Annotated in this window: 47 protein-coding genes (2 of these 47 running past the window's edge); 28 read left to right on the forward strand and 19 right to left on the reverse strand. The window is 57.4% G+C overall.

All coding sequences use genetic code 11. The annotated features are described in order from the left end of the window. Positions 1 to 868, forward strand: partial view of a pyruvate:ferredoxin (flavodoxin) oxidoreductase gene (gene nifJ, locus HY010_02110; protein MBI3474499.1) — the 3' end only. 2,765 nt of this gene lie to the left of the window's left edge; only the last 868 of its 3,633 coding nucleotides appear in the window; its start codon lies beyond the left edge, outside the window; its stop codon occupies positions 866 to 868. 9 nt (positions 869 to 877) lie between these two features. Continuing rightward, the gene (locus tag HY010_02115) at positions 878 to 1,891 is read left to right on the forward strand and encodes a dihydroorotate dehydrogenase-like protein (GenBank protein ID MBI3474500.1); all 1,014 of its coding nucleotides are present in this window, start codon (positions 878 to 880) and stop codon (positions 1,889 to 1,891) included. Positions 1,892 to 1,954: 63 nt separating this feature from the next. On the opposite strand, the gene HY010_02120 is transcribed toward HY010_02115, so the two are convergent. Further along, positions 1,955 to 2,827, reverse strand: coding sequence for a hypothetical protein (locus HY010_02120; protein MBI3474501.1), 873 nt, complete (start codon positions 2,825 to 2,827; stop codon positions 1,955 to 1,957). Further along, positions 2,824 to 3,726: a MurR/RpiR family transcriptional regulator gene (locus HY010_02125; protein ID MBI3474502.1), complete on the reverse strand. Its 903-nt coding sequence runs from the start codon at positions 3,724 to 3,726 to the stop codon at positions 2,824 to 2,826. Before HY010_02125 ends, HY010_02120 begins: the two co-directional genes overlap by 4 nt. Before the next feature lie 201 nt (positions 3,727 to 3,927). On the opposite strand from HY010_02125, the gene bamD reads away from it, so the two are divergent. Continuing rightward, positions 3,928 to 4,908 carry an outer membrane protein assembly factor BamD gene (gene bamD, locus HY010_02130; protein ID MBI3474503.1) on the forward strand — a complete coding sequence of 327 codons (981 nt, stop codon included), beginning with the start codon at positions 3,928 to 3,930 and terminating at the stop codon, positions 4,906 to 4,908. 21 nt (positions 4,909 to 4,929) lie between these two features. Here the strand turns inward: bamD and HY010_02135 are convergent, their stop codons facing one another. Beyond that, positions 4,930 to 6,798 (reverse strand): winged helix-turn-helix domain-containing protein, encoded by a 1,869-nt coding sequence (locus tag HY010_02135; protein ID MBI3474504.1) that lies wholly within the window; start codon positions 6,796 to 6,798, stop codon positions 4,930 to 4,932. A gap of 241 nt (positions 6,799 to 7,039) precedes the next feature. Between HY010_02135 and HY010_02140 the strand changes: the two genes are divergently transcribed. After that, complete coding sequence (locus HY010_02140; GenBank protein MBI3474505.1) at positions 7,040 to 7,705, forward strand: sigma-70 family RNA polymerase sigma factor; 666 nt, start codon at positions 7,040 to 7,042, stop codon at positions 7,703 to 7,705. Here HY010_02140 and HY010_02145 read toward each other — a convergent pair. Next, positions 7,672 to 9,357: an FAD-dependent oxidoreductase gene (locus HY010_02145; GenBank protein MBI3474506.1), complete on the reverse strand. Its 1,686-nt coding sequence runs from the start codon at positions 9,355 to 9,357 to the stop codon at positions 7,672 to 7,674. The two genes, HY010_02140 and HY010_02145, sit on opposite strands and share 34 nt — an antisense overlap. A 189-nt stretch (positions 9,358 to 9,546) precedes the next feature. Here HY010_02145 and HY010_02150 point away from each other — a divergent pair, with 189 nt between their 5' ends. Then, positions 9,547 to 11,136 carry a M28 family peptidase gene (locus HY010_02150; GenBank protein MBI3474507.1) on the forward strand — a complete coding sequence of 530 codons (1,590 nt, stop codon included), beginning with the start codon at positions 9,547 to 9,549 and terminating at the stop codon, positions 11,134 to 11,136. A gap of 8 nt (positions 11,137 to 11,144) precedes the next feature. Here the strand turns inward: HY010_02150 and HY010_02155 are convergent, their stop codons facing one another. Further along, positions 11,145 to 12,344 (reverse strand): hypothetical protein, encoded by a 1,200-nt coding sequence (locus HY010_02155; protein ID MBI3474508.1) that lies wholly within the window; start codon positions 12,342 to 12,344, stop codon positions 11,145 to 11,147. Positions 12,345 to 12,517: 173 nt separating this feature from the next. On the opposite strand from HY010_02155, the gene HY010_02160 reads away from it, so the two are divergent. Beyond that, the gene (locus tag HY010_02160; GenBank protein ID MBI3474509.1) at positions 12,518 to 13,414 is read left to right on the forward strand and encodes an undecaprenyl-diphosphate phosphatase; all 897 of its coding nucleotides are present in this window, start codon (positions 12,518 to 12,520) and stop codon (positions 13,412 to 13,414) included. Between the two features lie 161 nt (positions 13,415 to 13,575). Then, positions 13,576 to 15,972, forward strand: coding sequence for a DNA translocase FtsK (locus tag HY010_02165; GenBank protein ID MBI3474510.1), 2,397 nt, complete (start codon positions 13,576 to 13,578; stop codon positions 15,970 to 15,972). Positions 15,973 to 16,023: 51 nt separating this feature from the next. On the opposite strand, the gene HY010_02170 is transcribed toward HY010_02165, so the two are convergent. From HY010_02170 to HY010_02180, 3 genes are all read right to left on the reverse strand, one after another. After that, positions 16,024 to 16,425, reverse strand: a complete 402-nt coding sequence (locus HY010_02170; protein ID MBI3474511.1) for a hypothetical protein — start codon at positions 16,423 to 16,425, stop codon at positions 16,024 to 16,026. A gap of 268 nt (positions 16,426 to 16,693) precedes the next feature. After that, entirely contained in the window at positions 16,694 to 17,290 is a 597-nt protein-coding gene (locus tag HY010_02175; protein MBI3474512.1) for a CPBP family intramembrane metalloprotease, read from the reverse strand. Positions 17,291 to 17,746: 456 nt separating this feature from the next. Then, positions 17,747 to 18,148 carry a hypothetical protein gene (locus HY010_02180; protein ID MBI3474513.1) on the reverse strand — a complete coding sequence of 134 codons (402 nt, stop codon included), beginning with the start codon at positions 18,146 to 18,148 and terminating at the stop codon, positions 17,747 to 17,749. Positions 18,149 to 18,613: 465 nt separating this feature from the next. On the opposite strand from HY010_02180, the gene HY010_02185 reads away from it, so the two are divergent. The 10 genes from HY010_02185 (at position 18,614) to HY010_02230 (ending at position 30,966) form a co-directional block, all read left to right on the forward strand. Next, complete coding sequence (locus tag HY010_02185) at positions 18,614 to 22,174, forward strand: choice-of-anchor D domain-containing protein (GenBank protein ID MBI3474514.1); 3,561 nt, start codon at positions 18,614 to 18,616, stop codon at positions 22,172 to 22,174. Positions 22,175 to 22,295: 121 nt separating this feature from the next. After that, on the forward strand, positions 22,296 to 22,709 hold the full coding sequence (locus HY010_02190) for a YjbQ family protein (GenBank protein MBI3474515.1): 414 nt from the start codon (positions 22,296 to 22,298) through the stop codon (positions 22,707 to 22,709). Positions 22,710 to 22,782: 73 nt separating this feature from the next. After that, on the forward strand, positions 22,783 to 23,325 hold the full coding sequence (locus HY010_02195) for a DUF4337 domain-containing protein (protein MBI3474516.1): 543 nt from the start codon (positions 22,783 to 22,785) through the stop codon (positions 23,323 to 23,325). Positions 23,326 to 23,667: 342 nt separating this feature from the next. After that, positions 23,668 to 23,985, forward strand: a complete 318-nt coding sequence (locus HY010_02200; protein ID MBI3474517.1) for a cytochrome c — start codon at positions 23,668 to 23,670, stop codon at positions 23,983 to 23,985. 339 nt (positions 23,986 to 24,324) lie between these two features. After that, positions 24,325 to 25,113 (forward strand): 4Fe-4S dicluster domain-containing protein, encoded by a 789-nt coding sequence (locus HY010_02205; protein ID MBI3474518.1) that lies wholly within the window; start codon positions 24,325 to 24,327, stop codon positions 25,111 to 25,113. After that, positions 25,110 to 26,285 (forward strand): Ni/Fe-hydrogenase cytochrome b subunit, encoded by a 1,176-nt coding sequence (gene hybB, locus HY010_02210; GenBank protein MBI3474519.1) that lies wholly within the window; start codon positions 25,110 to 25,112, stop codon positions 26,283 to 26,285. The genes HY010_02205 and hybB overlap by 4 nt, the downstream gene beginning before the upstream one ends. Then, positions 26,272 to 27,951, forward strand: a complete 1,680-nt coding sequence (locus HY010_02215) for a HAMP domain-containing protein (GenBank protein ID MBI3474520.1) — start codon at positions 26,272 to 26,274, stop codon at positions 27,949 to 27,951. The genes hybB and HY010_02215 overlap by 14 nt, the downstream gene beginning before the upstream one ends. Beyond that, a complete protein-coding gene (locus HY010_02220; protein MBI3474521.1) occupies positions 27,948 to 29,315 on the forward strand; it encodes a sigma-54-dependent Fis family transcriptional regulator in 1,368 nt (455 codons plus the stop codon). Before HY010_02215 ends, HY010_02220 begins: the two co-directional genes overlap by 4 nt. Beyond that, positions 29,312 to 29,860 carry an archaemetzincin family Zn-dependent metalloprotease gene (locus tag HY010_02225; protein ID MBI3474522.1) on the forward strand — a complete coding sequence of 183 codons (549 nt, stop codon included), beginning with the start codon at positions 29,312 to 29,314 and terminating at the stop codon, positions 29,858 to 29,860. Before HY010_02220 ends, HY010_02225 begins: the two co-directional genes overlap by 4 nt. A gap of 623 nt (positions 29,861 to 30,483) precedes the next feature. Then, positions 30,484 to 30,966: a hypothetical protein gene (locus HY010_02230; protein ID MBI3474523.1), complete on the forward strand. Its 483-nt coding sequence runs from the start codon at positions 30,484 to 30,486 to the stop codon at positions 30,964 to 30,966. Here the strand turns inward: HY010_02230 and HY010_02235 are convergent. After that, the gene (locus tag HY010_02235) at positions 30,951 to 31,154 is read right to left on the reverse strand and encodes a hypothetical protein (protein ID MBI3474524.1); all 204 of its coding nucleotides are present in this window, start codon (positions 31,152 to 31,154) and stop codon (positions 30,951 to 30,953) included. The two genes, HY010_02230 and HY010_02235, sit on opposite strands and share 16 nt — an antisense overlap. Before the next feature lie 67 nt (positions 31,155 to 31,221). Here HY010_02235 and HY010_02240 point away from each other — a divergent pair, with 67 nt between their 5' ends. Further along, the gene (locus HY010_02240) at positions 31,222 to 32,487 is read left to right on the forward strand and encodes a hypothetical protein (GenBank protein MBI3474525.1); all 1,266 of its coding nucleotides are present in this window, start codon (positions 31,222 to 31,224) and stop codon (positions 32,485 to 32,487) included. Positions 32,488 to 32,495: 8 nt separating this feature from the next. Continuing rightward, the gene (locus HY010_02245) at positions 32,496 to 32,972 is read left to right on the forward strand and encodes a hypothetical protein (protein ID MBI3474526.1); all 477 of its coding nucleotides are present in this window, start codon (positions 32,496 to 32,498) and stop codon (positions 32,970 to 32,972) included. 69 nt (positions 32,973 to 33,041) lie between these two features. Here HY010_02245 and HY010_02250 read toward each other — a convergent pair whose 3' ends face one another. Further along, a complete protein-coding gene (locus HY010_02250) occupies positions 33,042 to 33,296 on the reverse strand; it encodes a ferredoxin family protein (protein ID MBI3474527.1) in 255 nt (84 codons plus the stop codon). Positions 33,297 to 33,603: 307 nt separating this feature from the next. Here HY010_02250 and HY010_02255 point away from each other — a divergent pair, with 307 nt between their 5' ends. Continuing rightward, entirely contained in the window at positions 33,604 to 35,661 is a 2,058-nt protein-coding gene (locus tag HY010_02255; protein ID MBI3474528.1) for a CocE/NonD family hydrolase, read from the forward strand. A gap of 183 nt (positions 35,662 to 35,844) precedes the next feature. On the opposite strand, the gene tnpA is transcribed toward HY010_02255, so the two are convergent. The 5 genes from tnpA to HY010_02280 all read right to left on the reverse strand — a co-directional run bounded on the left by tnpA (position 35,845) and on the right by HY010_02280 (position 40,405). Continuing rightward, positions 35,845 to 36,291: an IS200/IS605 family transposase gene (gene tnpA, locus HY010_02260; GenBank protein ID MBI3474529.1), complete on the reverse strand. Its 447-nt coding sequence runs from the start codon at positions 36,289 to 36,291 to the stop codon at positions 35,845 to 35,847. Positions 36,292 to 36,695: 404 nt separating this feature from the next. Continuing rightward, entirely contained in the window at positions 36,696 to 37,097 is a 402-nt protein-coding gene (locus tag HY010_02265; protein MBI3474530.1) for a nuclear transport factor 2 family protein, read from the reverse strand. Between the two features lie 35 nt (positions 37,098 to 37,132). Beyond that, positions 37,133 to 38,452 (reverse strand): amidohydrolase family protein, encoded by a 1,320-nt coding sequence (locus HY010_02270; GenBank protein MBI3474531.1) that lies wholly within the window; start codon positions 38,450 to 38,452, stop codon positions 37,133 to 37,135. 109 nt (positions 38,453 to 38,561) lie between these two features. After that, the gene (locus HY010_02275; GenBank protein ID MBI3474532.1) at positions 38,562 to 39,698 is read right to left on the reverse strand and encodes an aromatic ring-hydroxylating dioxygenase subunit alpha; all 1,137 of its coding nucleotides are present in this window, start codon (positions 39,696 to 39,698) and stop codon (positions 38,562 to 38,564) included. Then, positions 39,695 to 40,405: a TetR/AcrR family transcriptional regulator gene (locus HY010_02280; GenBank protein MBI3474533.1), complete on the reverse strand. Its 711-nt coding sequence runs from the start codon at positions 40,403 to 40,405 to the stop codon at positions 39,695 to 39,697. The genes HY010_02275 and HY010_02280 overlap by 4 nt, the downstream gene beginning before the upstream one ends. Positions 40,406 to 40,527: 122 nt before the next feature. Between HY010_02280 and HY010_02285 the strand changes: the two genes are divergently transcribed. The 4 genes from HY010_02285 to HY010_02300 all read left to right on the forward strand — a co-directional run bounded on the left by HY010_02285 (position 40,528) and on the right by HY010_02300 (position 45,495). Further along, a complete protein-coding gene (locus tag HY010_02285; GenBank protein ID MBI3474534.1) occupies positions 40,528 to 42,159 on the forward strand; it encodes an NAD(P)/FAD-dependent oxidoreductase in 1,632 nt (543 codons plus the stop codon). Continuing rightward, positions 42,156 to 43,334: an FAD-binding oxidoreductase gene (locus HY010_02290; protein ID MBI3474535.1), complete on the forward strand. Its 1,179-nt coding sequence runs from the start codon at positions 42,156 to 42,158 to the stop codon at positions 43,332 to 43,334. Before HY010_02285 ends, HY010_02290 begins: the two co-directional genes overlap by 4 nt. 64 nt (positions 43,335 to 43,398) lie before the next feature. Continuing rightward, the gene (locus HY010_02295) at positions 43,399 to 44,391 is read left to right on the forward strand and encodes a homocysteine S-methyltransferase family protein (GenBank protein ID MBI3474536.1); all 993 of its coding nucleotides are present in this window, start codon (positions 43,399 to 43,401) and stop codon (positions 44,389 to 44,391) included. 132 nt (positions 44,392 to 44,523) lie between these two features. Then, the gene (locus HY010_02300; protein MBI3474537.1) at positions 44,524 to 45,495 is read left to right on the forward strand and encodes a polysaccharide deacetylase family protein; all 972 of its coding nucleotides are present in this window, start codon (positions 44,524 to 44,526) and stop codon (positions 45,493 to 45,495) included. Positions 45,496 to 45,713: 218 nt separating this feature from the next. Here HY010_02300 and HY010_02305 read toward each other — a convergent pair whose 3' ends face one another. Beyond that, positions 45,714 to 46,670: a rubrerythrin gene (locus tag HY010_02305; GenBank protein ID MBI3474538.1), complete on the reverse strand. Its 957-nt coding sequence runs from the start codon at positions 46,668 to 46,670 to the stop codon at positions 45,714 to 45,716. A gap of 339 nt (positions 46,671 to 47,009) precedes the next feature. On the opposite strand from HY010_02305, the gene cysK reads away from it, so the two are divergent. Next, positions 47,010 to 47,975, forward strand: coding sequence for a cysteine synthase A (cysK, locus tag HY010_02310; GenBank protein ID MBI3474539.1), 966 nt, complete (start codon positions 47,010 to 47,012; stop codon positions 47,973 to 47,975). 6 nt (positions 47,976 to 47,981) lie between these two features. Then, entirely contained in the window at positions 47,982 to 48,608 is a 627-nt protein-coding gene (gene cysE / locus HY010_02315) for a serine O-acetyltransferase (protein ID MBI3474540.1), read from the forward strand. 25 nt (positions 48,609 to 48,633) lie between these two features. On the opposite strand, the gene HY010_02320 is transcribed toward cysE, so the two are convergent. Further along, positions 48,634 to 49,434: a dioxygenase gene (locus HY010_02320; protein ID MBI3474541.1), complete on the reverse strand. Its 801-nt coding sequence runs from the start codon at positions 49,432 to 49,434 to the stop codon at positions 48,634 to 48,636. Between the two features lie 159 nt (positions 49,435 to 49,593). Between HY010_02320 and HY010_02325 the strand changes: the two genes are divergently transcribed. Next, a complete protein-coding gene (locus tag HY010_02325) occupies positions 49,594 to 50,496 on the forward strand; it encodes a formamidopyrimidine-DNA glycosylase (GenBank protein MBI3474542.1) in 903 nt (300 codons plus the stop codon). Positions 50,497 to 50,648: 152 nt separating this feature from the next. Here the strand turns inward: HY010_02325 and metH are convergent, their stop codons facing one another. Both metH and nuoI read right to left on the reverse strand, forming a co-directional pair. Further along, positions 50,649 to 54,158 (reverse strand): methionine synthase, encoded by a 3,510-nt coding sequence (gene metH, locus HY010_02330; protein MBI3474543.1) that lies wholly within the window; start codon positions 54,156 to 54,158, stop codon positions 50,649 to 50,651. Positions 54,159 to 54,332: 174 nt separating this feature from the next. Then, entirely contained in the window at positions 54,333 to 54,863 is a 531-nt protein-coding gene (gene nuoI / locus HY010_02335) for an NADH-quinone oxidoreductase subunit NuoI (GenBank protein MBI3474544.1), read from the reverse strand. Between the two features lie 139 nt (positions 54,864 to 55,002). Between nuoI and HY010_02340 the strand changes: the two genes are divergently transcribed. After that, on the forward strand, positions 55,003 to 57,671 hold the 5' portion of the coding sequence (locus HY010_02340) for a hypothetical protein (protein ID MBI3474545.1). 1,735 nt of this gene lie beyond the right edge of the window; the window shows 2,669 of its 4,404 coding nt (coding positions 1-2,669); the start codon lies at positions 55,003 to 55,005; its stop codon lies off the right edge, out of view.

Here is a 57,671-nt window from a genome sequence, read left to right on the forward strand (position 1 = left end):
GGATGAATCCGACATCTACGAACAGCGGCAGCGGGTTTCGTTGCTGCGGGAGAAGCTGGCGGGTTCCTCCACCCCGGATGCAAAGCAACTCAACGTCCTCGCCGATATGCTGGTAAAGAAGAGTGTGTGGATCGTGGGCGGCGACGGCTGGGCCTATGACATCGGCTACGGCGGCCTCGACCACGTGATCGCGAGCGGCAAGAACGTCAACCTGCTCGTGCTCGACACCGAGGTCTATTCCAATACCGGCGGGCAGCAATCCAAGGCCACTCCTCGAGGAGCAGTTGCCAAGTTTGCAGCCGGCGGCAAGCCTGGGGGCAAGAAAGATCTCGGCCTGATTGCGATGACCTACGGCAATGTTTACGTCGCCAGCGTCGCGATGGGCGCGAAGGACGAGCATACGCTGAAAGCTTTCCTGGAAGCCGAAGCCTATGACGGTCCCAGCATCATCATCGCGTACTCGCACTGCATCGCGCACGGCATCGATATGACGACGGCCATGCAGAATCAGAAAGCGATTGTCGATTCCGGACAGTGGTTGCTCTATCGCTATCATCCAGAGCGGACCGCAACGGGCGAGAACCCCCTGCAACTCGATTCGCGCACACCCACTCGCAAAGTGCAGGACTTCATGCAAATGGAAACGCGTTTCAAGATGCTGACCAAGAGTAATCCGGAAGCCGCCAAGCGGCTGTGGGCCGAGGCGCAACACGACGTCGATGTCCGCTACCGTTTCTATGAGTACATGGCATCGCGGAAATCAGACGTGGCAAAAACAGAAACACGGCCCGCGGGCCCTGCAAAGACCGAGCCAACCACCGAAACCGCGAAGGCGCCAGCGGCCAACGAGACAGCGCTGCAGAAGTAAGGAGGACTTATGTTTGACCTGACGACCACTTATCTAGGCATGCCGCTGCGAACTCCGCTGGTGGCGTCCGCATCGCCGATCTCACAGGAGATTGCCGGCATCCGGCACCTCGAAGATGCGGGAGCCTCCGCCGTCGTCCTCTATTCGCTGTTTGAGGAACAACTCCGCCGCGAAAGCGTTGAACTCGACTTCTATCTCTCCGAAGGCACGGAGAGTTTTCCCGAGAGCCTGAGTTATTTCCCGCAGCCGAAGGAATTCTTCCTCGGCCCGGATGGGTATCTGGAACACATCCGCAAAGCGAAGGAAGCGGTGGATATCCCGATCATCGCCAGTCTGAACGGCAGTTCGGTCGGCGCGTGGATCCAATACGCCACGCAGATTGAGCAGGCCGGCGCGGATGCGCTGGAGTGCAACATTTATTGGATCGTGACCGATCCTGATGCGACGCCCGATGCGGTGGAGCGGCACTACATTGATATCCTTCAGGCAGTGAAGCAGGCCGTCAGAATTCCAGTCGCCATCAAGTTAAGCCCGTTTTTCACCAGCCTGTCGAATATGGCGAAGCACCTCGACGACGTCGGAGCGGACGGACTGGTGCTCTTCAACCGCTTCTACCAGCCCGACATCGATCTCGAAGCATTGGAAATGAAGCCACACGTACTTCTGAGCACGCCGCAAGCGATGCGACTGCCGTTGACATGGATTGGAATCCTGTATGGCCGGCTAAAGGCCAGTCTTGCAGCAACGAGTGGGGTGCACAGCGCGGAAGATGTGATCAAGTTGCTGATGGTGGGCGCGGACGTGACAATGCTCTGCTCGAGCCTGTTGCGCAATGGTATCGACTACCTGGGCGAAATCGAACGCGGAGTCGTGCAGTGGATGGAGTCGCACGAGTATGAGTCCGTCGTGCAGATGCAGGGCAGCATGAGCCAGCTCCATTGTCCGGATCCGGCGGCGTTTGAGCGCGCCCAATATGCGCGTGCAGTGAAGGGTATCCAGCACGTGAAGGTGACGACGCCGTAAGGTTTAAGTAGTCGGACTAGCGTCGCCAAGCGTTCGAGGCGTGGGGCTTCACCACACGGCATCTCACGTGGAAGATATCGCCTCGGCCACAGTTCCCTTCTCGAGCAGATAGGCGCCGGGACCCTGTTGTCCGCGAATCGATCTGCAAAACTCCACTACATAAAAACCGGCAGCGAGCGCTTCGGTGAAGGCCCAACGCGTTGCTTCGCGCCATTCACGAGCCAATCCCATGTCCGTGCGTTCCACGTCCAGAATCTCTCCTGGAATTTCGATGCTCACGCGTTGCCGGGATAGGGATTCCTTCAGATCAGCGCGGGCCGGGTGGCCGTCGGGATTGAAGCTCACCAGCGGAACCAAAAGTCGCATCGCATCGAGAGTCTCAGCACGTGTGTCCTTGCCTGCCGCGCGATCCTTGACGCGGCGCGAGTCCAGCAACCAGCGCACCCATAGGCGGTCTGTGCCGTTGCGGTGCAGCATGCTGGAAGTTTCCGGCCCGTAGAAATCAATTTTGTAAGTGTCGGAGACAATTCCTAATTTCGCGAAATTAAAGTGGGCATTGCGGCTTTGCAGCGGATCGTAAGTCCACGTCATTTCCCGGATCCCCGTTGCGAGTGCGCGTTCCCGCTGGGCGTGCTTCAGCTTTAGCCCGAGATCGTGCTGCCGGTAGGCATCGAGCACCGCCAGCATGTGGGAGTGCACCGTAATCTGCCCGTGTTCGCGTCCGCAAAATCCGAAGGCGAAGCCCAGCAATTTCTCGCCTTCGAACGCGCCGACAAAGATGCTGCCTGCAGCCTGCAGAGCAATCGCCAGCGTCATCGGAAAACTATCGTCCTCCGCCATGCCCCAGACTTCCTTCTCCACTACGCGCATTTGGAGAAGGTCGTCATAGTTCTTAAGGTCACGGATCACGATGTTTTGCGGACTGCGGGCGCTCAATTGCCATCCTCCTTTGCAGACGGTGCGTACCAGCGCCCGGCTGCCGCCTCTTGCTGGTCAATTTCACGCAGACGGTTGAGCGACCGCTTGGATCGCACGTGCGCGAATGCTACCAGCAGCGCGTCCAGAGCCGCCAGGGGCGCGACATACGAGCCGTTAAAACTGGGATTGGTTACCGACACGATCCAGTGATCGCTGCAGACACGAGCGATGGGAGAATCGCTCGCATCGGTGAAGCCGAAAGTCCAGGCACCGCGTTCTTTCGCGGTGCGCGCAGCTTCCACGGAATCGCGAAGGCACCGGCCAAAACTGATGGCAATCAGGACATCGTGCGAACCAAGTGCACGGATACGATGATGGAGGTTGCCCGTGCTTCCGACGGGAGCGTCGGCTCTGGCCCCGAGCCAGGCCAGGCCGTACGCGAGAAACCATGCCAGCGAATAGGCCAGGTCGACGCCGACCACAACGATCTGCTGTGCCTTGTCGAGGCGGCGTGCCAGTTCAACAGCGCGTTGCGGAGGCACGGCGGCGCGCAGCGCGTCAAGATTCTCCCTCTCCATGTCCAGACTCTGCTGCACGTGCCCCTCGATGGTGCGGCGCTCGCGGGTCGCCGACTTCATCTGGCGATAAGGAGTGATTCGCGTGACAAAGTACGACCTAAGATCGGAAGTGAATTCCGCATACTGCTGGTACCCCAGCACCTGGATGGTGCGAACGATCGTGGCGGCATCGACTCCGTAGCGGCGCGCCATCTTGCGTGAGGAGAGGTAATAGGTGTCTTCGGCATTCTCCAGAATGGAAAGCAGTAACCGCTTGCGCCGTGCACTCAGTTTGTCGTCGGCTCGCTGTAGGCGCTGCTCCAAAGGCGTCGCCCACTTTTGCACTCCGTTCACGGCCATGCTCGCCTCCAGGGGCCCATGCAACAGCGACACCGGGTTTACAACATTCGTTGCATCCATGTCAACAAGAAGATTGAGATGTTGCATCTAACAATCAGCACGTGGCAACTGGCTAGCCCCTGGGTCCGTGGCCCTGAGGACCTCGGCCTGAGGACTGAATGCTTCCTGCCTTCCGTGCTACCCTGAATTTTGGAGATAAAAATGGTTGCGAAGACCTTGGTTCCCGTGCTTTTCGCATTTTCTGTGCTGACCCTGGCGACGCCGAACGCGCGCTCTGCCGAGCGCGGCGTGCTGGTGCGTGAAGCGGTGATCTATCTTTCTCCTGACGTCACGTCCAGCAAACTCGGCGAAGCAGGCCGCGGACGCGAGATGATTCTCCTCGATCGCAGCAAGAACTGGTTGCATGTCGAGGCCTTGCTCGGATTTTCCAAGACGCCCGATCCCGCCTTCGTGGAAGATGAGGATATGGAAGGCAAGACTATTTCAGGATGGATCCTCGATACCGGACTGGTGTGGGAATCCACCGCAAACGGTGATCGGATTCTGTTTGGCGCAGCGGTCGATTCCGAAGATGAAGCAAGCCGCCGCCATGGCCGCCGCGGCGCCGATCAGGACGCCTTGCGCCTCTATCGCCGCGTCTATGATCTGTTCCCGGCCTCTCCGCTGGCGGGAGAAGGACTCTACCGCGCCGCCGACGTCAAATGGCAGATCGAAAAGTCAGATGTGATGACTCGCCCCTCCGCCCGCGAAAAAGATGCATCGATGCGCGAGGGCATGGACGAACAGCCCATGAAGCAAGTCATCAAGAAGTTTCCCGGGACGAAGTGGGCTGACCTCGCCGCCTTCCATCTGCTCGACAACAAAGTCTGCGGAGACTGGCAAGGGACATCGAAATGCCCAGACAAAGAAGCGGAGATGTTTGAAAAATACGTAAAGGAGCATCCGCAGTCGCCGTCCGCTCCTGAGGCGCTCTACCGTGCGACTTTCCGCCGGGCAGCTCTGGTCGAAATTTACAAGACAGAAGAGCAAGCGAAGAAATCAGAAGAATCGAAAAGTCGGGCGATTGCCCTGGCGCAACAGTTGGTGTCGCAGTATCCGCAGAGCGACTGGTCCGCCCGCGGACAGATGCTGCTCTATCTCTTGCAGCAGGGAGTTCCGGCCTACGGCAACGTGGTCCAGTAGAGACCCATCCTGCCAACGCCGTTACTGCGGCAGTCCCACGCGCCGCAACAACTCCGCGAACCGGGGATCGGCCCGCAACCGGTCGTAGCGCGGGTCCACTTTCAAATACACCACCTGCGGACTGCGTTCCTCCACGGCTCGCCCCAGCCAAGTCAAGGCCTGATCCTTGTCGCCAAGAAGAGTATGGACTTGTGCAAATCGAATGGGGGAAACGTAATGCGCTTTGGATTCCTCTTTCAACCCATCCAGCCAACCCGTCAGAGCGGCGCGGTATCCTTGCGCGGAATTAATGTAACCAACGCGGTCAGCCAGCTTGCCATCGCCCGAAAACCTTAGATTGAGAATCGCTTCGCGCATCGCGTCTTCGTACTTGCCCTGCTGTTCATAGACCGCCATCAGGTCTTCATGGGCAACCGGAAAATTCGGGTCCATATCGATCGCCTTGCGATAGATCTTGATGGCCGGGGCGTATTGATGCTGATAGTGATACGGATACGCGCGATTCGAGTTGATGATCAACGACAACGGATCAAGTTCCAGCGCCTTCTGCAATTCGGCTTTCGATTCCTCAAAACGCCCCATTGCACCCAGATGGATCCCGTACCAGTGGTGGGCAGTGGCGTGCCCCGGATTCAACTCGATGGCCCGCCGGAACTCGCGCTCTGCCCCGTCCCAGTCCCACTCATAGAGCGCCTTCACCATGGCCAGCGAAACATGCGCTTCGGCCATCTGATCGTCAATCGCGAGCGCTTTTTCCGCCATCTGCCTGGCTCGAGGAAAGTAGTCTTTCGGCGGATCGGTCTCCCACCCGAGCAGGCCATAGGTGTCCGCCAGTCCCGCATACGCCAGTCCGTACGTCGGATCCTTGGCGATGGCCTGCTGAAAAAAGTCGGTGGCCTTGGCAAATCCGGCATCCGTGCGCTTGTTGAAATAGAACCGTCCCTGCAAATAAAGCTGGTGTGCTTCGCTATCTTCAGTGGAGTGTTGCATCAGACGGCGTTGCTGCGGCGCCGTCAGTTGAACCTTCAGTGCGGTTGCGATCTGCGGTGCGATCTCGTCCAGCACGCCGAGAATATCGGTTGGCTTACGGTTATATTGTTCCCCCCATATGAGGGAGCCGTCGTCGACGCTGGTCAGTTCGACGCTGATGGTCATCAAGTCGTCGTGCTGCAGCACGTGCCCGGCGAGCACGGCTCGTACACCTAACTCCCGTCCCACGGCCCGGGGATCACCTTCTTTGCCCTGGTAGTGGAAGACCGTGCTCCGCGCCATGACGCGCAAGCCAGCAATCTGAGAGAGCTTGTTGGTGACGCTCTCCGTCACTCCTTCACACAGATAGTCCAGGTCGGCCACATGAGCGTCGTTCACCAGTGGCAGAACTGCGATGGAATCAATCGTCCCAACTTCTCTTTTACGAGTCAGGTAGTAGCCGCCCAGCGCGAGCGCGAAGATGAAGATAGCGATTGCCGCTGCCATCAGGACAACGCGTTCCATGCGAGCGGGTGGGACTGCAGAGTCAGAGGTCGTATCCACGGATTGGGGCGCCGCGGCTTCCAGCCCGGTCGCTCCTGATACAGGAGCAATGAAGCGATAGCCCTTGCGGGGGACCGTCTCGATGAAGCGCGGACTCTCGGCGGAGTCTCCCAGAGCCTCCCGCAATTTATTAATCGCCTTATTCAGTCCTTGATCAAAATCGACGAACACGTCGCTCGGCCACAACCGTTGGCGCAGTTCCTCCCGCGAAACGATGGCGCCAGGCCTTTCCAGCAGGAACGCCAGGACGCCAAAGGGTTGCGCCTGCAGGCGTAGGCGGACACCGCGCTTGCGCAGTTCGCCTGCTTCCAGGTCGACCTCAAATACTCCGAATTGGATTGGCTTGCTGATGCTCATTCGTACCGTGCAAGCGGGGGGCGGGGTGGAGAAATCTTACCATTACAGGCCGCGAACGACACGCGAGCCACTCAATTCTTGGGGAATCTATCCGCGCAACTCGATTGTTTTCTGCAAGATCTTAGGGAAGGTGGCGGGCAGGGCGAAACCAGTCCTGGTCCATTGCACCTCCCCGCGCCTGCGTACAAAGTCGCTCCCATAGTTCACATGCCACCTGAGAGTGGCTCGAAAGGGTACGACGATGGCGGCCAGTGCTGAAACACTTGGAATGATATTTGCGGGAACCCGCTCGACGGTAGCTCCCGAATCTCGGACTCCCCGACGGGAACTCGTGGATGTCCATCTGCTCGAACGAATCGCAACCGGAGACCAGCAAGCCATGGCCGTTGCTTTTGACCGGGCCAGTTCGGTGGTCTATGGCATGGCGCTGCGCGTGCTCCTCGATCCCCGCGACGCCGAAGAGGCCATGATGGACACTTTCCTCCACGTTTGGCGAAAAGCCTCCACTTTCAACCCAGCCCTGGGAAATCCATCGGTGTGGGTCATCGTGATTGCCCGCAGCCGGATTCTCGATCGCCTGCGCATGCAAAAAACGAGGCGGCAGTATGAAGAGAACTTGGGAGACGACTGGGACGCGCCATCCCGTGCGCCCGACGCGGAAAAACTGTCAATCGCCCGGCACGACGCGGAAAACGTAAGAACTGCCTTGGCAGAACTCAACCCGAGACAGAAACAGGCTTTGGAATTGGCTTACTTTCAAGGCATGACACAAGAAGAAATTGCCGATGCGACGGGCCGTCCGCTGGGCACGGTAAAGACCCAGATTCGCCAGGGATTGTTGAAGCTGCGTCAACTGCTGTCTAGAGCGAACGGTTACGACTCCGCCAACACCTGGTGCACCATGTGAATCGAGATCGCGCCCTCTCCCACGGCTGACGCCACCCGCTTTACGTTTCCCGAGCGGACGTCGCCCACCGCAAAAACTCCCGGCAGGCTCGTCTCCAGCATGAATGGCAGACGCGTCTTTGGCCACGCCGGCCCCTCGTCCTGCAATGCGCCTTCGACCACATCACGACCGGTGAGAATGAAACCTTTCGGGTCGAGCGCGAGACATCCTTTGAGCCAATCCGTTCGCGGCGACGCGCCCGTCATGACAAAAATATGCCGGATCGGGTGGGTCGAGGTCTCTCCGGTAGCGTTGTCTCGCCAAGTTACGCTCTCCAAGTGTGTGTCTCCGCCCAGGGCGATGATTTCTGTTTTATAGTGCAGTTCGATCGCAGGATTTTCTTCGATTCGCTGGATGAGATAGCGCGACATCGTACTCGAAAGTTCTGGCGCCCGCACCAGCATGTAGACCTTGCGAGTCGCCTGCGACATGTAGACGGCCGCCTGTCCCGCGGAATTTCCGCCACCCACCACGATCACATCATCGCCGCCGCACATTTGCGACTCCATAAAGGTCGCGCCGTAATAGACACCCTGCCCTTCGAACTTCGCAAGATTTCCGATTTTCGGCTTGTTGTATTGCGCGCCGCTGGAAATTACGATGCTGCGGGTCAAGAGACAAGTACCGCCGTCGAGCATCACCTTGTAGGGACGAGCGCTGCAGTCCAGACTCTCCACGCTATGCGCGACCATCATCTTCGCGCCGAATTTCAAGGCTTGCGTGGTCGCGCGATTCGCCAGTTCCTGTCCGGAAACACCGGTGGGAAAGCCGAGATAGTTTTCGATCTTCGAGCTGGAACCAGCCTGGCCTCCGGGTGCAGCAGTCTCGATCACCATGACGTCGAGTCCTTCGGAAGCCGCATAGACAGCGGCGGCCAGCCCAGACGGTCCCGCACCGATGACAACCACATCGTGAACCTGGGACTCGTCGACCGTCGCATTGAATCCCAGGCAATCTGCCAGTTCCGACACGGTCGGATTGCGCATGACGTTGCGGCTGCTGCTGCAAATGACCACCGGAATCTCATCGACCGAAATATGAAAACGGTCCAGCAGTTCCTGGGAATCCTTGTCAGTATCGAGGTCGACATAGTTGTGAGGCTGTCCATTGCGAGTCAGGAATTCTCGCAGCCGCAGAGTGTGCGCGGAATGGTTCGACCCCATGAGGATCAAGTTGCCGTAGCCCGCATTGATCAGCGCGAGGCGCCGCAGGATAAAGGCCCGCATCAGGATTTCGCTGAGTTCGGCATCCTTGGCAATCACCGCCCGGAACGCCTCGGGAGTAAGTTCAAGAAATTCTCCGGCCACATTCACGCGCCCCGTCACCAGAACGGCACGCCCGGAGATCATGGTGAGTTCTCCGGTGAAATCGCCGCGCGTGTCGTGCGCGACGATCAGGCGCTCACCCTTGAGAGAGGACTGCACGATTTCCATGCTCCCGCTGAGGACAACAAAAAACGGCACAAGCGTGGTTCCCGGCTGGAACAGGACTTCGCCCACTTTGACTTTACGAACGGTGCCGAGCGGCATGAGCCGCTTGATCTGCGCTTCGGAGAGGGCGGGAAACGTTTGCGTCTTGGCATCGAGCACACTGGAAATTGGAGGAGTCGCCATAGTTTTACCTGGGAAAAATACTGGTGTGAAACATAGTAGATGATACAAACCTTCATTCGGCTTCAAGGGTCCTCTCAAGAAGGCGTTCGACCCAGAGCCATCTGCATGGCCGGAGGACCAGATTTCCGCCCGCGTCGTGCAAGAGCCAGCTCACCTGTTATGCTAAAAATCTTTGCTGAGGATATTTCCATGAGGAAGCTCTCCTTATTTGTCTTCGCTATGGCCATTTTTGTGTCGGCCCAAACTGCTGGCCATTTCGACGGCCATACCTGGTGGGACACCATCAAAGTCATCGCTGACGACAAAATGGAAGGCCGCGATACGGGCAGCCGTGGAGAGCATGCCGCACAGGAATATGTAGTCGAACAATTAAAGAAAGCTGGCTTGGAACCCGCGGGCACGAAGGGCTTCTATCAGCCAATAAAGTTTGTCTCGCGGCAGATCGTGGAAAAGGATTCCAGCCTCACGCTCGTCCATGACGGCCAACGCGAACCACTGGTTCTTGGTGATGACGCTTTCATCGGCACCCGGATTGCACCGGCGGCAGAGGTCAATGCCCCCATGGTCTTTGTCGGCTACGGACTCACTGTTCCGGAAAATAAGTACGACGACTTCGCGGGCGTCGACGTGAAAGGCAAGCTGGCCGTGATCTTTTCCGGATCGCCTGAGGAAATTCCTGGCCCGCTGGCTTCCCATTATCAAACTCTGCTCGAGCGGGGGAAGGTTCTTCGCGCTGCCGGGGCGATCGGCATCATATCTCTGATTAACCCTGCTTCGATGGATATTCCGTGGTCGCGTATCTCGCTCAATCGCACACATCCCAGCATGGATCTTGACTATCCGGAATTCAATGAAACGGCTGGCTTGCACCTGGCCGTAACTGTGAACCCGGCGAGCGCTAAGAAACTCTTTGCGGGATCGGGCCATACCTTCGCCGAAATTGCCGCGCTCGGTAAAGATCGCAAAGTGCTGCCGCACTTTCCGCTCTCCGTTTCGCTCGAAGCGAAAACCAAAATTGAAACTCAGAAGGTGGAATCAGCAAACGTGGTCGCCAAACTTAAAGGAAGCGATCCAAAGCTGAAAGACGAATATGTCGTGCTCTCGGCCCACATCGATCATGTCGGGATCGGGGCGCCCATCAACGGTGACAGCATTTACAACGGCGCCATGGACGATGGTTCCGGCAGTGCCCTGCTGATGGACGAGGCAGCCACTTTCAAGAAGAACCCCGAAAAACTGCGCCGCTCGATCTTGTTCGTGTTTGTCACTGCGGAAGAAAAGGGGCTGCTGGGATCAAAGTATTTTGCGGCTCATCCTACGGTGCCGGCGAAATCGCTGGTCGCGGATGTCAACGTGGATATGTTCCTCCCCATCGTTCCGTTGAAAGTCCTGCGCGTGCTTGGCTTGGACGATTCTGACCTGGGCGACCGCGCCCGTGCTATCGCGCAGTCCTACAACGTACAAGTTCAGCCGGACCCCGAACCGCTGCGCAACCTGTTCGTACGCAGTGACCAGTACAACTTCATTCGTCACGGAGTGCCGTCGATCATCATGAGCGTCGGTACCGAACCGGGCTCACCGGAGTCGAAGATATTCAAAGACTGGCTGACGAATCGTTACCACGCGCCCTCAGACGATCTGAACCAGCCTGTGGACTTCGAATCAGCAGCCAAGTATGAAGAGATTGTTCGCAGCCTTTTGATCGACGTCGCGAACAACGGAAATCATCCGCAGTGGAAACAGACCAGTTTCTTCCGGCGGTACGCGGCGGGTAACTAGTCACCAGCCTAGCGCGAGAAAACAACTCCGTGGGGATGACCGGAACCCTTCCACCCGTGCGGCCAGTCGCGATTATCAAAATTGAAACCGACTTTTCCGTCGGCATCGCGGAAGGCTTCATCCATGGTCAAAGTCCCCGTTGCCTGATCCAGCTTGAGCAGGTAGAGGCGGTTGCCTGAACCGGTGATGGCCAGGCGTTGCGCCTTCGGGTCCCAACCGGTCCAGTGCGGATCGAATGCGTCATCAATCTTGAGCCGCGATACTTCGACCGGCTTCGCTCCGTCCTTCAAGTCCAAAACGATCAAACCATGTATCGAAGGGACGCTCTGAATCAGGTAGCGTCCGACAATCGTCGGGACGCCGCACCAGTTGCCGGGAAAGTTGTAAACAAGTCTTGATGTAGGCTCGTCTGAATTCACTCCGGTGATGCGCTCGATACCGCAACCTAGAGTCTGCACAAAGACTGAGCCATCCGGACCGAGTCGCGGCTCTTCCGGACTAATCTGTCCGTAGTGATTGGCCCCGATGTCGAAGTATGCCGTCCTAAGAAGTTTCAAGTCAGACAAACGCCAGACCTGATAGGTCGATCCAAGAAATATGGTTTCCAGGTGCATCGAAGAATTGGTGGACACCACCCGATCGAGTTCCGGGACGACCACAAGGCTGTAGGGCGTCAACAAGGCGTCGGCAAAGGTGGGATCAGCGCTGCTGGCCGAACGAATCACTTTCCCGCTGTCGTCAATCTCCACCAGTCCGCCGGTATGCCCATCGGCATGGTGAGCATGCTGGAAGGTGGCAAGCACGTTGCCATTGGGCAAACGCAGGTAGGAATGCGGATGCATATACCCGGCCATGTCGGTGAATGAAGTCACGGTCTTCGGATGAACTGGGTCGCGCACATCGAATATGAAAGTGCGTCCGGCGTCATGGTCGTTGGCAAACAACATGCCGCTGGCAGGCATCGTGTATTCCGTGTGATGCGCTTTCATCGTCTTCTGGTCCGTGGCAAGCGTCGTGACGAGGTGTCCGTAGGAAGGTGAGGATGGGTCGGCATCAATCACTGCGAGGAAGTCGTTGCCTTTGCCAGCAGCGTCCCCGGTCCATGCAAACAGAGTGTGCGCGGACGCCATCGTGACCTGAGCGATGAGGCGTGCGGGAAAAACGGCAACACAGAAGTACAGGAATGATGCAAGCAATACACGTTTCATCGGGACCCCTTGATGGACGAAAATCCGACAACCCAGCGAGGAAGGATAGCAGTGGGCAGGAACGTCGGTAAAGACGACAGGTGCGCCCTCAATCGGTCCCTCAAGAATCAAGCTTCGTAACTCGTCCGCAACCTCTTTCTGTAATACTGCTATGGGGCGTCACCGGAGGCTGCTTGAACGAATATCTTTTGTCCGTGCTCCTCGGCATCATCGAGGGGCTCACCGAATTCCTGCCAGTCAGCTCTACCGCCCATTTGCGCCTAGCCGAAGCCCTTCTGAACGTGCCGCTGTCGAGCGGTTACTGGAAGATGTACTCGATCGTGATCCAGTTAGGCGCAATTCTCGTACTGCCGATTTATTTCCGCGCGCACATCGCCAAGCTGTTTTCGACGTTCCCGGAAGGCGAGAGGAAGGACTGCACGATCCTCACGCATCCGTTGAGTTTGGTGATGATCGCGTTCGTGGTGACTGCGGGGCCGTCGTTCCTGTTGTCGAAACTGATCGGCAAGAACCTGGAAAGCTTGTACGTGATGGGTGGATCACTCCTGGTGGGTGGGATCGTGATGTGGGCGATCGACACGATGAAAGCGCCATGGGAGACGGCAGGCACGGGAGCACCGGGTTCGCCGATCCACACGTGGAAAATGGATGACATTCACGGTGGTCAGGCAATCTGGATCGGCGCATGTCAGATCCTGTCGGCAGTGTTCCCCGGAACATCTCGGTCAATGGCGACGATTGCTGCTGGACAACTGGCGGGGATGTCGCGCGCCGCGGCGCTGGAATTCTCCTTCTTCCTTTCCATGCCCACCATGGCGGTGGCCACGCTGTACACACTCTACAAGTCAATTTCTGGCAAAGACGAAAACCCCATCGGCGTGTCCCAGATAACGTCCCAGCAGTGGGTCATCCTCGCGATTGGCTTCGTGGTCTCGTTCCTCGTCGCCTACGGAGCCGTGGCATGGTTCATGAACTGGGTCCGAAAGCGTGGATTTGCACCGTTTGCGGTCTATCGGATTGTGGTGGGGATTGCCGTACTGGGATGGGCTGCAGGCGTACTGGGAAGGTAAGAGTGGGGCCGGCGGCGACGGCCTAGTATCCAGTTCGCCACCCTGTACTCTTTCCTGCATTGTCGGGCACCAGACTTCTTGTCATAATCATGGTGCTCTGGCCTCTTTACGGTACCCCGGTTGAAGTGTCTGCATCCAACTCCCGGACGCCGTTGATGCCAATGAAATTTCTTTCGAAGATTTTTGCGCCCACCAGGAACCGGCGGCTCAATGAGCTGATCGGATTCCTGCTGTGCGTCTCCGCGCTCCTCCTTTTTCTCGCACTTGCTTCGTACTCGCCGCTTGATCCCTCGCTGAATAGTGCGTCCGTATTGACCGGATCGCGCGCGGCCCGCAACTGGATCGGGATCATCGGCGCCTACCTGTCCGATATCGTCCTGCAGTTCTGGGGCATCGGATCTTTTCTTCTACCCGTCTTCCTGGGAATGCTGGGAATCCGCTGGTTCCGTTCGCGAGCCGTGCAGACGCCCATCGCCAAAACTCTCGGCGGCGCATGGCTCCTTATGTTTGTCCCCGCCCTCCTCGCGATCTTGCCGGGACACTTCAAGTGGATGGGTGCCATCCCGGTTGAAGGCTTGCTGGGCCGCGTGATTGGCGATGCCCTGATTCATTTCTTCAACGTCGCTGGCGCTTACATTGTCTGCACAACGTTTCTCGCGGTCGCGCTCTATCTGACCACGGCGTTCTCCTTCGCCGCCATTGAAGTGTGGGCACCGACGCGATTCGCGTGGGTGATCGCTCTGCGGGATCGGTATCGCGACTGGCAGGATGAGCGTCAGCGCAAGCGCCAGCAGTTTGAGTTAGAACGACGCCGCGCACAGAAGCCGATGGTGACCACGCAACTCGTCCCGGCTCGACCTGCGCAAGCGCGGACGGAACCGGCACAGGAATATGCGCCGGCGCGAACGGAACCCGTCGCCGAGGGACGCCGCACTGGCATTGAGCGGATGGCGGAAGAAGATCCGGTGGCGTTTGTCGCGCCTCCCGCTGAAGCCGACGAAGCAACTCCATCCGATATCGAAGTCACGAATCGCGCGGACTCGCAACTCAAGTCGAAGACAACGCTCCCGAAGATTGCCGGCACCTACAAGTTGCCGCCTTCAAGCCTGTTGCATCGTCCGGACGAAGCGCAATCAGTAGACGAAGGCGAACTCAAACTCCTCGCCCAGGTGTTGACCGATAAGTACGCTGAGTTCGATGTCCATGGGCAGGTTACGCAGATCAATCCGGGCCCGGTGGTGACGACGTTTGAGTTCAAGCCCGAAGCAGGGATCAAGTACAGCCGCATCACGGGGCTGACCGACGATCTCTGTCTCGCCTTGCGCGCGGAGAGCATTCTGATCGAGCGCATGCCGGGCAAGAGTACAGTGGGCATTCAGGTTCCGAATCGCGAGCGCGAGGTCATCTGGCTGCGCGAGAACATCGAGTCACAAGAGTTTATTGGGACAAAGTCCAAGCTCACGCTCGGCATGGGCAAGGATATCAATGGTCGTCTTGCAGTTGCAGACCTGGCGGGAATGCCGCACTTGCTGATCGCCGGATCCACGGGCACCGGCAAGAGCGTTTGCATCAACGCGATGATCATGTCGGTGCTTTACAAGGCGACTCCGGATCAGGTGCGTCTGGTGCTGGTCGATCCGAAACGCCTGGAATTAGGGAACTACGAAGGCATTCCACACCTTCTGACACCCATCATCACCGAGCCCAAGCTGGCGGCAAATGCTTTGCGAAATGCGGTTCGTGAGATGGAGCGTCGCCTGAAGTTACTGGCTGCCAAAGGCGTCCGCAACATCGACAGTTACAACCGGTTGTTTGACGACACGCCCAGTTTATTTGCGGAGCAGTCTCCGGATGAAGGCCCGATCCCTTACATCATCATCATCATCGACGAACTCGCCGACCTGATGATGCTCGACGGCAACAACGTGGAGGAGTCGATTACGCGCCTGGCACAGATGGCGCGCGCGGTTGGGATCCACCTCGTGCTCGCGACGCAACGTCCGTCGGTGGATGTGATTACTGGATTAATCAAGGCGAATTTCCCTGCCCGCATTTCCTTCCGCGTGGCGACCAAAGTCGACTCGCGTACGATTCTGGACGCCAACGGCGCGGAGTCCTTGCTCGGGCGCGGCGACATGTTGTACCTACCTTCGGGATCGGCGCGTGTTCATCGCCTGCATGCTCCGTTCGTTACGGAGAAAGAAATTGCCGGGGTGGTCGAATTCTGGAAGGCACAAGGCCTGGCGCAATATCAGGAGAAATTCCTGGAAGCGCCGAAAGAAGATCGTGCGGCTTCCGGTGACGGCACCGACTCCGGTGAGGTAGGCGAGGATGACAATGATCCTCTCTTCAACGATGCTGTGCGCCTGGTAATTGAGTTCGGCAAGGCCTCCACTTCCCTGCTGCAGCGGCGGCTGCGCGTTGGCTACGGCCGGGCTGCTCATCTCATCGACCTCATGGAGCGCGACGGCATCGTCGGCGCCGCCGATGGACCGAAGCCGCGCGAAGTCCTGAAGCGTCCGGACTGGATTTCGGAAGTCGAAGAGTCAATGCGGTAGGAAGACAGCAGCTAGTAATTCAATCCCGCCATACAACATTACCCGTGAACGCTAACGCCTTCCGAGCGCGAGGAAGGCGACGTAGAACAATTGCGCGACCGCCACTCCGATGATGGCGTAGGTCGCAAATTCCAATCGACGGCTGGACTTCTTCACTTCTCTCACCACATCCGCGACTCCCGCCGTTACTTCCAGCAACGTCTCGGTGAGCTTCTCCATGTGCTCGGCCGAGGTCGTGATCCGGGCGACGACGCGGGAATTTTCCGCCAGCGACGTGGTCAGGCGTTCGCTGTTGCGGATATCCAGTTCCGTCTTACAGGCGGACCACCATGGAGTACCCAGAGCGTTGTCGTACATGCGGGCGCGGATCTCTTCGTAGGAGCGTCCACGCAGGAGCTGGAGCAGGGCGAGCGTTACCTTGCTGCCGTCGGGGGATGAGGCGGTAGCGGACATGTCTAAGGACTATAGCCGCGAAATCAGGCAGGGCTCAGATGCCAAAAGGGCTAAGGGGCATTGCCCACTTGGCGGTCGCGGAGATTGGCATTGGGCCAGCAGGGGACCCACGCAGAAGGGCAATGTCGGGACCGTAATCGATTACCAATTAGCGATGGTAAAGCCTCGTTTTCCGCGTTCGCTCCGAGAAATGGGCCAGGCGCCTCAGGGAATTGCCCCCACGAATTCCCCACGATGCTGAGAAGAGGGCCAACCGCCACACTCTGATTCATGGATGAAGTCCAGAGAGCTCGAATCCCACAATCGCAAGGATGTTCATAACGAGATGAGCGATTATCGTGGCAGGCAAGGACTTTCGGCAGGAAACGAAAATCACTGAGAGGGCAAGCTGTTGGGGCAGGGCGATCCAAAAGTGTGCGTGTGCAGTCGCCCACAGGGTCGCAGTCGTGACTACGGCCCAAAAAACTCCTATTCGTTGCAGGAGTGTACACTGCATTGCCGCTCTCGCCATTTCTTCAATTATTGGGGCGACAAGAATGGCTGAGAAAATCCGGTATTTTGTCAGGGACGGATTTGGGCCGATTGAGTTGATGAACACCTGCAATACTGCCAAGGCCACAACACCAGCCCATGCATGAATTGGTAGTCGCCACAATTCTTTGGTGAAAACTCGAGGGTCCGCCCAATAGACTAATGGCAACAACAAAAAAGCGTATGCACCACTTTCAACGATAGGCCCGTTGAAGTCCGATAGGCCCAGCCATCCTAACAAGGCCGAAACAACTTCGCCCGAAAAGACAAAAGCGACAAAAAACACAATCACACGGGTGATGCTTGGCCTAGGTTGTCCGGGTGCCTGCATCATTCTTCACAATCCGTAGTCGGTACCTTGCGTCTGAGCCGGGTGCCGCATAACTTTAGGGCGCCCCAGACATTCGCCTGGTGCCCCAGGTTCGCGCCCCATACGAACGGTCGATCTCACGATGCTCTGTTCTTGGGGCGCTAACCTGGGTTTCAACAATTTCAAATCGGGCGCCGCCGACAAGTCTGCTCGCGGATCGGGCCGGATCGATAGTATCCGCAGGTCGCGAAACATAGTAAGAAAACTACACCCGCCAAACCTCGTGGTAAAGGAGTCGTCGGTTGGACGGGTCGGTTCGCTGTGCCCCAGGTTAGCGCCCCAAAAATCGGGGCAATCTAGATTTCCGAACTTAGAGACGGGGGCGCGAACCTGGGGCACCAGGCACCAGGCGGCGGCCAGCCATTCGCAAAATGCGCGAAAGAATGGGGCACCCGCGAGCCACCTGGGCCACCCACCTTCTTAGCCAATTAACTTCTTTCGGAAATGAGGTCCGTTTGGAAGTGGGGCCAAAACGAGGGTCGGGAATATTCCGAACGCCTTGTCAAACTGGCCGTGTGCTTGTCCCTCTGTATTCATCTCTTGTCCCGACAGTTTCAGGAATTCATGGGAAAACGAAACGTGCGCTTCACCGTAGCGGTCCCAATGTCCTTCTGCTCTCTTGATTTCACCTGAACGCCTTAGCTCTTGCACAAAGGTACGATCTGCCCGCAGTTGCAAGACGCAATTCTCGCCGTTCCCATCAAACCCATAGGTTCCTGCTAGAACCCCATAGTCGTAATTGCTCGCGGTGTTATACCAGAACCCAAACAAGACAATTGCGAGAATGAGCCCCGGCCCCCAAAACGCACGAATGGCTTTCATATTGGGTTCCTCCACGTGGAGGTTTAATCCACGAACCCCATTTGATCGTCTGGAGCGGGTGGCCCACCTCTTCCACCCACATATTAACTCGGGGACCCATTTCTCGCGCTCTTTGCGAGAAGTGGGCAGTGATGCTGTCTGCGGCGAAGGGCTTTGTTACCTGGGCGGCGGGCAGCCACTTCTTGATCTTGAGAACAAACCAGCCGTCCACCGTCACCGGACCACCTCGGCCAACACACACGCTCTGAAAAGCTGTTTCCATCGCGCGATCTGGTTCACCGTACAGCGTGAGGGTTCGCCAACACTTTTCTTGACAGCCCAGCATTTTCGATATAAAACGGTGCCTGTTATTTTGCGGCAACGCTTGGGCTGCCGATAACTTCGATAACATCTCCGGCTTACAGTCCATACCTTCCGCCCGGCCCCGATTTTCGACACTCGTCTGCTTCTTGAAAGGTCCTTACTATGTCGTCGCATCTGGCTAGAACTGTCTTGTCCCTGTTGTGCATCATCTACTGGTTTCCTTCCACTGGATTTGCCGGCACCATCATTCATGTGCCAGCGGATCAGCCGACTATTCAGGCCGGCATTGATGCCGCCTCCAACGGTGACACGGTACAAGTTTCGGCCGGGACCTATCACGAAAACATCGATTTCTATGGGAAGGCCATCACCGTAACCAGTGAGAAGGGTCCGGGGCTGACGGTCATTGACGGCGGGCAACCTTATTACTCGACTGTGAACTTCATTTCCAATGAAACCACTACGTCAGTCCTGAGTGGCTTCGCGATTCAGAATTCCAACAATCAAGTTATCTATATCTCGAACTCATCGCCGACGATCCGATGGAATGTGATTTCGGGGGGATCGCAAAGCTATACAAACGGCCTCTACGTACAAGGGGGTGCCCCGGTGATCCAAAACAACCTGATCGTTGGAAACCGGCAAAGCGGCATCACCGTGTACAGCGACAACGGTATCCAGATTACTGGCAACCTCGTCGCAGGCAATGCAGTGGGTGTGGCTTTGAATTATTCGAACGGCACCGATGTCGTCCAGCAGAACACGATCGCCGGAAATTCCAGCACCGGTTTCGCCGCCTACTCTTTCGGCAATAGTCTAAACCTGATACAGAATCTGGTTCTGGGGAACGTAGGTGTGGGGATTTATCTCGCCGGCGGTCCGGGGCCCCTGACCATGGTGAATAACACGGTCACCGATAATCAGCCGGGATGCTGCGGATCAGGCGCGAGTGAGATTGTCATCAGCGAGGTCTCCAGTCAGGTTACGTTGCAGAATAACCTTTTCATCGCGACCGGGAGCGGAGGTGCCCTTTGGTGCCAGCAATATTTGAGCGCTCCAGTTTTTACGAATAATGACGTGTTTTCGGCCGGCAATGCTGCCTACGGCGGAGCCTGCCAGGACCTGACAGGCACGGATGGCAACCAGTCGACTGACCCCTTGTTTGTCGATTTGCTGAGCGACAACGTTCATCTTCAAGCTGGTTCCCCGATGATCAATGCCGGCACCAACGCTGCCTCTCCGCAGCCGACCGTTGACTACGATGGGGACCCGCGGGTCGCCGGTGGAACCGTGGACATCGGGGTAGACGAGTATTCCAAGAAACCGACGGTAGCAATTTCATTGTCAGCCTTGCACTTCGCGGGACAGCAGGTTGGGACTACTAGTTCTCCGCAGGTCGTGACGCTTACCAACAACGGAAAAACGGCAATCCCTCTGAATCTGATCGCAACCGGCCCAAGTTTTGCGCAGACCAATAACTGTGCGGCGACCCTGCCTGCGAGTAGTAGTTGCCGGATCAGCGTAACCTTCAGCCCGCTAGGCGGAGGAGCGATCGGTAGCGCGCTCGGAATTTTCACGGATGCGAGTGCGAATCCCAAGTCGGTCACCTTGATCGGAACCGGACTCGCTCCGCAAGTGCAGTTCAATGGCAATTTTTATTTCTACAATCAGGTCATCGGCACACAAGTTACCCAGGCGGGAACATTGACGAACGTGGGGCAGGCGCCGCTTTCCATCAGCAATATCGCGTACACAGGCGCCACCGATTTCTCGGAAAGCAACGATTGCCCGATCCAACCCAATGTGCTCGCGATCGGCGCAGCCTGTACGATCAGCATCACGTTCGCGCCGACAATAACGGGATATGAATACGGCAATATCACCGTGACTGACAACGCGCAGCCGAACACCCAGTCGATCAACATCAACGGCAGCAGTGTGAGCGCGGGCATTCCAATTCTCAATCCAACCTCACTGACATTCCCAACCACGATCATCGGACAAAGCAGCCCCCCTCAGACGGCGACCTTGACGAATACGGGGACCGGGCCGCTCGGTATTCAGCAAATTTATTCTTACAATGATTTTCCCCAAACCAATGACTGCCCCGCCTACCTGGCAGTGAACGCAAGTTGCACGCTGACAGTCACTTTTACGCCCACCAATCAGGGCAATGAGAATGGATACTTGTCGATCAGTACCGATAGTGCGTACTTCCAGGTTTCGCTGAATGCCACTGGGACAGGGCAAGCGCCCGTTCCGACTGTCTCGTCACTGTCTCTTGCCAGCGTAGCCGCGGGATCTCCCGATACGTCAATGACGCTGACTGGGACCGGGTTCACCTATAACTCTCGCGTGCTTTGGAATAGCGTTGCTTTGCCTTACTCCTCGAACTATGGAAACACGCAGATCTACTTTACGATTCCGGCGGCAAATCTTGCGAATGCAGGTGTCGCCCAGATCTCCGTGTTCACTCCCCAGCCGGGCGGAGGCACATCGAGTACGCTGCCTTTCACCGTCTATACGCCGATCAACTATGCACAACAGGCGGTCGCCTATAAGTACCGCGCAATTACGGGGACGAATTTGAATCTCTCCTACTACAATGGAGCGAATATCGATTCTCCCTTCCCGATTCAATATGGCGGCGGCAGCTATACCACGATGACTGTTGCCGGGAGCGGAACGATTTCGTTCTCTAATTTTGTATACCCCTACAATTCGCCGCTTCCAACGGGTCAAACTCAGACCCTGATTGCTCCTTTCTGGACGTCGCTCTATCCGTGGAGCTCGGGCAGCGACAACAACGTCTTCTGGGCTGTAACGGGGACGGCACCCAACCGGCAGCTGGTCGTGGAGTGGCGGAATATTCCTTATTGCTGCAACAGTCGCGCTGGCACGGTTAAGTTTGAGGTCGTGTTCTTTGAAGGCAGCAGCAACGTCCAATTCAACTACGCGGACACTGTCTTTGGCGGAACGGATGGCTCTAACGACAACGGAGCCACCGCCACCGTGGGCGTTCAGGTGACCTCCAATCTGGCCACTCAATTTAGCTTCGACACTCCATCCCTGGCAGGAAAAACGTCCTTGCTATGGTTTCCAAGTGCGCCCACGGTGACCGTCTCCGCAAGCACTCTGGACTTTGGCTACCACAAGATCGGCAGCCCAAGTCGTCCGCAGAAGTTTACGCTGACCAATGGCGGACTGGTCGCTGCGAACATTACGGACATAAGCTTGTCGAATGCCGACTTCTCGCAAACGAATGATTGCGGTACGACGGTCGATCCGGGAAAGAGTTGCACGTTCCTGGTGCGGTTTAGTCCCAGTCAGCCATTTGCAGAGACGGCGACACTTTCTATCACGGATAATGGAATGAACAGTCCGCAGACCGTGAATTTGAGTGGGATTGGGGCGATCCAACCGATCGTCGTATTCCCGATTCAATTGAACTTCGGGGGTGTGACAGTAGGCCAGAGCAGCACGCTTCCGGTGACACTCGCAAACGCTGCCAACACCAAGTTGACGATCCAGCAGATCACGGCGTCCGAAGCAGCGTTTGTTGCGAACAGTAATTGCGGCGTTTCGCTTGCTCCTGGGGCGAGCTGCACGGTGAATGTCACATTCACTCCGACGAGGCCCGGCAATGCGACTGCCAAGCTGGTAATGGGACTGAACGGAAAGGCGGTTGTTCCGGAGGCGAAGTTGGTGGGGAACGGCCAATAACAACCGAGTCGCTGTCGGGTGGAGGGCTTCGCGCGACCTTCGCGGAGCCCTTTTTCTTTTCGCTATTTTCAGCTTCTCTCAAGGTTTGGAATTTCTTGCGGTGACGTGGTAAACGTGAAAGATGAAATTCCACACGGAATATCTGACGTTTCACACCAAAACCAAACGTGCTTATGTCCACCTGACCCCGCAAGTCGAAGGGATTCTTAAGAAGTCCGGCATCAAAGACGGGATGGTGCTGGTTTCGGCGATGCACATCACGGCGGGCGTATACGTGAATGACAATGAGAGTGGGTTGATCGCGGATATCGACCAGTGGCTGGAGGGGCTGGCGCCGTTTAGTCCCGACTACCAGCATCATCAGACGGGTGAAGATAACGGTGACTCGCATCTGAAGGCTCTCCTTATTCATCATGAAGTCATCGTACCGATCACGAACGGCAAGTTGGATTTCGGCACTTGGCAGCGAATCTTCTACGCCGAGTTCGACGGGCAACGCGACAAGCGCGTCATCGTCAAGGTGATGGGAGAGTAGGGCAAGGTTTGCGGTTCGGGGCAGAGGTTTGAATTTACAATTCTGAGATTGCCTTCACGGGAGAGAGACATTCATGTCAGAGGAATTGCACGAGCTACACGAACATGCGGAACATGCGAAGCACAATCCGAGCCTTGCTCCAGTCACGCTCACGATGGCTGTGCTGGCGGTTCTGGTGGCCACCGTTTCCCTGCTTGGACACCGCACCAGCACCGAAGAAGTGATCCTGCAAAACAAGGTCACCGATCAGTGGGGCTACTACCAGGCAAAGAATATCCGCCGCCATACCGACGAGTTGTTTGCCGATTTGACCACCGTGATTGCAACCAAGAACGCGGAAGAAGCGACGAAGCTGCAGGAAAAGTATCGTGCGGAAGCCGACCGCTATCGCGACGAGCAGAAGGAGTTGGACGCCAAGGCGCGCGAACTGGAGCAGGAAGCGGATCTCGCGCATCGAAAGACCGACCGGTTCGATCTCGCGGAAGTGTTCCTGGAGATTGCGCTGGTGATTACTTCGATTACGCTACTTTCCGGAAAACGGCTGTTCTGGTATCTGGGCCTGCTGCTTGGAAGCGTGGGAATACTAGCCTCAGCTTCGGCTTTGCTCGTGAAGTGACTTGGTACCCCCCAAGGAGGCGCGGCAAGCCGCGTCTCTACTACAGTCTTGCCGACTCCAGTTCGGTTGCGACGCCCCCCTCTCAGGACTTTCATTCCGATTTTGCCTCCTGGAAAGCGCGTATCTCCCTGTTGCACAACACGTTGCTGGCGTAGCTTAATCACGTTCAAATGTGACAGGGGTCACGGCGGGTGGACCTCTTACTGTTGAAACTTACCTCAGCGCAGAAATGCAACAGGTGACATCAGAAACGAAGGTAATTGCAAAGATTCACAACAGGTTGTCAGCCCGGCACGACGGGGCACTGCGCAAAGTAAACATTTTTGAAAGGACAACGCACTCATGAAGACAACGAAGGTCGTAATGATGGTCCTGGTGATCGCGGTGGCACTGTTCATTCTTATCCCGAGCCTGGCTTGGGCCGAAGACGGCGCTGGTCTGTACAAAGCGAAATGCGCAATGTGTCATGGTCCAGACGGCGCAGGCAAACCGGCCGCCAAGATTCCGAGCCTGGTTGCACCAGAAGTTAAAGCAAAGTCGGATGACGACATCACGAAATTTCTGGCCAGCAACGCGAAGCATGCGGGCGTGGCGAAGGCGCTGACACCGGACCAGACCAAGGCCGTCATCGCGTACGTTCGCGACTTGCAGAAGAAGTAACGGATCGACTGTTCTGCTTCGCTCTCCGCTGCCAACCTGGAAGTGGTAGCGGGGAGACTGCGGGAGGTGATTCGTTATGCCGTCATGCGGTGGAAACGAACTCATCCTAAAGAACGGCGGCTCTGAGATTCTGGAGAGCCGGCGAATCACCCTTCCGCTAGATAGAGAACGGTCTGCCCAGGCCTTGTGGGGAAGCCAAGGCCCGGGCTTTTTACTGGCCGCGGGCTGGACTTACCCCCTTCCGGCTCGCGGCTGTCACTTCGCTACAGCCATCCCCAACGCCTACATATCATCCGCGGGCGCGGACTCCCTGTCCCGAAGTGGCTGGGAGAATTTGCCATGAGCAAGGCTATCCTTTATGACGCAACGCTCTGCATCAACTGCAAGCAGTGCGAGGCGGCATGTGCCGAGAAAAACCATCTTGGTTACAGCGACCCCGTCGCTGCGGAAGATCGGCAATCCGAACACAAGTTCACAGTCGTTCTAAACAAGAACGAGAAGTACATGCGTCGGCTTTGCATGAACTGCGGGGATCCCGCTTGCGCATCGGTGTGCCCGGTAGCCGCTCTGAAGAAGACCGCGGAAGGCCCCGTTACCTACGACGCGGGACGGTGCATGGGATGCCGTTACTGCATGGTCGCTTGCCCCTTCAACGTGCCGAAATATGAGTGGAGCAAACTGGCGCCGCGCGTGCGCAAGTGCGATATGTGCTCCGACCGTGTGCTGGCGGGCGAGCCAACGGCCTGTGCAGGGATCTGCCCCACGGGAGCCACGAAGTTTGGCGATCGCGACGAACTGATCACGGAAGCGCAAAAGCGGCTGCACGACAATCCCACCAACTACGTCAACCACATCTATGGATTGAATGAAGTGGGCGGAACCTCTGTCCTGTTGCTTTCGAGCGTGGGATTCGATGAGTTTGGATACCGCCCCGACCTGACGCGCGATCCCCTCCCCTTATTTACGTATCGAGTGCTGTCACGAATTCCCGATTTCATCCCGCTGGGCGGGATGGTGCTGGGAGGCGTGTGGTGGATCACGCACCGCCGGGAGGAAGTTGCAGCGGCAGAAGAACCCGCAAAACAAAATGTCTTTTATCCGCGTAGCGATGACAGGGGACCGAAATGAAGATGAAGATCACATTCTGGAAAATCGTCTTCCTGTTTCTAATGGCGGCGGGTGTCTGCGCGACCTACGTCCGTTTCGCCAAAGGCCTGGGCGCAGCGACCAATTTGAGCGACCAGTTCCCCTGGGGCATCTGGGTCGGTTTCGATGTACTCTGCGGCGTGATGCTGGCCGCGGGCGGGTTCACGCTCACGGCAGCCGTTCACATTCTCAATATCAAGCGCCTGAAGCCCATCGTGCGGCCGACGATTCTCACTGCGTTCCTGGGCTACGTGCTGGTTTCGATTGCCCTGATGTTCGATCTCGGAAAGCCCTACAACATATGGCATCCCCTGATCATGCGGAACCCGCACTCGGTGATGTTTGAAGTTGCGTATTGCGTGATGTTGTACACGACTGTGCTGAGTCTGGAGTTTTCTCCGATTGTCCTCGAGCACTTCAATTTACAGAAACCGTTGAAGATTGTTCGCGCGGTTCTGATCCCGCTGGTGATCGGCGGTGTCATCCTCTCCACGTTGCACCAGTCTTCGCTAGGGACGCTCTACCTGATCATGCCAGGGAAATTGCATCCGTTCTGGTATACACCGCTGCTGCCGGTGTTCTTTTTCTTGTCGGCGATTGCGGTCGGGCTGGCGATGACGATCTTTGAATCGTCCATGAGCGCCAAGCACTTTGGACGTCAGCTGGAATTACCGATCATCCAGGAACTCGGACGCGTACTGCTGGTGGTGCTGGGCGTGATTGCCATCCTGCGCTTCGAGGACCTGCTTCATCGCGGGATGCTCGCACAAACGCTCAAGCCAAGCTATGAGATGTACCTGTTCTGGCTGGAGATTTCCTTGAGTGCCGTGTTACCGCTAATCCTCTTGACGCAGAAGAAAATACGTTCGAGCGCCGGCGGCCTGTACGTGATTGCAGTGCTGGTCGTGCTCGGATTCATCACGAATCGACTGAATGTGAGTATCACGGGGTTGGAGGCATCGGCCGGGATGCACTACGTCCCGAAGTGGCCGGAACTGGCGATCACGGGAGCCATCATCGCTGCCGGATTTGCGCTGTTTGGGCTGGCCGCGAAGTATCTGCCCATCTTCCCCGCTGAAGAGCATCACGCACTCGCGCAACCGGAACCAGAACGGGTGGCAGGTGCTGGGACGTTCGTCCATGCCGGAGACTGAGCTAACGCGATGGTGGACCGCCGTGCGGGAGCACTTCCGGCACGGGCTGGGCACCAAGTTGATCGGATTGTTACTGGGAGCGATGATCGTCATTTTTGCGCTCCTGGGATACCTCACCATCCGGCTTCACCGCCAACATCTTGACGCGGCCGCGTTGCAGAGCGCGGAACGGATCAGCGACGTCATCAAGCGCAGCACGATGTACTCCATGATGCGCAACGATCGTGAAGGCCTGTACCACTCCATGGCAACGATGGCGAACGAGCCGGGAGTGGTGCGTGTGCGGATTTTCGATCGCGAGGGGCGCATCACCTATTCCACCGAACCCACCGAACTCAGCCATGGCGTGGATAAGAATGCTGAGGCTTGCTACGGCTGTCATGCACAGCAACAACCGCTCTCGAAACTGAACCGCCCAGACCGCTTCCGTGTGTATCGCAACGGGGGTGGGGCGCGGGTGCTTGCGATCATTACGCCGATTGAGAACCAGGCCGAATGTTCGAACGCTGCCTGCCATGCGCATCCCGAAAGCCAGCAGATTCTGGGAGTGCTCGACACCCATATGTCACTCGCGCGCGCCGATCAGCAGCTCGCACAGAGCACGTGGCAGATGCTGGCGTACGATCTGCTCGCGATGATTGCGATCGCGGTGCTCAGCTGGCTTTTCATCTGGAAGATGGTGGACCGCCCCCTCAAGCAGTTGGAAGAAGGAACGGAGCGGCTGAGCAAGGGCGAGTTGGGATACCAGATTGAATTGCCATCGCAGGATCAAATCGGCGACCTGGCATCGTCATTCAATACGATGAGCATGCAGTTGCATGGCGCCAATGAAGAACTGGTTTCATGGACGCGCACGCTCGAAGATCGCGTGGAACAGAAGACCCGCGAGTTGCGCCGCGCCTATGACGAAGTCCTGCATGTCGAGACCATGTCATCGTTGGGAAAAATGGCCGCCGTGGTGGCGCACGAGATCAACAATCCCCTCTCGGGGATTCTTACCTATTCGAAGCTGCTTAAGAAGTGGGTCGATCAGGACGAAACTGGCGCCGCCAGAAAAGAAGAGGCCATCCAGTGCCTCGATCTGATTACGTCCGAGAGCCGGCGATGCGGGGACCTGGTGAAGAGCCTGCTGAGTTTCTCGCGCCAAGGCCCCATGAACGTGCAGCCCACGGACATCAATAAGGTTGTGCAGCAATGCGTTCTGCTTCTGCGGCACAACCTGGAGCATGCCTCAATCCAGCTGAACCTGGGCGTGGCCGACGGACTTCCCCTCTTGCAGTGTGACCCATCCCAGATTGAGCAAGTGTTGCTGGCCTTGATCGTGAATGCGATGGACGCGATGCCGCGCGGCGGAAATTTATGGCTGGGCACGAAATTGTCGAACGACGGCGCCCGGGTGGCAATCACCGTACGCGATGACGGCGGCGGGATCGCTCCCGATATCCTTCCCAAGATATTCGACCCCTTTGTGACCACAAAAGAGCATGGCCACGGTACAGGACTGGGGTTGGCGGTGAGCCGCAGCATCGTCGAACGGCATAGCGGCAAGATTGGTGTGCAATCGGAATTGGGGAAAGGCACTACGGTGACCATCACACTGCCGGCACCGAGAGCAAGCATAGCAACGGATGCTATTTTGACGGGCGCGGAGGGGAGAACGAGGTGACCACTGTGATTACAACCGGAAGGCTGCTGATTGTGGACGACGAGTTGAGCGTGCGCGATTCGCTCGCCAAGTGGTTTCACGAAGAAGGCTACGACGTTGGGACTGCCGAAGAGGCGAACAGCGCTCTCACGCGACTCGCGGAACACAAGTGGGACGCAGCCCTGGTCGACATCAAGATGCGCGGTACGGACGGAATCGAGTTGCAGAAACGCATGCACGAGATCGATCCGGACATGATCGTCATCATGATGACTGGCTATGCGTCGGTAGATACGGCCGTTACGGCGCTGAAAAACGGCGCGTACGACTATGTCACTAAGCCGCTCGATCCGGATGAAATCTCGCACCTGGTGAAGAAGGCGCTGGCGCACAAGCGCACCGAGGAAGAGAACGTCCGGCTGCGCGAGACAGTGGCAGAAGTGGCTCGTCCCGAAGAAATCATCGGGGAGAGCGAACCCATGCAGCATGTCTTCCACGCCATCGAAACCGTAGGGCCAACCGACGCCACGGTTCTCGTCACCGGGGAAAGCGGTACGGGAAAAGAATTGGTGGCGCGCGCGATTCATCACGCCAGCCCGCGGCGCTTTCATCCCCTGGTGGTGATTCATTGCGGAGCGTTGACGGAAACCTTGCTGGAAAGCGAACTCTTCGGACATGAAAAAGGCGCGTTCACCGGAGCGCAATATCGCAAGAAAGGCAAGTTTGAAATCGCCGAGGGTGGGACAGTTTTCCTCGACGAAATCGGCGACATCAGCCTGAAGACGCAGACAGATCTACTGCGGGTCCTGCAGGAGCATGAGATCGTGCGCGTGGGCAGTACGCAGCCCATCAAGGTAGATTTCCGGTGTGTGGCGGCAACCAACAAGAACCTGGAGTTGTTGATTGAAGAAGGAAAGTTTCGTCCCGACCTGTTTTACCGGCTGAACGTATTCCGCATCGAGTTGCCGCCGCTGCGCGATCGTGCCGACGATATTCCCCTGCTGGTAAACCACTTTGTCCGCAAGTTCTCGCAGCAAATGAACAAGAAGATCAATCGCGTGTCTCCCGCCGCGATGGCATTGCTGCAGCAACAGCCCTGGGCCGGCAACATCCGTGAACTGGAAAACGCGATCGAGCGGGCGATGGTGGTGGCGCAGGAGCCGGAAATTCGCGAGCAGGATTTCGCCTTCAAGATCGTGGTGAATCTGGTTCCGAATGGCGGTCCAAAGTCATTGGACGACGTAGAGAAGGCGCACATCCAGCGCGTGCTGGAACAATGCGGATGGAATCAGACGCGGGCGGCGGAAGTGCTGGGGATTGACCGCGTCACACTGCACCACAAAGTAAAGCGATACGGCTGGAGTAAGCCCGTCGAAACAAGATGAAAATGCTGAACCTGCTGCCGATCGGAAATTTCGACGAGCGGCTGTTGCGTGAAGCAGCTCCAGCGCTCGCCGATGCGTTCCATGTAGGATGTCGGATTCTCGACACCCGTGTGGATCCGCAGTTCGCATTTCATCGCGAGCGGCAGCAATATCACTCCTCGGAAATTTTGCAGGCCATGCAGGAGCATGCCAACCGCGGCGCATGGCGCGTGCTGGGTGTCACCGGCGTCGACCTGTACATTCCAATTCTGACGTTTGTATTTGGCGAAGCTCAGATGGGCGGACCCTGCGCAGTGGTTTCGTTTCATCGTCTCATGCAGGAGTTTTATGGCTTGCCGGCGGATCCCAAGGTGCTGGTCGACCGCCTCGTCAAGGAAGCGGTGCATGAAGTTGGCCATACTCTGGACCTGACACACTGCGAAGACTATTCCTGTGCCATGGCGCCTTCTCATGCCGTGGAATGGATCGACTTAAAGGAAGCGACGCTCTGTCGCGACTGCCGGCAACAGGCGATGGAAGTAACCGGGGCACCCCAACATTCGTAGCATTGTTGCATTCCGCCACTACAAATCCAACTGCAGTGACGAGGCTTGCCTCGTCTCCGTTTGAGGCAAGGAACGAAGTGAGCCGCGTCTCTGCAACATGATTTCTGACGCCCAAGGATTTCGTGATGACGAAAGTTCGGCGGCAGCGACTAACCTCCGTCGGCGAAGTCGTGCGGCCGTGAGTCTCCCATCCGACCCGACCCGGTAACATCCATGGAGTCAAGCAGCTGACTCGGCATCAATAAGGTGGGACATTCGGCCTGTTGCGTGCACTGCCAAGGACACTCTCTGGCCGATGTTTTGAAAGAGTAGATGGGATGTATCCATGCTGCGCAAGTGCGCCAACCCAGCCTGCATCGTACCCTTCCGTTCCTTGCGTGAAGGCAAACTCTTTATCGCGGAAGCTCCTCACAGCGTTCCCGACGCATTGTCTGACGGTCTCCGAAAGAGGGCGCCCAGGCGGGAACATTTCTGGCTATGCCAGGCGTGTTCCGGCCACTTCACGCTTCGCTTCGACGTCGCTCTGGGAATGATGACGGTGCCACTGAACCGCGACCCGCGCCCAACCTGGGTGACGGCGTTAGCCTGACCAACAGAACCTGATGATCTGGAAAGGAAAGCCTATGGATCGCGATCAAGCGACTGGTATGTCGTGCGGCGTATGCGGTATCGAAACGAAGCGGCATGCCGGATGGTTTCTAGTGATGGAGAATTGCTGGCTCGACCGAGTGAAGGTACTGTCTTGGAATCCGGTACTGGCGCGAGAGGGTCGCATCCGCGCTGTGTGCGGCAAGGTTCACTTGAAGATCATGCTTACCCACTGGCTCAATTGCGCCAACCTGCAGCTCATGGCCGGAGGAACCGCGCCCCTGCCGGCGGACATGAATGTTGCACGGTCTCGCTACGCCAGCTTTTCAGCGGGACGAGTGTTAGGAGAATTGGCCGTAGAGCGAGAATGGCTCTCCCCGGTTTGGACCGGGTCGCCCGAAACGATGGAGTGCATCCTGGATGCACTCATCGGAGAGACTGACGCTCAATCGCAAGCTCTCAAGGTGACATCCCTCGAAAATTTGGTGGGATATTCGCGGGACTATGCGTTCCGATAGGAAGTCAACGGCTGAGAGTCCAGCACCTGGATCTGAACTTTCCATTCGCGCCAGTCCTTCTCTACGCTGCCGCCATGGCGTCGGGTCACCGAACGGCATGCGTGTCCCCGCCAGAATGAGCGCAGGATGAGTGTGTCGCACAGGGCCGTCGTTACATCCGTAATGATGCGATTCTCGACTCCGTCCATTAAGATTCGCCGATAAGGAAATGAAATCCACAATCTACCAACGTGACGGCAGGGGGAAGACTTCCACATGCACCGAGCCCGGAATATCGTGGCCTTTGTTGTACTCTTTGCGGGAATCTGTTTCGGCCAGAATGTAAGTTCTTCTGACCAGGAAACCATCCATCTACTGGTCCAGCAAGTCAAAGAACTTCAGGAAAAGGTGAGCGCCCTGGAAGCAAAGCAGGGTAGCCAACCTGCGCCGCCGGCTGAAGCCAAGTCGGCCATGGTGCAACCTGCGCAGGAACCGAGTGAAATGCAGCAACCCGCTGCATTCGATCTCCACGAAGTGCACGGCATCCAATGGCGCGGCTTCGGCGAAGTCAACTACAAGGCTCTGGATCAGCGACAGCCGGAACTCGGGACTTTCGGTTTTGTGCCCGGTTCTGCCGCTAATTTCTATACTGGCGATTTCGATCTGTTCCTCACATCGAAGATCACCGACAAAACGAGCGTGCTTGCCGAACTTGTTTTCGGACAAGGCGATGCCCAAAGCTTCGATGTCGACCTGGAACGAGTGTTACTGAAGTATGACTACAACGATCACCTGAAAATGTCATTCGGGCGATACCACACCGGCATCGGTTACTACAACACGGCCTTCCACAGCGGGAAATGGTTGCAGACGACAGCAGACCGGCCGCTGATCATGGAATTTGCCAACGATGGCGGCCTATTGCCGACCCAGGCCGTGGGCGTATCCATGACCGGATTGATCCCATCAGGAAAGCTTGGCCTGAATTACACCTTTGAATATGGGTCCAGCGACACGATCCGCCCGGAAGTCGACATCAACGACGGGGAGGTGGACGAGAACAACGGCAACCACTTCAACGTTGGATTCTTTGTCCGTCCCGATGCGATTCCCGGATTGCAGATTGGCGCTTCGGTGTATCACGACAAGATCAGCGACTTCAATCGCGGGCCTTCGGTCCGGCTTGGACAAACCATCACCAACGTCCACGCCGTTTATGTTGCGCGCGGCGTTGAATTCCTCAGCGAAGGATTTCTCATCCATCACGCCTATGAGGAGCACGGCCCGGTCTACAACACTTCATCGTTTTACGCACAGATATCGAAAAGCTTTGCGCGGTATCGGCCATTTTTCCGCTACCAGTACATCAACGCAAACCCAGACAGTCTCTTTGAAGACGTAGGCCTTCGCCATGGACCATCGTTTGGCGCGCGTTACGACTTCAACGACAGCGTGGCCCTCAAAGCCCAGCTGGATCACACATTTCGCAAAGGTGAGCCCGACTTGAACGGACTGCAACTACAGTTGGCATTTACTTTCTAAGGACTGAAATGACATCAAGGAGATTGCAAAGGAATGTCTTCGTCCTGCTGCTCGTTCTTTCTTGCGCGCTGCGGGGCTTCGCGCAGGAGAGAAAGATCGCGGTGGTCGTCAATGCGAACAACGGAGTATCTACTCTGACGACAGCCGAATTGCGCAAACTATTTGCCGGAGAGAAACGCTCATGGCCGGGTGGTCAACCCGTGAAACTCTTTGTGAGAGCGATCGGGACGCCTGAGCACATTGCGCTTCTAAAACTGCTCGGCATGTCGGACGCGGAGTACAAGAAACACTGGACCGAACAGGTGTTCCGGGGCGAAGCCCAATCGGAACCGGCAACCCTTCCTTCCAATGGAATGCAACTGGAAGCAGTGCGGTCTTTTGCCGGCGCGATTGCTTTGATGCCCATCGACGACGTCAAAGCAGGCGTCAAGGTTGTCAAAGTCGATGGGCACTTGCCCGGGGAAGCAACCTACTCTCTGGAGTAGTTCGTCGCTCCCGAGGGGGGAGTGCGGCGCCTTCCGTCCGGAATTCGCGCCGACACTCCACGATCCGGCCTAGTTCGCGTAGTAGGCGGCGTTGATTTCCAGATATTCTTTCTTGTCTTCGGGCAGTTCATCCGCGGTAAAAATGGCGTCGGAACCGCACACCGGAATGCATGCGCCACAATCGATGCAGCCTACGGGATCGACGTAGAGCTGGGTAGCGGCGGCAAACTTTTCCTCGTCTCCCTTGGGATGAATGCAATCGGTGGGGCAAACGTCGACACAGAGCAGATCCTTAATACAGTTATCGGTAATTACGTAGGCCATGACCCTCTCCTGAACCCTCTATCACCAGGTTCTGCTTCAACTTACCCTTCGGATGACGCAGGGGGCAGTGACTTCCATCACAAAAGATTGTGCGCATCAGGCACACGGGCTTGTGACCGGCGTCACTGCGGCCTTGAATGCGTGATTGGTACAAGGGTCGCAAGGAAATTCAGGCTGGTGCCCGGCCTTACTCCACGACCCCACAAAGCCGCCTCTCAGCGGCGGGCCGGGCACGCGTAGTACGCTCCCCGACAGTCCTTCCCATTCGTGCAATGCGTCAACGTCTGCTGGTATGATTTTCGCCTCCATGAACAGACCCCGTTTCCTGCACATATCTCTTCTGATTTTGATCGGAGTTGTCTATGGCCTCGCAACGCCGTGCCTGGCGGCTCCAGCTACACGCTATGGCGTCCGCATGGAGCAGCAATGGATTCCCATGGCCGACGGCATTCGCCTCGCGATCACCTTATACATGCCGGATGGCGCGAAGCCCAACGACAAGTTCCCTGCCCTGCTGGAATATCTTCCCTACCGCAAAGACGATTCGACTGCATCGCGAGACTATCCGATCCATTCCTACTTCGCGCGTCGCGGATATGTTTCCGTGCGCGTGGACATCCGCGGATTCGGCGCCAGTGAAGGCGTGCCCACCGATCGCGAGTATTCGGAACGTGAGCAACTGGATGGCGAACAGGTAATCGCCTGGCTGGCCAGCCAGCCTTGGTCGAACGGCAACGTCGGCATGTTCGGCATTTCCTGGGGAGGATTCAACGCGATTCAGATGGCCATGCGGCGTCCGCCGGCATTGAAAGCAATCATCGCCGTTGATGCGACAGAGGAGTTGTTCAAAGACGATATTCACTACATCGACGGCTTGATGCACATCGACGAATTTGAACTCAACATGGATATGGCGCCGGGGATGACCGGCGCGCCCGACTACACGCTCGACGAAAAAGTACTTGGTCCACGGTTCGATGCTGCGCCCTGGTCGCTCCTTTACTTGAAGCATCAACGCGACAGCCAGTTCTGGCGAAGTCCCGTGCGTCCCCTCAAAGACATCAAGATTCCCTGTTTCCTGATCGGCGGTTTGCTCGACGGCTATCGTGATTCGATTCCACGCATGCTGGAACAGGTAAAGGCTCCTGTGAAGGCGATCGTCGGTCCGTGGAACCATACATTTCCGCACGACGCGGCACCCGGCCCACAAATTGAGTGGCGCGATCAGGCAGTACGGTGGTGGGACTACTGGTTGAAGAATCGCAATACGGGAATCATGGACGAACTCCCGATCTCGATTTACATGCGGCAATGGCACCCGCCGGACGCGAAACTGGAAAAGGTGCCTGGATTCTGGCGGGCGGAACCGTTGTGGCCTCCGCGCGATGCGGCCAACACGACCCTCTATTTGCAGGACGCGCATATCCTCTCAACGGAAGTTGCCAAGCCGGCGACGCATCAACTGCGATACATCCCGTCGGTGGGAGTCGAGGCGGGATTCTGGTGGGGAGAGCTACTCACGGATCAGCGCCCGGTGGACGCCTTCAGCCTGACCTACGATTCGGTCCCACTCAAGGAAGACCTCGCTGTATTGGGGCGCCCTCATGCTTTGCTGCAGGCGAGTGCGTCAGCGCCGCTTGCAGACTGGTTCGTTCGGCTTTCTGATATCGCGCCGGATGGGTCAGTAACGCTTGTGACAGGCGCGGGATTGAATGGTGCGCAGCGGGAATCCATGGCTGACCCCAAGGATCTGGAGCCGGGGAAAGTCTATCCGCTTGATCTCGAGATGCACCTCACGACCTGGATCTTTCCCAAGGGACACAGAATTCGCCTGGCAGTTTCAAACGCGCTTTGGCCGATGATCTGGCCAACTCCGTACAACATGACCACCACGCTTCAACTCGGCGCCGAACAGGGATCGCGAGTCGTCCTGCCGCTGGTGCCGCCATCACAATACTCCGTCCCCCGGTTCGCTCCGCCCGAGCCATTGGAAGAACGGAAAGACATCGTCTCGATTGGCTTCCCATTTCCCGGCGAGTGGTCGACAGAGCGCGATCAGGTGAACGGCAAGACCAAAGTGATTTGGAGCGGAAAATCTTCGGAAGAATATCCGTGGGGGAAAGAAACTGATCTTGAGAAATTAACGTACTGGGCGGATGACAATCATCCCGAGACCAGTTCGATCCTAGGCGAGGCGGATACGACGCTCAATCTGAAAGATCGCGTTTTGTTATGGCGAGGACGACTGAACTTCAGCAGCGACGCGAAGAATTTCTACTACAAATACACCCGCGAGTTGCTCAAAGACGGACAAACAATCAAGCAGAAAACCTGGGAAGAAACAATTCCGAGGGACCACCAGTAGTCCCCGTTCCCAAACAGAGAGGGACGAGGAAACCCGCCCAACCGCAAAAGGGCGCGCTCGCCCCTGGCTCCAGCCGCAAGGACGACTTGGCTCCAGCCGCGAAGCGGCGCAAGAATGCAGCCCAGGGCGCAAGCCCTGGGTACTATCCGGAAAGACGAGCGAGCCCCGAAGGGGCGAAAGAAACTAATCCCAGATGTAACGCTCGTCGTAGGCGACATTGTTCTTCTTCAAGAACGCCACAAATTCCGTCTGAAAGGTTCGCTTCGTGTGGTGTTCCTCCTGCGTTGCGATGTATCGCGTAACCGCCGGAATATTGGACTCACTCACACTGAAGACCCCGTATCCCGCTTGCCATGCGAATTCTCCGTGGCCCTTTTGGCGGACCCATTTGGATGAATTCGCTTTGATCACGCGCGCCAGATCGGCAACCGCCTGGGCGGGACGGATGCGAACCAGCAAATGAACGTGATCGCATGTGCCATTGATGATAAGAGCCGTAGACCGAAGTTCGCGCACGATTCCACCAAGGTAAGCAAACAGATCGGGCTGCAATTCACTCGTGATCAGAGGTTTGCGTTGTTTGGTACTGAAGATCAGGTGCACCACGACATTGCCGCAGGTTTGCGCCATGATTCTTTCGCCCTTTTAGGGCTCGGCCCTCTTCCACCCTTAGACCCGGGGCTTACGCCCCGGGCTGCATCCTGTTGCCCCTTCGGGGCTGCTGAATAGCTGCGCTTACATCATCGCTTTCGCCAAGCCCAACTCCACTTCCTAACAATCTCTACCGATTAGCCTGTTGCATTTTGCACCGAGCACTGCCCGGTCGCGGTGACCTGGATCACGGCGTCTCTGTGACGATTTCCAGCCGCGAAAGCGGCGCAAGAATGCAGCCCAGAGCCTGCCCCGAGCTTGCCGAGGGGGCGCAAGCCCTGGGTACCATCCGGAAAGACGACCGAGCCCCGAAGGGGCGAAAGAAACTCAGGGAGTGGGTTGTGCAGAGTCGCGGTTCTAGAATCCGACAAAGGATGGGTCTGTTATAGGTGCGCGCCGTGCTCAAGTTGACGTTGATACTCCGCGCTATCGAAATGGCCGTGCGACACCGCAATCAGGCCGTCGTGGCCGATCTGCCATTCCTCGAAACCACTGATGTGGACTCTCTTCCCGGTGCCGGCGTTGGTTCCGTCCAGCGTCCAGCGATAGACGGCACGCAGCCCGTCCTGCTCCAGACTATCCATCGAAACTTTCAGATCGGGGAACGCCGTCATGAATCCCTGGGCCGTTGCTGTGATCGCATTCCGCCCCACCGCAGGAGGTCCACCGTTGACGCTGAGCGATCCATCCGGCGCATAACAGGCAGCTACGCTCGCCGCATTTTGGCTACACCACGCCGCGGTATAGCGTTCGGCAAAATTCTGGACTTGGGCTGGCTTGGGCATCTTGTATAACTTGCCGGGAGACCGGCGAGCACGAATTATTTCTGGCACGACGCACTGCCGCCCTGCTTATAGACTTTGCCTTCCTTCATCACGAACTCAATGTCTTCGAGCACGCTGATATCTTTGAGCGGATCGCCGCTGACGGCAACCAGGTCCGCAAATTTTCCTGGCTTGATCGATCCAATTTCGTTTGAGTGTCCAAGCAGTTCGGCGGCGCTGGTCGTAGCAGACTGGATGGCCTGCATCGGGGTCATCCCATACTTGACCATGAAAGCGAACTGTTTGCCGCTCGTGCCGTAGGGGCATACGCCGAGGTCGGTGCCGAACGACATCTTCACACCTGCCCGGACCGCCTTGCCAAAATTCTCGCGTTGCACGCGAGCGAGCCCGGCATCATGTTCGAGAAAATCCGCCGGAGTTTGCCCGGTCTTGCCGCCAGCCTGGATACATTCCTCGTCGTAGATATCCATATCAAGGTAAGTGCCGTGTTGCTTCGCAAGGGCGATGATCTCGTCGTCAATGTACTCGGAATGTTCAATCGAGGCGGCGCCGGCCACAATCGCGTTCTTGATGCCCTCCCGCGCATGAGCGTGGACGGCAACTCGCAGTCCGAAGTTTTTCGCTTCTTCAACGCCAGCTTGAAGCTCTTCCGGCGTGAACTCAATCGACATGGGACTGCTGCCGTGCGTGAGGACGGCGCCGGTCGAGAGCATCTTGATGACGTCGACGCCGTTATGAGCCAGGAGACGAACCTTCTGCCGGACTTCCCATGGGCTATTGGCTTCGCCGTAATGTAAATCCCAGGGAAGTTGAATATCAGGCGCTTGTCCAGTCATCGCGCCGGCGCCGCCGGTGATCGTAATGTATGCTCCAGCAACAAACATTCGTGGGCCAATGATGTCACCTCGAATGATTGCATCGCGAAGAGCGACGTCGTTGAGCGCTCGATACGTTCCCACATCACGCACGGTTGTGAAACCCGACTCCAGTGTCTTCCGGGCATTGGCGACGGATTCCAGCGCGATCTGCGACGCCGTTTTCTTGAGTACGTTGAAAGGCTCGCCGTCACCGTGGCCGTCCGCGACGTGTGTGTGGCAGTCGATCAGTCCGGGCAGAACGGTTTTCGTGGATAGGTCAATCACAGTAGCGTCAGCAGGAATTGGCAAACCCTTGCCGACGGCCTGAACCTTGCTGCCCTGGATCAGAACGATCTGGTCAGTGAGGACGGTGCCGGAGTCAGGATCGATGAGCCGCCCCGCGCGGACAGCGGTGACTTGAGCAATGCCGGCCGAGGCCAAGACGAAGAACAAAAAGACTGAAAAGAACACTGACTTCTCGATTGAGTGAACGCGCATCAAAGACGCTCCAGCCGCGAAGCGGCGTAATGTGAAAGCCCGGCACGTAAGTGCCGGGTCAGAGAATTCCAGGATCAAGTCCCGCAGGGACGGTACTCTCGCCTCAAACCTAATCGGCCGCAACCGCCGTCTTTCCCACCGCGGCGCGCAAATCTGCTGCCAACAACCGATGAAACAACTGCTCGCCCGCTTCCCGCCTCACCGACAATCGTCCCGCCTGATAGGCGCGCGACTTCAATCCGCGCTGCACGGCTTCGCAAATGCCCAGGTCTTCATCCTGCACGCGATTGCCGACAGCCACGCTTTGCTCGTTATAGGCCCGCGCGGGCTCGCTGATATCGCTGAAATAAAAATCGAAGATCACGCGGCAATGGTCAACGTCCACCGGGATGACGAGGTTCGTATCCATGTAGCCTTCGTAGCAATTGAACATGAAATTCGGATAGTGCCAGTAATACCAGGCACGATCGCCGCGGCGCGTGTTGGAGGTGGCAGCGTCTTCATTACCGCTCACCATCGGACTCGACTGCAGGCAATATCGATCTTCGTTTTCGATCGTGTATTGCTTGTAGTCGAGCACCGAACTCAGGCCCTTGTGGAGATGCGGAACGTGATATCCCCCGTCGAGATAGTTGTCGACGAAAACTTTCCAGTTGCAGTGGATGTCGTAGGACTGCGTGGCGAAGAATTTCAGCTTGTGCAATTCCAGAGGAGCAGCCCGCTTCACCATTCCACCGAGAAAGTCCTGCAACGAAGTCGCCTGCGGATCGAGGTTGACGAACACCAGCGTCTCCCAGGTGTCGCATTTCACAGGAACCAGTCCGTTGTCCTTGCGCTCGAAATTCTTTACGCCGTCGAATTCCGGCATGCCTTTGAGCGCGCCATCCAGGCCATAGTTCCAGCCGTGATAAGGACAATGCAGGATTGACGCTTGTCCGCAGGGTTCGGTAACAACCGCTGCCGCGTGATGGCGGCACACGTTATAAAACGCGCGCAAGACGCCATCGTTCCCCCGCACCGCGACGATCGGCTCGCCAGCTACGGTCGCAGTCAAGAACTGGCCCGGCTTTTCCACCTGGTCGACACGCCCGATCACCTGCCAGGTCTTGCTGAAAACAACCTGCCGCTCTAACTCGGCTACGCGGGGATCGACATACCACGGCGCAGGAATCGTGTAAGCGTCCGACAATGCGGCCTTGTCGTCGTAGGAGGCAAGGATCTGATCGATAGGCTTGTCCAGGATCATGCTTTCTTTCCTAAGTGCTGAATCTTTTCCGATCCGATGGCGCGGCGAAGTAGGTCCGTAAATTGTTCGATCCTGGCTTCCTTCTTCTCGGGCACGGGTCCTTGTTTACGGAACAATCCGGGATCGAGTTCTTCGGTGAGAAGTGCGTCCTGAAAACGATCCATGGTCCACTCCAGGATCGAGCCGATCATGTCAGCGTCAAGATCCTGGCGAAGTTCGCCGCGAGATGCTCCATAGTGAACGAAATCGCGCCATCCATAAGGATCTTCTGCAACGAGGAAGCGGTTGATCTCACGACGCAACGCGAGGTCAGTACCGTAGTTCCCCACCAGGTAGATGCGATAGGACGCCCAGTTGTCGCGCACCATGTGTTCGGTGCGGCCCAGCCAGTAACGCAACATCTCGAAGAAGCCCTGCTTCTGAATCTCGGGCGGGGCCTCCATATATTTCGGAAAGGAGCGTACGGCTTTCTTGTAGGCTTCGAAAAACAGGCCGTCCTTGCTCTTGAAATGCTGAAAGACCGATCCCTTGGCGATGGCAAGTTCGGCGGCAATATCTTCCACGCGCGCCGCGCTGTAACCGTGCTCCGCAAAATGGCGGATGGCTACGTCGACGATTCGAGCGCGCTTGGCCTCCGATCGCGGACGCGGTTTTCCATCAGACCGCAGTTGCGTGGGCTTGGCCAGACTGCTGGCAATTCCATTCATGCTTGACCCCGAGTCAATGGCACGATACAGCACTAGATAACCATTTTTCAATGGCTTTTTTCCTTGCGTTCCGTTAATTTCGCTTACCCGGGGCGGGGACCTTTCTTGACCATAGGTCATTCATGAGAACGACAGCCGGAAATCGTGTCTACGACGCCATTGTCATCGGCGCGGGCCACAACGGGCTGACCGCTGCCTGCTACCTCGCGCGCGCCGGATTGTCCACCTTGGTGCTTGAGCGCCGGGACATTGTGGGCGGATGTTGCGTCACCGAAGAGATCGCTCCTGGCTGTCGCGCGTCCACAACGTCCTACATCGCGAGCATGTTGCGCCCGGAAGTGATTCGCGATCTGAAACTCGCGGAACATGGATTGCGCATGGTGCCCTGCGATCCCGCATTGCAGGTTCCCTTCCCCGATGGACAAGTTGTTTCGTGGTGGTCGAATCGCGATCGTGTGGTCGCGGAACTACGCAAGATTTCGGTGAGAGATTCGGAAACGTTCATCCGCGTTGATGATCGTTTGAAAAAACTGGCTCGCTACCTGCAGCCGTTCTTCCTCGAGCCTCCGCCAGAAGTTGATACAACTTCGCTGGGAGGATGGGCCGATCTGCTGCGAGTCGGCAAACGATTTCGTGGGATCTCGAGTGCGGATATCTCCGAGCTCGTTTCTTTTCTCACCGGCAGCCTGGGCGACTTCCTCGATCGCAACTACGAATCCGAAAAAGTTAAGACTCTCTTCCTCGCCAACAACGTCTACGGCAAACACGGCGGGCCGTATCAGCCGGGAACCGCTCTGGGCCTGCTGTTTCACCTGTTGAGCGGCGGCGAACACGAACTGCAGGGATTCTATGGCCACGTCATGGGAGGCATGGGCGCGATCACGGGTGCGATGGCCGAGGCGGCCCGCGGCTTCGGCGTCGAGATTCGCACCGGTGCTTCGGTCGCACAGATTGACTCCCGTCAAGGAAGGGCGCGCGCAATTGTTCTGGAAGATGGCACCGAGATTCGCGCTCGCGTCGTGCTGTCAAACGCCGATCCGAAACGGACTTTTCTCAAGATGGTTCCAGAACACGATCTGCCGTCTGACTTTGTGCATGCAATCAAAGGCATCAAGATGGACGGCCCCTGCGCGAAAGTGAACATGGTCCTCTCCGAGGAGCCGCGTTTCACCGGCACGCCCAGCAACTACGATGCGCAGCAACGCTCGCTTTTTACGCTGGTGCCTTCGCTCGAATTCGCCGAGCGCTGTTACGACATCGCCAAGTTCGGCGAGATTCCGGAACAGCTTTGGGTGGACTGCGTCATCGCCTCCAATGCCGACCCGTCACTCTGTCCTCCCGGCAAGCATGTGATGACCTGCTTCGTGCAATACGTCCCATACAAACTGCGGCAAGGTAATTGGGATGACAATCGCGGCTTGCTTGGGGACCGCGTCGTCCGCAAGATCGCCGAATACGCGCCGAATGTGCCGAACGCGATCATCGCGCGACAGGTGCTGACGCCGCTCGACCTTGAGCGGACTTACGGCTTGACGGAAGGCAACATCTTCCACGGAGAACTCAATCTCGAACAGCTGTTCTTCAATCGCCCGGTGGCAGGCTGGTCACAGTATCGAACGCCAATTGCAGGGCTTTATCTTTGCGGAGCAGGCGCGCATCCGGGAGGCGGTGTCACGGGCGCTCCCGGGCACAATGCCGCACACCAGGTTCTCCGCGATTGGAAGCGCGGCAAATTCAAGGAGGCCGTGGCGTGAGTGCGAATGGCGCAACGCGAACGGCCGACTTCATAGTCCTCGGCGCCGGGGTAATGGGAGCGTCGATTGCCTTCCATCTGGCGCGCCGCAAGGCGGGATCCATTGCCGTCCTCGACAAAGATCACGTGGCCAGCGGTGGCAGCAGCCGTTCGTCCGCGCTGGTCCGCATGCACTACAGCTTCGCGCCTGAAGTGCAGATGGCGTTGGTGAGCTTAAAGATGTTTCAGCACTGGCGCGAGATCGTGGGCGAAGCCGGCGAGTTTCGTAAGACAGGTTTTGTGCGGATCGTGCATCCGGGTGAAACAGACATACTTAAGAAAAACGTGGCCATGCAGCGCGAACTCGGCGCTGGCGTTGAATTGATCGATCGTCAGCAATTGCACGAACTGGAACCGGATTGGGTGGTCAACGAAGTCGAGCTTGCCGCCTACGAACCGGATTCTGGTTACGGCGACGGCAACGTAGTGGCCAACGATTTTCTGAGTGGAGCGCGCGATCAAGGTGCAACGTATCTGCCCAAAACATTCGCATCGTTGCTGGTCGAGGGCGGACGAGTGCGCGGCGTGGAAACAGCAGCAGGCGCCATCCACGCTCCGGTCGTGATCGCTGCAACCGGGCCATGGACAAGGCCTTTGCTTCAGCCGGCGGGATTCGATCCGCCGATTGAGCCCGAATACCATCAGGTTGCGATTCTAAAGAATGCCCCTGCCATGAGAAGTGGCGGATGCGCTTGCATCGATTCCGTAACCGCCACCTATTTTCGTTCGGATGGCAGCGACAAGTTCCTCATTGGCGATTTCTACGGCAAGCGGCCAGTCGATCCCGACAATTTTCCGCAGCGTGCATCGGAAACGGAACTGGAAGAGATCATCGAACGCGCCAGCCGGCGAGTTCCGAAGCTTGAAAATGCAGAAGTGATGCGCGGTGTGACAGGTGTCTATGACATGACGCCAGATTCGCGGCCGCTACTAGGCTCGGTGCCGGGCGTCGAAGGACTTTATCTCTGCGCCGGATTTTCAGGAATGGGATTCAAGATCTCTCCCGCCATCGGCTTAGTGATGTCGGAATTGATTCTCGACGGAGCGGCGACCACGGTCGACGTTACTGCGTTTCGCCCTTCGCGTTTTGCGGAAGGCAAGCCGATCAAAGCAAAATTTGAATACAAAGACGATTAAGTGCCACTTATTAGGTTCTGTCATCCCGAGCGAAGCGAGGGATCTGCAGTTTTCAGGAGGAGTCATGGCAAAGAAAGGCATTCTCGAACGTCTGAAAGATGGGCCGGTTCTCGGCGACGGCGGTTACCTACTCGAACTGGAGAAACGCGGATGGGTGCGGCCCGGCCCGTTCACTCCCGAGGTTGCGATCGTGTATCCGAACGCGTTGCGCGAATTGCACATCGAGTTCCGCGAAGCGGGAGCGGAAGTGTTGCAGGCTCTCACCTTCTACGCGAGCCGCGACAAGCTGGCGACCGTCGGCCTTGAAGATCGCGTCGAGGACATCAATCGCTCGGCCGTTCGCGTCGCGAAAGAAGTTGCGGGCGATCAGTGCCTGGTCGCGGGCAACCTCAGCCTGACCTGGATGTACGAGCATGGCAGCGCCTCGGCGGCGGATCGCGTGCGCGAGACGTTCGACGAACAGCTCCGGGTCCAGTGCGACGAAGGTGTCGACCTCATCATCGGCGAAACATTCTCCTGGCTGGGCGAGGCTTTGCTGGCCGTGGAGCGAGCGAAGAAGACTGGCCTGCCCGTGATGGTCACGATCTGCTTTGAGAACAAGGATGAGACGGCCGAAGGCAAGAACGCAGAGGAAACGGCCAAGACTCTACTGGATGCTGGCGCCGACATTGTCGGCATGAACTGTCTGCGCTCGCCGGAACACACCTTGCCGTCGATGGAAAAGATGAGAAAAGCTGTGAGCGGATATCTTGCCTGCCAGCCGGTCGGATATCGCACTCCGAAAGAGAAGCCTGACTTTACCAGCCTCGAAGAGTTCCCATACGGGCTCGATCCCCTGCAACTCACGCGCAAGGAAATGGGCGAGTATGCGCTCCGCGCAAAGGAAATCGGCATCAACTACATCGGATCGTGTTGCGGATCGGTATCGGAACATGTCCGGGAAATGGCTCGCGTCCTCGGCAAGCTGCCGGCAGAATCGCGCATCTGGAAAAAGGGTGGCACAAAGCCGATGTCTGCGTACGAATACTACGATCACGATCAGATGACGACGAAGTAGAGCGCAATATCTCAGCGGTTCATGCCGGATAGGAGTAATCTTGTCATCGCAGCGGCGGAACCGCTGCGCCAAAAATCGCTCCCCCGTTGGCGGCGGCACCTTCGAGGAAGCGCTTCGTCAAGGAGGGCTTTCATGCCCAGGCCAGTCTCCACACTGCTTGCGATCGTATGCGTGCTCTGCATCTTCGGGAGTCCCTCCAGGTCAATGGCGGCGGACAACAAGCCAGACCGCCAGGTAGCCATCACGATTGATGACTTGCCGGCGGGTTCCAATGTACTGTCCGCGGCCGCCATCACCGAGATGACCACGAAGTTGCTGACAACGCTCCACGATCAGAAAATTCCGGTGGTTGGATTCGTCAACGAGAAAAAGATCTACAAACCGGGAGAAGCCGACCAGCGTATCGCCGCCCTCCGCATGTGGCTCGATTTCGGATTTGAACTGGGCAATCACACTTATAGTCATGCTTCGCTGAATAAGGTTGGGTTGAAAGCCTGGGAAGACGAAGTGATCCAGGGCGAGAGTGTCACGACCCTGCTGCTGGCCGAGCACAAGATGAAGATGCGGTACTTCCGGCATCCATATCTCGATACGGGACGCGATCTGCTAACGCGGCGCGAGGCGGATGCGTTCCTGACCGCGCGCGGATACCACATCGCTCCCATCACACTGGACGCATGGGATTGGGCATACGCCGCCGTCTACGAAGATGCCAAGCGACGCGGGGACACGGCTGCGCAGGATGAGTTGGCAAAGAGCTATCTCGCTTACAGCGACGCGTCGTTCGCTTATTCCGAACAGCTTTCAAAACAAATTGTCGGCTACGAGCCGAAGCAGATTATTTTGCTGCACGCGAACCAACTGGAAGCCGACCACATCGGTGAGTTGCTCGACTTGTTTCGTAAGCGCGGCTATCGCTTCATTACCCTCGAAGACGCGCTGAGCGACGGAGCGTACAGCTTGCCCGACACCTATGTCGGCGAAGGCGGCACTGGATGGATCGAGCACTGGGCGATCAGTCAAGGCAAGATTCCGCAGGGAGCTCCGCCGTTTCCGCAGGCTGTGATCGACAAGTGGAAGGTGCTGGCGCCGACGCAGCCGTAGCTGCACCGGCACCAAGCGTCCGAATCGTCCGAACCTTTGCGGCATGGCTGAAATTCGTACCGTGAACCTTTTTTGAGACTGTAATCTTTTGAGACTGTCATTTTTGGAGACTGTCATCCTGAGCGGAGCGAAGGACCTGCTTTTGCTGCCAGCGAGGAGAAAGCAGATCCTTCGCTCCGCTCAGGATGACATTTCTTGAGTTGGGGGCTGCTCACCTCTCACGAACTCCCAATCCAAATCCCCGTGATAAACACGAGCACTCCCCCGACGACCACTTGAAATGCAGCCGAGAGCAGCGGTGTGTCCATGTAGCGATTGCGAATCCACGCAATGGCTGCGAGTTCCAGCGCCACAATCACCACGGCAGCAACGAAGGCTGCGTGGAAATCTTTGAGCAGGAACGGCAGCGTGTGACCAATGCCGCCCGCTGCAGTCATAAGTCCCGTAACTGCGCCTCGCAAGACTGGACGGCCGCGGCCTGTGAGCGAGCCATCGTCCGACAACGCCTCGGCGAATGCCATCGAGATGCCGGCTCCGATCGAAGCGGCGAGTCCGACGACGAAGGCGTCGTGACTGCTCTTGGTCGCGAAGGCAGCGGCGAAGACGGGAGCCAGAGTTGAGACGGAACCGTCCATCAGTCCGGCTAAGCCAGGCTGAACAATTTGCAGGACGAAGAGACGGCGTTGCGCTTCATCCTCGGTCTTCTCAACATCAGGAGTGATGTTTTCCTGGAGCGCTTCTGCTGCCACGGCATGTTTGCGCTCGCTCTCGGCGAGGTCGCCGAGCAGCTTGCGGATTCCGGCATCCGTCACCTGCGACATGGAGCGTTCGTAGAACCGGGTGGTCTCGAGTTCCATGATCTCAGCTTGCTTGCGGACGTCGGCGATCTTCAGCGGACGGGTCAGCCAGAAGGGGCGGCGCTGAATGAAGCCCTTGATGTCCTGCCGGCGAACCAGTGGAATGTGCTCACCAAAACGTTCGCGATACGTTTCGATCAGGCGGGAGCGGTGCTGCGATTCTTCCTCGCGCATGTCCTCAAAGAGCTTGGCGGTGGCGGGATAGGTTTCGCGGAGCCCGTCGGCAAAATCCGCATAAACCCGGCCATCCTCTTCCTCTGCTGCAATCGCAAGCGCCAGAATCTCACGCTCGGATAAGTCCTTGAATTTGCGCGCCATGAGGCTCCTAGGGAAAAACAGGTGTCGGGTCTTAGGTGTTAGGTGTCAGGAAAACAGACTCTTCACAAAGTATCGAATTTCCTGAGACCTAGCACCTGACACGATATCAAATGCGACGGTACCTCGTTTCCAGGCATCTATGTGACTGGCACGCCCGCGGCGTGATAGATTTAGCTTTAGAACGAAGCGGCTTTCTTATGTTTCTAGCCTCTCCATACCGCTCTCATCGGTTCTCGCAGGGCCCCTGCGCCTGTTGTTGCTGTTGTTGTCGTTAGAATTCACTGGCTGCGCCCATTTCCTTACGGCAATCCTAAACATCAAGAATCACAGGAGCATTTCATGAGAATCGCAAATGACGTAACCGAACTGATCGGCAAAACGCCGCTGGTCCGATTGAACCGGATCACGAAAGGCGCGTCCGCGACGGTAGTCGCTAAGTTGGAGAGTTTCAATCCATGCGCGAGCGTGAAGGACCGCATCGGCGTCAGCATGATCAACGAAGCGGAGCGCGCCGGAAAGATTCAGCCCGGCAAGACCGTACTGATCGAACCCACCAGTGGGAACACGGGAATCGGGCTGGCATTTGTCGCGGCAGTGCGCGGATACCGGTTGATCCTCACCATGCCGGAGACAATGAGTCTCGAACGGCGAGTGCTGCTGCGCGCGTTCGGCGCGGAAATTGTTCTCACACCGGGTCCGAATGGAATGCCGGGCGCAATCGCGCGGGCCAACCAGATCCTGGCCGATACTCCAAACGGCGCCATCCTGCAGCAGTTTTCGAATCCTGCCAATCCGAAGATCCACCGCGAAACGACCGGCCCGGAAATTTGGGACGATACCGACGGACAGGCCGATATACTCGTGTGCGGTGTTGGAACGGGCGGCACCATCACGGGCGTGTCAGAATTCATCAAGGCGCGCAAACCGTCGTTTCGAGCGATTGCCGTGGAACCCAGCGCCAGTCCTGTACTTTCGGGCGGTAAACCGAGTCCGCATAAAATTCAAGGGATCGGCGCCGGCTTCGTTCCCGAGATTCTTCGGACGGACTTGATTGATGAGGTGGTGCAGGTCTCGAACGAAGATGCGATTGAAATGGCAAAGCGGCTTACTCAGGAAGAAGGACTGCTCAGCGGGATATCCTGTGGAGCGGCAGCGCATGCCGCGGTGCAAATTGCGCGCCGTCCGGAAAATGCTGGCAAACTGATTGTGGTCGTGCTGCCGGACTTTGGGGAACGCTACCTGACCAGTATCCTGTTCGATCACTTGCGCCAGGAGGCACTGGCCATGGAAACTGTCGCGGCATAAACCATCATGAGCCTGATTCGCAATATCGGTGAACACATCACCTCCATCATGGAGCGCGATCCGGCGCCGAAGTCGCGCCTGGAGGTGCTGCTCTGCTATCCCGGGCTGCACGCGGTCTGGATTTATCGCCTCACCCATCAACTCTATAGAGCCCGGCTCTTTCTGGTGGCGCGCCTGATTTCGCAGTGGGCGCGCGCGATCACCGGAGTTGAGATTCATCCAGGCGCCGAGATTGGCAAGCGCCTGTTTATCGATCACGGCATGGGCGTGGTGTTTGGCGAAACGGCAGTCGTCGGAGACGACGTCACGATTTATCAAGGTGTAACGCTTGGCGGAACGGGCAAAGACAAAGGCAAACGTCATCCAACCATCCGCAACGGAGTTGTGATCGGCGCAGGAGCTCAGGTACTCGGAAATATCACGGTCGGAGAAAATTCACGTGTCGGTGCCGCTTCGGTAGTGATTGACGACGTACCGGACAATTCCACGATCGTCGGCGTGCCCGGTCATATCATCTTCCGCAACGGCAAGCGAGTGGTGATTACGAATCCGCGCGAGATTCGCGATCCGCTGTCGGATGCGCTGCATGAAGTCGTCCAGCGAGTTGAAAAACTGGAGAACCGGGATATATGACATTCGATGTCATATATCGCTTCTGTTAACTGGTAAGCGCGAAAGTGTACATCGACATGTTGCCGTACTCGATCCCTTCAAAAATCGAGTTGACCTTGTAGCCAACTCCAGCCGCACCCAACACAGGAAATATTGGAACGAAGTGCTCCTCGGTCGGAACCGCGCGAGCAACATGTGGAGCGATCGCCTGGTAGTTGAAGAGTGACGTCAAGTCGTGTCGCTCGATCTTGTCCTGCACCCAATCCTGAAACTCGCTGGCCCAACTTTCCGGCACCGCGTCCTGCTGTGCAAAGTTCATGAGGCGCAGATTGTGGACGATTCCGCCGCTGCCCACGATCAGTGCGCCCTTCTTGCGAAATTCACGCAAAGCTTCTCCGACGCGATACAACTCTTGCGGTGTGGATTGCGTGGACAGGGAGATTTCTACGACGGGCACCTTCGCTTCGGGAAACATGAGATGGAGCGGCACCCAGACTCCATGATCCCATCCACGATGGTCGTCCAGTTGGGCGCCGAAGCCTGCGCGCTTCAGCACCGCTGCCGCTTCTGCAGACAAATCGGGCGATCCCGGCGCGGGATATTTCATCTCATACAATTCGCGAGGAAATCCGCCAAAGTCGTAAATCAGTTCTGGACGCGGCGCGGACGCGATGCGGATGTCGCGCTCCTGCCAGTGCGCGGAGATAACAAGGATCGCCGAGGGCGCGACGGATTTTCCAAACCGGTTCAATGCCTGCGCGTAAAGCCCACGCTCTAACGCGGCCATGGGCGACCCGTGAGACACGAAGACTACGGGTTGGAGTTGGTTGTTCTTGGGCTCACTCATTTTCGCCTCGGGTCAACATCACAACAATAGTCGTTATAACAGATGTATTTGGAGCTGAAAAGGATTCACGACCCTTGGATAACCTGCACCTTCGGCGTGGAAGCAATACAGATCGCGCATCGAAGCGCTACGATATACCAACCGGAACGCCTCGCACTCATGCCCGAACTACCCGACATTGTCGTCTACATCGAAGCGATCGAGAAACGCATCCTCGGACAAACGCTCGAACAGGTGCGGATCGCCAGCCCTTTTCTGCTGCGCACGGCGAATCCGCCGGTGTCTTCTGTCGAAGGCAAGCAAGTCGTGCAGCTGCGCCGGATGGGCAAACGGATCTGCATTGGTTTGGAAGGCGAGCTGTGGCTGGTGCTCCATCTGATGATCGCGGGACGGCTGCATTGGAAGAAACGCGGTATCAAGGTTTCTCCGCCGCGCGGGCTGGCAGCGTTTGATTTCGGGAATGGCAGCCTGCTCTGGACCGAAGCGGGGTCTCGCAAACGCGCTTCCCTGCACGTTGTCGCGGGGGAGGCTGGCCTGCGCGCGCTTGATCCGGGCGGCCTGGAAGTGCTGGATGCGAGCCTGAAGCAATTCGCCGCCGTACTCACTTCTTCAAATCACACGCTGAAGCGGGCGCTTACGGATCCGCGCTCGTTCAGCGGGATTGGGAATGCTTATTCGGATGAGATTTTGTTTCAGGCACAGCTCTCTCCCATCCGGCTGACACAAAAGATGACGCCGGAAGAGATCGAGCGGCTGTATGTGGCGGTGCGCGAAAACCTGCGCGAATGGGTTTCACGCTTGCGCGCTGAGGCAGGCGATGAATTTCCTGAGAAGGTCACGGCGTTTCGTCCGGGGATGGCAGTGCATGGGCGATACAAGGAACCTTGCCTGCGTTGTGGCGCCAGGATTCAGCGCATTCGCTACGCGTCGAATGAGACGAACTATTGTCCGGTGTGCCAGACGGGAGGAAAGTTGCTGGCGGACCGCGCTTTGTCGCGACTATTGCGCGAGGATTGGCCGCGCACGCCAGAAGAGTTGGAGATGCTGAAGCGGGAGAAGTGACTTCGCACTCTCGTGAGTCGAGCATTCGGGTTAGAACGCCTTGCAGCGGCGTTTGTTCAATCTGCAGTGTCGGGGTCCTTCGACTTCGTAAGTCCGCTCGCTTTTCGTGCGGACTCACTGCGCTCAGGATGACAGCGCAATGAGGGTTGCAACTACACCACGAAATACTTCGCCGACGGATGATGGATGACGATCGCGGATGTCGACTGCTCGGGTTCGAGAAGGAATCCGCTGGTCAGGCGGACGCCGACGTTCTTTTCCGGATCGAGCAATTTGAACAATTTGGTCTGATCTTCCAGGTTCGGGCACGCGGGATATCCGAACGAGTAGCGTGATCCACGATATTTCTGGTGGAAGAGGTCACGGGTGTGCGGCGAGTCCTCCCCGCCGATGCCGAGTTCTTCGCGCATCTTCTTGTGATGAAATTCGGCAAGGGCTTCGGCGGTCTCTACGCTTAGTCCGTGGAGGTAGAGATAGCGCGTGTATTCTCCGGCTTCGAATAGGCGCTGGGTTTCGACGGAGGCTCCCGGCCCGATGGTGACCAGCGACAAGCCCAGGACGTCCATTTTTCCAGAGGCCTTGGGAGCGATGAAATCTGCGATGGCCAGTTTGCGTCCTTCGCGCTGGCGCGGGAATGTGAAGCGCAGGAGTTCTTGTCGAGCTTCGCTCGACTCGCGGGCGGGGGCGCCCGCGCCACATTTACCCGGGTCGTAGACGATGATGTCGTTGCCGTCGCTTTGGGCGGGGAAATATCCGTAGACAACTTTCGGCTCGAACAGGCCACTGGCTAAAACTTCATCCTGCAGCTTGTGCTTGATCGGACGATATTTCTCTTCGACGAGGCGCGCGTAGTCTTCCTGGGCAGCGGTCTTGAGCTGCCACTGGTTCTTGAAGAGTGCCGTGTCGTTGATAAAGGGGAAGAGTTCGTTGAGGTCGTAATCCTTGATAACCCGCACGCCCCAGAACGGCGGGGTCGGAATGTTGGGCGCATCGGTGACGACTGGACTGCGCTCGGCGAATACCGGGCCGGTTTCTTCGTCGACAGCGGTGGCCTTGGCATACTCTTTCACGGTCTTGCCTTCGGTGAGGCGAGTCGCTTTTTGGCCGCCGCCAGCGACCAGGTCTTCCATCACGTGCAGTCCGGCAAACGCATCTTCGCCGTAGAAGACGGCGTTGGAATATTCGCGGCGCAGATCGTCTTCTACATATTTGCGCGTCAGAGCCGCTCCGCCACAGATCACCGGGTAGGCGAGACTCTGCTGCTGGAGATCCTGGATCACGTACTTCATCTCGAGCGTGGACTTTACGAGCAGGCCACTGAGTCCGATAGCGTCGGCGTTGTGTTCTTTGGCGGCACGGATGATGACGTCGCCCGCCTGTTTGATGCCGAGGTTCACGACTTTATAGCCGTTGTTCGACAGGATGATGTCCACGAGATTCTTGCCGATGTCGTGAACGTCACCCTTCACGGTCGCAAGAATGATCGTGCCCTTCTGCTGCGAGCCGGACTTTTTCTCCATCTTCGGCTCGAGGTAGGCGACAGCCGCTTTCATGACGGCTGCGGAATCCAGCACCGAGGGAAGCTGCATTTTCCGCGCGCCGAAGAGGTCGCCGACCGTCTTCATGCCGTCGAGCAGGACGGTGTTGATCAGGTCGAGCGGCGTGTACTGAGTGAGAGCCTCTTCCAACAGTTCATCGAGCGTCTTCTTCTGCGCGCCTTCGCCGACGGATTTCTCTCCGTTGATGATGGCGTACTTCAGCTTGTCCTCGATCGAAAGCGCATCGACGTGAGCGGCAGTCTGCGCCTGCGGCTTGCCTTTCGTCCCGGCAAAATGCTGCATGTAGACCTGCAGCGGATCACCTGCCGAGCGATCCTGATAGATCAGCTTGCGCGCGAGTTCCACCTCTTCGTGCGGGATCTTGTACAGCGGATACACCTTGCTGTAATTGACAATCGCCATATCGAGGCCGTTGTCGACCGCTTCGTGCATGAAGACAGAATTCAATACGCGCCGCGGATAAATATCGAGTCCGAAACTAATGTTGCTCAAGCCGAGAATGGTCTTTACTTCCGGCAATTCCTGCTTGATGCGCTTGACGGCGTTCAATGTTTCGATGCCGGCGCTGCGGTACTCTTCCTGCCCGGTCGAGATCGGAAGCGTGAGCGCGTCGAAAATAATGTCGACCGGTCGAATACCGTACTTCTTTGTGGCGAGATCGAAGATGCGGTGCGCGATCGCAACCTTGCGATCAGCAGTAAGAGCCATGCCTTCTTCGTCGATCGTGAGTGCAATCACGGCGGCGCCGTAGCGCTTCGCCATGGGCAGAACCTTGGAGGTGCGCTTCTCGCCGTCTTCGAGGTTGATTGAGTTGATGATGGCCTTGCCGGGAATACGCTTGAGCGCTTCTTCGATGACGTCGGCTTCGGTCGAATCAACGAGGATCGGCGCGGGCACGCGGGTCGCGACCTTCTCGAGAATTGCCGAAATGTAGCCTTTTTCGTCTTCGCCTACGATGGCGCAGCACAGGTCGAGCATGTGCGAGCCTTCGTTGGTCAGTTTTTTCGCGAGCGCGAGAATGTCGTCGTACTTCTTGCCTTGAACGAGCTTGCGGAAATGGTCCACGCGCGTGGTGGTGTTCATTTCCTCGGCGACGATCAAAGGCTTGGGTTCGAGATCGAGCGGTACGGTCGTGTACGCACTCGACGCCGCGCCGACCGGCTTCACTTCCCTCTTCGCCGGTTCCACGTTGCTGACGGCGTCAACCACGGCTTTCAAGTGTTCGGGCTTGGTTCCGCAGCAGCCACCGACGATCCGGACACCGAAATCCACGACAAAATGCTTGTGATACTTTGCGAGCTCTTCTGGCGACAGCTTGTAGACGGCGTGTCCGCCTTCGTTTTGCGGCAGGCCGGCGTTTGGCAGAATCGAGATGTGCTTGGTCGAGTTCAGACCGAGATAGCGAACAGCATCCTGCATCTCAGCCGGACCGGTGGCGCAGTTCAGACCGATGATATCGATGTCGTACGGTTCGAGCGCGGTGAGCGCGGCGCCGATTTCGGTGCCGAGCAGCATTGTGCCGGATTCCTGCAACGTGACCTGCACGGTGACGGGCAGGCGCTTCCCGGCCTTGCGCATCGCTTCGATCACGGCAGCGGTGGCCACTTTGGCTTGCAGCAGATCTTGCGCCGTTTCGATCAGCAGAACGTCAACTCCGCCTTCGATCAGAGCCAGTGCCTGCTGTTCGTAGGAGGCGAACATCTCGTCGAAGCCGATGTGTCCGAGCGACGGCAGCTTGGTGGTCGGGCCCATGGAGCCGGCAACAAAACGCGGCTTGTCCTTGGTGGAGAACTGCTGCGCGACTGCGCGAGCCAACTTGGCTGCGGTGATATTGATTTCTTCGACGCGATCTTCGAGTTCAAACTCACGGAGGACAAGACTCGTTCCGCCGAAGGTGTTGGTTTCGACCACATCGCAGCCGACCTTGAAGAAGGCTGCATGGATGTCACTGATGATGTCGGGACGGCTCAGTACCAGGACTTCGCTGCAATTCTCTTTGCCCCAGTAGTCGTCGAGGCTGGGATTGCGCACCTGGATGTTGGTGCCCATGGCGCCGTCGTAGACGACGACACGGTCTTGCACGAGTTGGAGAAAATCAGTCATTGGTCAAAGCGTCGTTCGCTATTCGTCGTTCGCTGTTCGTCCTTCGCTATTCGCTATCTCGTCGACGGGGGTCCCGCGAACAGCAAAGGACGAATCGCCAACGACGCTTTCTATACACAAACGCCGGCCCGCTGGGGACCGGCGTTGGATTGAATCTCAAAATTGCGAAGTCGACTAGCTCCCTTGAGTTCCCAGCGCCGGTGCGGCGCCTTCCGGCTCCGCTCCGCTGAACACGGAGTTGGCACCCATATGGGCCGGCATGATCGACAGCAATTGTTCTTTGCGATAAATCAGGTTGCTGGCGTTGAAAGAAGCCAGTTCAAAACCGTGGCCGTGAGTGATCGCGTCGGTGGGGCAGGCCTCGACGCAATATCCGCAGAAGATACATCGATTGTAGTCGATGTTGTAAACGTGGGCGTAACGCTCGGCGCCCGAGACGCGCTTCTCTTCGGTATTCTCGGCGGCTTCGATGTAAATACAGTTCGAAGGGCAGGCGGCTGCGCACAGAAAACAGGCCACACACTTTTCCAGGCCGTTTTCGTCGCGCTGCAGGACGTGCATCCCTCGGAAACGCTCCTGAAATTTCGCACCCTTCAGAGGGCCCGGACCGTCGGGATAGTTCTCGACGATGGTGGGCTGAAACATTTCCTTCAGGGTAATGCCCATTCCCTGGACGATCGCGGCGGTGTTCTTAATCACGGACATGCCTGACTAGTATAGCGGATGGCGTGAATGGCGGGTAGGGTGGGGTGAAAACCGACCAAATTCAGAGTGATCGCAGTCACAGACCCGCATAACCGCGGCTTGTAGGTTGGACGCAGTTCCCTCCTTGCAGCGCAAACCTATGACTACCCAATATCTACGCCTTTCTCTCTCTTCTCTTTTTGTTCTCACTTTGCTGGTCACGAACGGACTCGGTCAAGGCTCGAAGAGACGGTCGGAATATGATTCCGTCGATGCGCGTGACCAGGATCGTCCGGCGAAACGCGCGGAGTGGATGCGGCGTGGGCGGGAGGCTCAGGCGGGGAGTGCCGCGGCAGCGCTGCGCTTGCGGGCACACCAGCAAAAGATGGCGATGCGAGCACAGCGCGAGACTGCAACCTCGCGGACCGGATCTTTCGACCTGACGGGATCCGTATGGGTTGGGCTCGGCCCGGCGCCGCTGGTTTCCGACAACAATTTCTATGGGTTGGTTTCGGGGCGCGTGACATCGGTTGCGATTGATCCGACGGACTCGACTGGCAACACGGTCTATCTCGGCGGGGCGTATGGCGGCGTATGGAAATCCACCAATGCGACCGCATCCGCGGCGAATGTGATCTGGACGCCGGTAACGGATCAGGAAGCGTCGCTCGCGACCGGAACGGTTTCTGTTAAGCCAGATGGAGCGGTCGTGCTGGTTGGGACGGGGGAGCCGAACAACTCCATCGACAGCTACTACGGCGTGGGCATTTTGCGATCGATCAACGGTGGAGAAACTTGGACGCTGATTCCGTCCGCCGATGGAGGCAGCCATCCATTCGCGGGGCTGGGCGTGGCAAAGTTTGCCTGGAGCAGAGGCAGCGGACAAACCAACATCGTGGTCGCCGCAACTGCGACTACCGCAAAGGGCTTCAATGAAGGCGAGATTACCAGTACCACCAATCGCGGGCTTTACCGGTCGGCGGACGGCGGCGTGACGTGGACGTTTCAATCGCTCCCCGATGGCGGGCCGATTTCCGCTACGGACATGGCTTACAACGCGATCCAGGGAAAGTTCGTGGCGGCGGTGCGCGGTCATGGACTGTACACGTCACTCGATGGAACGAACTGGACGCGACCGGCGAATCAACCGGCTCCGCTGACATCGGCATGTTCGGCGCAGGAGAATTGTCCGATCTATCGCGGACAGTTGGCGATCGTTTCCGGCCGCGATGAGATGTATCTATGGTTCGTCAGTCTCGATTCCAACGGCGATGCGGTTGACCAGGGAATCTGGCGGTCGATCAGCGGCGGAGCGTGGACACAAATTTCCGAAAATGGCCTGACCAATTGTGGCGACTTCGACGGCTGCGGCGCGGAGCAAGGCTATTACAACCTGACGCTGGCTGCGGTGCCGGACGGAGCAGGCGTGACCGATCTCTACGCGGGAGCCGTGAATCTTTTCAAATGCAAACTTCTCGCGAGCGCCACTTCCTGTTCGACGGTGGATGCCAATCTGCCCAATGCGTGGCTCAACCTCACGCACGCCTACGGCTTCTGCAGCAGCAAGGCGCAGGTGCATCCTGACCAGCACGGAATGGATTGGATGGTGGCGAATGGAAAGGCGATCCTGTACTTCGGCAATGATGGCGGCCTCTATCGGGCGCTGGATGGATACACGGGACTGAATATCGGATCGTGCAACACGGCGGGAAACAATCAGTTCGACAATCTGAACGCGAAGTTGGGATCGCTGACACAGTTCGTATCGTTTTCGAATGATCCGGTTGATCCGAACACAGTGCTCGGAGGATCGCAGGACAACGGCTCTCCAGCAACGAACGCGGCGACATCGAATTCGGAGTGGATCACTGTCAAAGGGGGCGACAGCGGATACAGCGTCATTAATCCTGTAACGCCCGCGCAGTGGTTCACTTCTGATACGGGTGTCAGCATTGAAGAATGCAACCAGGGAATTGCGTGCAACACAAACACCTTCTCTCCGGTGGTGACGAATGCGACCGTCGGCGGAGATGAAGGTCCTTTCTATACGCCTTTCATTCTCGATCCGCAAAACGCAGGCGAGATGCTAGTGGGAACATGCCGGATGTGGCGCGGCAGCACTGCGGGCACGGCGTTTTCCCCGCTGAGCGTGAATTTTGATGTGCTCAGCAATAGCACTTGCACCGGGAATGAATTCAATCTGGTGCGGGGGCTGGCAGCAGGCGGCCCGACTCAGGGCAGCTTTTCAAACGTTGTGTATGCCACGACCGAGGGATCCGGGCCGAACTGTACTGGAAGTTGCGGCGGTCCATTTGGCGGCGAGGTGTGGGTTACGACAAATGCCGCGACCACGCAGATGTCGAACGTTACGGGCGCAATCAATCCACTGAATTACACTATCTCATCGGTCGCACTTGATAACTCGGCGGGCAATGGGCAGACAGCTTACGTCGGGATCATGGGATTTGTGGGCGATGGCAACGCACATATCTTCAAGACTGCGAACGCGGGGCAAACGTGGACTCCGTTTGGCGATACCTCCAATGGCTTGTTGGACTCTCCAGTAAACGCGTTGCTGGTCGACTCGAATGCTGGACAGATATATGCCGCCACGGATACCGGTGTATTTGTCAGTGCGACGGCGGTGGCAAGTTGGACTGAAGTTGGTCCCCTGGCTCAGCCGGGCGCTTCAGGATATTTGCCAAACGTGGCCGTGTCGGGGATCCGGATATTTAGTTCTGGAGCCGCGAAGAGACTGCGGGCTTCCACCTACGGGCGGGGCATCTGGGAATTCGATCTGGCGACTACTCCGGATTATCAACTGGCAGT

Source organism: Acidobacteriota bacterium (assembly GCA_016196065.1).
Lineage (GTDB): Bacteria > Acidobacteriota > Terriglobia > Terriglobales > Acidobacteriaceae > Acidiflorens.

What these genes read in the sequence shown, in the direction of transcription:
- cysK (MBI3474539.1), top strand. Translation starts at nt 47,010, where the DNA reads ATGAGAATCGCAAATGACGTAACCGAACTGATCGGCAAAACGCCGCTG.
- HY010_02135 (MBI3474504.1), bottom strand. Translation starts at nt 6,798, where the DNA reads ATGAGCATCAGCAAGCCAATCCAATTCGGAGTATTTGAGGTCGACCTG.
- HY010_02115 (MBI3474500.1), top strand. Translation starts at nt 878, where the DNA reads ATGTTTGACCTGACGACCACTTATCTAGGCATGCCGCTGCGAACTCCG.
- HY010_02140 (MBI3474505.1), top strand. Translation starts at nt 7,040, where the DNA reads ATGGCGGCCAGTGCTGAAACACTTGGAATGATATTTGCGGGAACCCGC.
- HY010_02190 (MBI3474515.1), top strand. Translation starts at nt 22,296, where the DNA reads ATGAAATTCCACACGGAATATCTGACGTTTCACACCAAAACCAAACGT.
- HY010_02270 (MBI3474531.1), bottom strand. Translation starts at nt 38,452, where the DNA reads ATGCGCGTTCACTCAATCGAGAAGTCAGTGTTCTTTTCAGTCTTTTTG.
- HY010_02180 (MBI3474513.1), bottom strand. Translation starts at nt 18,148, where the DNA reads ATGAAAGCCATTCGTGCGTTTTGGGGGCCGGGGCTCATTCTCGCAATT.
- HY010_02285 (MBI3474534.1), top strand. Translation starts at nt 40,528, where the DNA reads ATGAGAACGACAGCCGGAAATCGTGTCTACGACGCCATTGTCATCGGC.
- HY010_02300 (MBI3474537.1), top strand. Translation starts at nt 44,524, where the DNA reads ATGCCCAGGCCAGTCTCCACACTGCTTGCGATCGTATGCGTGCTCTGC.
- HY010_02240 (MBI3474525.1), top strand. Translation starts at nt 31,222, where the DNA reads ATGCACCGAGCCCGGAATATCGTGGCCTTTGTTGTACTCTTTGCGGGA.
- nuoI (MBI3474544.1), bottom strand. Translation starts at nt 54,863, where the DNA reads ATGTCCGTGATTAAGAACACCGCCGCGATCGTCCAGGGAATGGGCATT.
- HY010_02265 (MBI3474530.1), bottom strand. Translation starts at nt 37,097, where the DNA reads ATGCCCAAGCCAGCCCAAGTCCAGAATTTTGCCGAACGCTATACCGCG.
- HY010_02145 (MBI3474506.1), bottom strand. Translation starts at nt 9,357, where the DNA reads ATGGCGACTCCTCCAATTTCCAGTGTGCTCGATGCCAAGACGCAAACG.
- bamD (MBI3474503.1), top strand. Translation starts at nt 3,928, where the DNA reads ATGGTTGCGAAGACCTTGGTTCCCGTGCTTTTCGCATTTTCTGTGCTG.
- HY010_02175 (MBI3474512.1), bottom strand. Translation starts at nt 17,290, where the DNA reads ATGATGCAGGCACCCGGACAACCTAGGCCAAGCATCACCCGTGTGATT.
- HY010_02245 (MBI3474526.1), top strand. Translation starts at nt 32,496, where the DNA reads ATGACATCAAGGAGATTGCAAAGGAATGTCTTCGTCCTGCTGCTCGTT.
- HY010_02165 (MBI3474510.1), top strand. Translation starts at nt 13,576, where the DNA reads ATGAAATTTCTTTCGAAGATTTTTGCGCCCACCAGGAACCGGCGGCTC.
- HY010_02255 (MBI3474528.1), top strand. Translation starts at nt 33,604, where the DNA reads ATGAACAGACCCCGTTTCCTGCACATATCTCTTCTGATTTTGATCGGA.
- HY010_02235 (MBI3474524.1), bottom strand. Translation starts at nt 31,154, where the DNA reads ATGGACGGAGTCGAGAATCGCATCATTACGGATGTAACGACGGCCCTG.
- HY010_02150 (MBI3474507.1), top strand. Translation starts at nt 9,547, where the DNA reads ATGAGGAAGCTCTCCTTATTTGTCTTCGCTATGGCCATTTTTGTGTCG.
- HY010_02125 (MBI3474502.1), bottom strand. Translation starts at nt 3,726, where the DNA reads ATGGCCGTGAACGGAGTGCAAAAGTGGGCGACGCCTTTGGAGCAGCGC.
- HY010_02275 (MBI3474532.1), bottom strand. Translation starts at nt 39,698, where the DNA reads ATGATCCTGGACAAGCCTATCGATCAGATCCTTGCCTCCTACGACGAC.
- tnpA (MBI3474529.1), bottom strand. Translation starts at nt 36,291, where the DNA reads ATGGCGCAAACCTGCGGCAATGTCGTGGTGCACCTGATCTTCAGTACC.
- HY010_02230 (MBI3474523.1), top strand. Translation starts at nt 30,484, where the DNA reads ATGGATCGCGATCAAGCGACTGGTATGTCGTGCGGCGTATGCGGTATC.
- metH (MBI3474543.1), bottom strand. Translation starts at nt 54,158, where the DNA reads ATGACTGATTTTCTCCAACTCGTGCAAGACCGTGTCGTCGTCTACGAC.
- cysE (MBI3474540.1), top strand. Translation starts at nt 47,982, where the DNA reads ATGAGCCTGATTCGCAATATCGGTGAACACATCACCTCCATCATGGAG.
- HY010_02325 (MBI3474542.1), top strand. Translation starts at nt 49,594, where the DNA reads ATGCCCGAACTACCCGACATTGTCGTCTACATCGAAGCGATCGAGAAA.
- hybB (MBI3474519.1), top strand. Translation starts at nt 25,110, where the DNA reads ATGAAGATGAAGATCACATTCTGGAAAATCGTCTTCCTGTTTCTAATG.
- HY010_02185 (MBI3474514.1), top strand. Translation starts at nt 18,614, where the DNA reads ATGTCGTCGCATCTGGCTAGAACTGTCTTGTCCCTGTTGTGCATCATC.
- HY010_02170 (MBI3474511.1), bottom strand. Translation starts at nt 16,425, where the DNA reads ATGTCCGCTACCGCCTCATCCCCCGACGGCAGCAAGGTAACGCTCGCC.
- HY010_02305 (MBI3474538.1), bottom strand. Translation starts at nt 46,670, where the DNA reads ATGGCGCGCAAATTCAAGGACTTATCCGAGCGTGAGATTCTGGCGCTT.
- HY010_02225 (MBI3474522.1), top strand. Translation starts at nt 29,312, where the DNA reads ATGAAAATGCTGAACCTGCTGCCGATCGGAAATTTCGACGAGCGGCTG.
- HY010_02195 (MBI3474516.1), top strand. Translation starts at nt 22,783, where the DNA reads ATGTCAGAGGAATTGCACGAGCTACACGAACATGCGGAACATGCGAAG.
- HY010_02200 (MBI3474517.1), top strand. Translation starts at nt 23,668, where the DNA reads ATGAAGACAACGAAGGTCGTAATGATGGTCCTGGTGATCGCGGTGGCA.
- HY010_02320 (MBI3474541.1), bottom strand. Translation starts at nt 49,434, where the DNA reads ATGAGTGAGCCCAAGAACAACCAACTCCAACCCGTAGTCTTCGTGTCT.
- HY010_02280 (MBI3474533.1), bottom strand. Translation starts at nt 40,405, where the DNA reads ATGAATGGAATTGCCAGCAGTCTGGCCAAGCCCACGCAACTGCGGTCT.
- HY010_02205 (MBI3474518.1), top strand. Translation starts at nt 24,325, where the DNA reads ATGAGCAAGGCTATCCTTTATGACGCAACGCTCTGCATCAACTGCAAG.
- HY010_02215 (MBI3474520.1), top strand. Translation starts at nt 26,272, where the DNA reads ATGCCGGAGACTGAGCTAACGCGATGGTGGACCGCCGTGCGGGAGCAC.
- HY010_02155 (MBI3474508.1), bottom strand. Translation starts at nt 12,344, where the DNA reads ATGAAACGTGTATTGCTTGCATCATTCCTGTACTTCTGTGTTGCCGTT.
- HY010_02250 (MBI3474527.1), bottom strand. Translation starts at nt 33,296, where the DNA reads ATGGCCTACGTAATTACCGATAACTGTATTAAGGATCTGCTCTGTGTC.
- HY010_02295 (MBI3474536.1), top strand. Translation starts at nt 43,399, where the DNA reads ATGGCAAAGAAAGGCATTCTCGAACGTCTGAAAGATGGGCCGGTTCTC.